This is a genomic window from Emcibacter nanhaiensis (assembly GCF_006385175.1).
Classification (GTDB): domain Bacteria; phylum Pseudomonadota; class Alphaproteobacteria; order Sphingomonadales; family Emcibacteraceae; genus Emcibacter; species Emcibacter nanhaiensis.
Map to the genome: position 1 here is coordinate 1 of NZ_VFIY01000004.1, position 56,872 is coordinate 56,872.

At 56.1% G+C, this 56,872-nt stretch carries 56 protein-coding genes and 1 riboswitch (1 of these 57 cut by a window edge); of the genes, 28 read left to right on the forward strand and 28 right to left on the reverse strand.

Going from position 1 to position 56,872, the window contains the following annotated elements:
• The 3 genes from FIV46_RS00360 to FIV46_RS00370 form a co-directional block, all read left to right on the forward strand.
• Positions 1-264, forward strand: a 264-nt coding sequence (locus FIV46_RS00360) for a hypothetical protein (protein WP_139937808.1), incomplete at its 5' end; no start/stop codon positions are given.
• Positions 265-320: 56 nt separating this feature from the next.
• Positions 321-1,154: a DODA-type extradiol aromatic ring-opening family dioxygenase gene (locus FIV46_RS00365; protein ID WP_139937809.1), complete on the forward strand. Its 834-nt coding sequence runs from the start codon at positions 321-323 to the stop codon at positions 1,152-1,154.
• A gap of 37 nt (positions 1,155-1,191) precedes the next feature.
• On the forward strand, positions 1,192-1,626 hold the full coding sequence (locus FIV46_RS00370) for a DoxX family protein (protein WP_139937821.1): 435 nt from the start codon (positions 1,192-1,194) through the stop codon (positions 1,624-1,626).
• Between the two features lie 56 nt (positions 1,627-1,682).
• Here the strand turns inward: FIV46_RS00370 and FIV46_RS00375 are convergent, their stop codons facing one another.
• Genes FIV46_RS00375 through FIV46_RS00385 form a run of 3 tightly spaced genes read right to left on the reverse strand, consistent with a single transcriptional unit; the run spans position 1,683 to position 4,838 of the window.
• On the reverse strand, positions 1,683-3,236 hold the full coding sequence (locus FIV46_RS00375) for a DHA2 family efflux MFS transporter permease subunit (protein ID WP_139937822.1): 1,554 nt from the start codon (positions 3,234-3,236) through the stop codon (positions 1,683-1,685).
• Positions 3,233-4,366: an HlyD family secretion protein gene (locus tag FIV46_RS00380; protein ID WP_139937823.1), complete on the reverse strand. Its 1,134-nt coding sequence runs from the start codon at positions 4,364-4,366 to the stop codon at positions 3,233-3,235. The genes FIV46_RS00375 and FIV46_RS00380 overlap by 4 nt, the downstream gene beginning before the upstream one ends.
• Positions 4,359-4,838, reverse strand: a complete 480-nt coding sequence (locus FIV46_RS00385) for a MarR family winged helix-turn-helix transcriptional regulator (RefSeq protein ID WP_139937824.1) — start codon at positions 4,836-4,838, stop codon at positions 4,359-4,361. Before FIV46_RS00385 ends, FIV46_RS00380 begins: the two co-directional genes overlap by 8 nt.
• 702 nt (positions 4,839-5,540) lie before the next feature.
• On the opposite strand from FIV46_RS00385, the gene FIV46_RS00390 reads away from it, so the two are divergent.
• From FIV46_RS00390 to FIV46_RS00425, 7 genes are all read left to right on the forward strand, one after another.
• Positions 5,541-6,167, forward strand: coding sequence for a response regulator (locus FIV46_RS00390; RefSeq protein ID WP_139937825.1), 627 nt, complete (start codon positions 5,541-5,543; stop codon positions 6,165-6,167).
• A gap of 40 nt (positions 6,168-6,207) precedes the next feature.
• On the forward strand, positions 6,208-7,935 hold the full coding sequence (locus FIV46_RS00395; protein WP_181162987.1) for an ATP-binding response regulator: 1,728 nt from the start codon (positions 6,208-6,210) through the stop codon (positions 7,933-7,935).
• A gap of 322 nt (positions 7,936-8,257) precedes the next feature.
• Positions 8,258-8,872: a hypothetical protein gene (locus FIV46_RS00405; RefSeq protein WP_139937828.1), complete on the forward strand. Its 615-nt coding sequence runs from the start codon at positions 8,258-8,260 to the stop codon at positions 8,870-8,872.
• Positions 8,873-8,881: 9 nt separating this feature from the next.
• Positions 8,882-9,505, forward strand: coding sequence for a hypothetical protein (locus FIV46_RS00410; RefSeq protein WP_139937829.1), 624 nt, complete (start codon positions 8,882-8,884; stop codon positions 9,503-9,505).
• Entirely contained in the window at positions 9,506-10,990 is a 1,485-nt protein-coding gene (locus FIV46_RS00415) for a Dyp-type peroxidase (protein ID WP_139937830.1), read from the forward strand.
• A 23-nt stretch (positions 10,991-11,013) separates the two neighbouring features.
• The gene (locus FIV46_RS00420) at positions 11,014-12,378 is read left to right on the forward strand and encodes a cytochrome P450 (protein ID WP_139937831.1); all 1,365 of its coding nucleotides are present in this window, start codon (positions 11,014-11,016) and stop codon (positions 12,376-12,378) included.
• Between the two features lie 117 nt (positions 12,379-12,495).
• Positions 12,496-13,446, forward strand: coding sequence for a glycerophosphodiester phosphodiesterase family protein (locus FIV46_RS00425; protein ID WP_181162988.1), 951 nt, complete (start codon positions 12,496-12,498; stop codon positions 13,444-13,446).
• 24 nt (positions 13,447-13,470) lie between these two features.
• Here FIV46_RS00425 and FIV46_RS00430 read toward each other — a convergent pair whose 3' ends face one another.
• From FIV46_RS00430 to FIV46_RS00445, 4 genes are all read right to left on the reverse strand, one after another.
• Positions 13,471-14,379, reverse strand: coding sequence for a hypothetical protein (locus FIV46_RS00430; RefSeq protein ID WP_139937833.1), 909 nt, complete (start codon positions 14,377-14,379; stop codon positions 13,471-13,473).
• A 105-nt stretch (positions 14,380-14,484) separates the two neighbouring features.
• Entirely contained in the window at positions 14,485-15,594 is a 1,110-nt protein-coding gene (locus FIV46_RS00435) for an AI-2E family transporter (protein WP_181162989.1), read from the reverse strand.
• Positions 15,595-15,722: 128 nt separating this feature from the next.
• Complete coding sequence (ahpD, locus tag FIV46_RS00440; protein ID WP_139937835.1) at positions 15,723-16,259, reverse strand: alkylhydroperoxidase, AhpD family; 537 nt, start codon at positions 16,257-16,259, stop codon at positions 15,723-15,725.
• A 104-nt stretch (positions 16,260-16,363) separates the two neighbouring features.
• The gene (locus FIV46_RS00445; protein ID WP_139937836.1) at positions 16,364-16,903 is read right to left on the reverse strand and encodes a peroxiredoxin; all 540 of its coding nucleotides are present in this window, start codon (positions 16,901-16,903) and stop codon (positions 16,364-16,366) included.
• Between the two features lie 118 nt (positions 16,904-17,021).
• Between FIV46_RS00445 and FIV46_RS00450 the strand changes: the two genes are divergently transcribed.
• Positions 17,022-17,906 carry a LysR substrate-binding domain-containing protein gene (locus tag FIV46_RS00450; RefSeq protein WP_139937837.1) on the forward strand — a complete coding sequence of 295 codons (885 nt, stop codon included), beginning with the start codon at positions 17,022-17,024 and terminating at the stop codon, positions 17,904-17,906.
• On the opposite strand, the gene FIV46_RS00455 is transcribed toward FIV46_RS00450, so the two are convergent.
• Together FIV46_RS00455 and FIV46_RS00460 are read right to left on the reverse strand one after the other, a co-directional pair.
• A complete protein-coding gene (locus tag FIV46_RS00455; RefSeq protein ID WP_139937838.1) occupies positions 17,887-18,396 on the reverse strand; it encodes a methylated-DNA--[protein]-cysteine S-methyltransferase in 510 nt (169 codons plus the stop codon). The two genes, FIV46_RS00450 and FIV46_RS00455, sit on opposite strands and share 20 nt — an antisense overlap.
• Entirely contained in the window at positions 18,389-19,876 is a 1,488-nt protein-coding gene (locus tag FIV46_RS00460; RefSeq protein WP_139937839.1) for a DNA-3-methyladenine glycosylase 2 family protein, read from the reverse strand. The genes FIV46_RS00455 and FIV46_RS00460 overlap by 8 nt, the downstream gene beginning before the upstream one ends.
• A gap of 308 nt (positions 19,877-20,184) precedes the next feature.
• On the opposite strand from FIV46_RS00460, the gene FIV46_RS00465 reads away from it, so the two are divergent.
• The gene (locus tag FIV46_RS00465; protein WP_139937840.1) at positions 20,185-21,315 is read left to right on the forward strand and encodes a DUF2336 domain-containing protein; all 1,131 of its coding nucleotides are present in this window, start codon (positions 20,185-20,187) and stop codon (positions 21,313-21,315) included.
• A 48-nt stretch (positions 21,316-21,363) separates the two neighbouring features.
• Positions 21,364-23,019, forward strand: a complete 1,656-nt coding sequence (locus FIV46_RS00470) for a sensor histidine kinase (protein ID WP_181162990.1) — start codon at positions 21,364-21,366, stop codon at positions 23,017-23,019.
• A 15-nt stretch (positions 23,020-23,034) separates the two neighbouring features.
• On the opposite strand, the gene FIV46_RS00475 is transcribed toward FIV46_RS00470, so the two are convergent.
• From FIV46_RS00475 to FIV46_RS00505, 7 genes are all read right to left on the reverse strand, one after another.
• On the reverse strand, positions 23,035-23,520 hold the full coding sequence (locus FIV46_RS00475) for a hypothetical protein (RefSeq protein ID WP_139937842.1): 486 nt from the start codon (positions 23,518-23,520) through the stop codon (positions 23,035-23,037).
• A 16-nt stretch (positions 23,521-23,536) separates the two neighbouring features.
• Positions 23,537-24,313, reverse strand: a complete 777-nt coding sequence (locus FIV46_RS00480; protein ID WP_219845808.1) for an NAD kinase — start codon at positions 24,311-24,313, stop codon at positions 23,537-23,539.
• A gap of 1 nt (position 24,314) precedes the next feature.
• On the reverse strand, positions 24,315-25,307 hold the full coding sequence (gene moaA / locus FIV46_RS00485; protein WP_139937843.1) for a GTP 3',8-cyclase MoaA: 993 nt from the start codon (positions 25,305-25,307) through the stop codon (positions 24,315-24,317).
• A gap of 81 nt (positions 25,308-25,388) precedes the next feature.
• The gene (locus FIV46_RS00490) at positions 25,389-26,504 is read right to left on the reverse strand and encodes a DUF2336 domain-containing protein (protein WP_139937844.1); all 1,116 of its coding nucleotides are present in this window, start codon (positions 26,502-26,504) and stop codon (positions 25,389-25,391) included.
• Positions 26,505-26,741: 237 nt separating this feature from the next.
• Positions 26,742-27,164, reverse strand: coding sequence for a flagellar basal body rod protein FlgC (locus tag FIV46_RS00495; RefSeq protein ID WP_139937845.1), 423 nt, complete (start codon positions 27,162-27,164; stop codon positions 26,742-26,744).
• 9 nt (positions 27,165-27,173) lie between these two features.
• Positions 27,174-27,253: riboswitch (cyclic di-GMP riboswitch) on the reverse strand.
• Between the two features lie 95 nt (positions 27,254-27,348).
• Positions 27,349-30,834 (reverse strand): transcription-repair coupling factor, encoded by a 3,486-nt coding sequence (gene mfd, locus FIV46_RS00500; protein WP_379956113.1) that lies wholly within the window; start codon positions 30,832-30,834, stop codon positions 27,349-27,351.
• 2 nt (positions 30,835-30,836) lie between these two features.
• Positions 30,837-31,154 carry a succinate dehydrogenase assembly factor 2 gene (locus tag FIV46_RS00505; RefSeq protein ID WP_139937846.1) on the reverse strand — a complete coding sequence of 106 codons (318 nt, stop codon included), beginning with the start codon at positions 31,152-31,154 and terminating at the stop codon, positions 30,837-30,839.
• A 105-nt stretch (positions 31,155-31,259) separates the two neighbouring features.
• On the opposite strand from FIV46_RS00505, the gene recG reads away from it, so the two are divergent.
• A complete protein-coding gene (gene recG / locus FIV46_RS00510; RefSeq protein WP_139937847.1) occupies positions 31,260-33,353 on the forward strand; it encodes an ATP-dependent DNA helicase RecG in 2,094 nt (697 codons plus the stop codon).
• Here recG and FIV46_RS00515 read toward each other — a convergent pair.
• The 4 genes from FIV46_RS00515 to lptF form a co-directional block, all read right to left on the reverse strand.
• A complete protein-coding gene (locus FIV46_RS00515) occupies positions 33,345-34,127 on the reverse strand; it encodes a DUF502 domain-containing protein (protein WP_139937848.1) in 783 nt (260 codons plus the stop codon). The two genes, recG and FIV46_RS00515, sit on opposite strands and share 9 nt — an antisense overlap.
• A 93-nt stretch (positions 34,128-34,220) precedes the next feature.
• Positions 34,221-35,381, reverse strand: coding sequence for a GNAT family N-acetyltransferase (locus FIV46_RS00520; RefSeq protein ID WP_139937849.1), 1,161 nt, complete (start codon positions 35,379-35,381; stop codon positions 34,221-34,223).
• A gap of 22 nt (positions 35,382-35,403) precedes the next feature.
• Entirely contained in the window at positions 35,404-36,531 is a 1,128-nt protein-coding gene (gene lptG / locus FIV46_RS00525; protein WP_139937850.1) for an LPS export ABC transporter permease LptG, read from the reverse strand.
• A 1-nt stretch (position 36,532) separates the two neighbouring features.
• Complete coding sequence (gene lptF, locus FIV46_RS00530) at positions 36,533-37,708, reverse strand: LPS export ABC transporter permease LptF (protein WP_139937851.1); 1,176 nt, start codon at positions 37,706-37,708, stop codon at positions 36,533-36,535.
• A 255-nt stretch (positions 37,709-37,963) separates the two neighbouring features.
• On the opposite strand from lptF, the gene FIV46_RS00535 reads away from it, so the two are divergent.
• Positions 37,964-38,869: a diacylglycerol kinase family protein gene (locus FIV46_RS00535; RefSeq protein WP_139937852.1), complete on the forward strand. Its 906-nt coding sequence runs from the start codon at positions 37,964-37,966 to the stop codon at positions 38,867-38,869.
• Positions 38,870-38,884: 15 nt separating this feature from the next.
• Here the strand turns inward: FIV46_RS00535 and spt are convergent, their stop codons facing one another.
• From spt to FIV46_RS00560, 5 genes are all read right to left on the reverse strand, one after another.
• Entirely contained in the window at positions 38,885-40,111 is a 1,227-nt protein-coding gene (gene spt / locus FIV46_RS00540; RefSeq protein WP_139937853.1) for a serine palmitoyltransferase, read from the reverse strand.
• Entirely contained in the window at positions 40,108-40,356 is a 249-nt protein-coding gene (locus tag FIV46_RS00545) for an acyl carrier protein (protein WP_139937854.1), read from the reverse strand. Before FIV46_RS00545 ends, spt begins: the two co-directional genes overlap by 4 nt.
• Positions 40,357-40,427: 71 nt before the next feature.
• Complete coding sequence (locus FIV46_RS00550) at positions 40,428-41,366, reverse strand: NAD-dependent epimerase/dehydratase family protein (RefSeq protein WP_139937855.1); 939 nt, start codon at positions 41,364-41,366, stop codon at positions 40,428-40,430.
• Between the two features lie 100 nt (positions 41,367-41,466).
• The gene (locus tag FIV46_RS00555) at positions 41,467-43,215 is read right to left on the reverse strand and encodes a fatty acyl-AMP ligase (RefSeq protein WP_139937856.1); all 1,749 of its coding nucleotides are present in this window, start codon (positions 43,213-43,215) and stop codon (positions 41,467-41,469) included.
• Between the two features lie 203 nt (positions 43,216-43,418).
• A complete protein-coding gene (locus tag FIV46_RS00560) occupies positions 43,419-44,333 on the reverse strand; it encodes a DMT family transporter (RefSeq protein ID WP_181162991.1) in 915 nt (304 codons plus the stop codon).
• An 18-nt stretch (positions 44,334-44,351) separates the two neighbouring features.
• Between FIV46_RS00560 and FIV46_RS00565 the strand changes: the two genes are divergently transcribed.
• From FIV46_RS00565 to smpB, 5 genes are all read left to right on the forward strand, one after another.
• Entirely contained in the window at positions 44,352-44,933 is a 582-nt protein-coding gene (locus tag FIV46_RS00565) for a regulatory protein RecX (protein ID WP_181162992.1), read from the forward strand.
• A gap of 27 nt (positions 44,934-44,960) precedes the next feature.
• Positions 44,961-46,133, forward strand: coding sequence for a 3-phenylpropionate MFS transporter (locus FIV46_RS00570; protein ID WP_139937859.1), 1,173 nt, complete (start codon positions 44,961-44,963; stop codon positions 46,131-46,133).
• Between the two features lie 70 nt (positions 46,134-46,203).
• A complete protein-coding gene (locus FIV46_RS00575; protein WP_139937860.1) occupies positions 46,204-46,683 on the forward strand; it encodes an EF-hand domain-containing protein in 480 nt (159 codons plus the stop codon).
• Between the two features lie 141 nt (positions 46,684-46,824).
• A complete protein-coding gene (dapA, locus tag FIV46_RS00580; RefSeq protein WP_139937861.1) occupies positions 46,825-47,715 on the forward strand; it encodes a 4-hydroxy-tetrahydrodipicolinate synthase in 891 nt (296 codons plus the stop codon).
• A 4-nt stretch (positions 47,716-47,719) separates the two neighbouring features.
• Positions 47,720-48,196, forward strand: a complete 477-nt coding sequence (gene smpB, locus FIV46_RS00585; RefSeq protein ID WP_139937862.1) for an SsrA-binding protein SmpB — start codon at positions 47,720-47,722, stop codon at positions 48,194-48,196.
• A gap of 31 nt (positions 48,197-48,227) precedes the next feature.
• Here smpB and FIV46_RS00590 read toward each other — a convergent pair whose 3' ends face one another.
• The 3 genes from FIV46_RS00590 to FIV46_RS00600 all read right to left on the reverse strand — a co-directional run bounded on the left by FIV46_RS00590 (position 48,228) and on the right by FIV46_RS00600 (position 50,156).
• A complete protein-coding gene (locus FIV46_RS00590) occupies positions 48,228-48,830 on the reverse strand; it encodes a hypothetical protein (RefSeq protein WP_139937863.1) in 603 nt (200 codons plus the stop codon).
• A 133-nt stretch (positions 48,831-48,963) separates the two neighbouring features.
• Positions 48,964-49,614 carry a uracil-DNA glycosylase gene (locus FIV46_RS00595; RefSeq protein ID WP_139937864.1) on the reverse strand — a complete coding sequence of 217 codons (651 nt, stop codon included), beginning with the start codon at positions 49,612-49,614 and terminating at the stop codon, positions 48,964-48,966.
• Positions 49,611-50,156 carry a LabA-like NYN domain-containing protein gene (locus FIV46_RS00600; protein WP_139937865.1) on the reverse strand — a complete coding sequence of 182 codons (546 nt, stop codon included), beginning with the start codon at positions 50,154-50,156 and terminating at the stop codon, positions 49,611-49,613. The genes FIV46_RS00595 and FIV46_RS00600 overlap by 4 nt, the downstream gene beginning before the upstream one ends.
• A gap of 158 nt (positions 50,157-50,314) precedes the next feature.
• Between FIV46_RS00600 and folK the strand changes: the two genes are divergently transcribed.
• The 8 genes from folK to lepB all read left to right on the forward strand — a co-directional run.
• Positions 50,315-50,848: a 2-amino-4-hydroxy-6-hydroxymethyldihydropteridine diphosphokinase gene (gene folK / locus FIV46_RS00605; RefSeq protein ID WP_139937866.1), complete on the forward strand. Its 534-nt coding sequence runs from the start codon at positions 50,315-50,317 to the stop codon at positions 50,846-50,848.
• Between the two features lie 107 nt (positions 50,849-50,955).
• Entirely contained in the window at positions 50,956-51,348 is a 393-nt protein-coding gene (gene rpoZ / locus FIV46_RS18380) for a DNA-directed RNA polymerase subunit omega (protein WP_139937867.1), read from the forward strand.
• 137 nt (positions 51,349-51,485) lie between these two features.
• Positions 51,486-53,630 (forward strand): RelA/SpoT family protein, encoded by a 2,145-nt coding sequence (locus FIV46_RS00615; protein ID WP_139937868.1) that lies wholly within the window; start codon positions 51,486-51,488, stop codon positions 53,628-53,630.
• Positions 53,631-53,657: 27 nt separating this feature from the next.
• Positions 53,658-54,239 (forward strand): orotate phosphoribosyltransferase, encoded by a 582-nt coding sequence (gene pyrE, locus FIV46_RS00620; RefSeq protein ID WP_139937869.1) that lies wholly within the window; start codon positions 53,658-53,660, stop codon positions 54,237-54,239.
• A 103-nt stretch (positions 54,240-54,342) separates the two neighbouring features.
• Positions 54,343-54,921 (forward strand): DUF2062 domain-containing protein, encoded by a 579-nt coding sequence (locus FIV46_RS00625; protein ID WP_139937870.1) that lies wholly within the window; start codon positions 54,343-54,345, stop codon positions 54,919-54,921.
• Entirely contained in the window at positions 54,915-55,664 is a 750-nt protein-coding gene (locus tag FIV46_RS00630; RefSeq protein ID WP_139937871.1) for a pyridoxine 5'-phosphate synthase, read from the forward strand. Before FIV46_RS00625 ends, FIV46_RS00630 begins: the two co-directional genes overlap by 7 nt.
• Complete coding sequence (gene acpS, locus FIV46_RS00635) at positions 55,664-56,077, forward strand: holo-ACP synthase (protein WP_139937872.1); 414 nt, start codon at positions 55,664-55,666, stop codon at positions 56,075-56,077. Before FIV46_RS00630 ends, acpS begins: the two co-directional genes overlap by 1 nt.
• A gap of 144 nt (positions 56,078-56,221) precedes the next feature.
• On the forward strand, positions 56,222-56,872 hold the 5' portion of the coding sequence (gene lepB / locus FIV46_RS00640) for a signal peptidase I (RefSeq protein WP_139937873.1). 153 nt of this gene lie beyond the right edge of the window; 651 of the gene's 804 nt are visible here — the first part of the coding sequence; it begins with the start codon at positions 56,222-56,224; its stop codon lies off the right edge, out of view.

Sequence of the window (56,872 nt, forward strand, 5' to 3'; positions counted from 1 at the left end):
ATGAGTGTTAATGCGTTGGAAGCGGCTTTGTGGCAGTTGTATCTTCATCCTGGGGATGCGGACAGCTTCCGCTCGGATGCAGCGTCCTATGCGGCGGATTACCGTGTGACGGACAAGGAGCGGGAGCTTCTGGTCTCGGTCGATGTGATGGGTCTGATTGACCACGGGGTCAACAGCCTTCTGGTGCTGATGGCGTTCCAGACCATTTACGGCCCGGAACGGCTGCATGATTATTTTGACATCGTCAACGCGCCGGCGGCTTAAGCCGCGGGCCGGGCAGATAACCGGATAGGGCAGGCAACAAGAGAAAGAGAGAGACAATGGCAGAGTTGGTAGGTGGTTTCCTGATGCCGCATGTGCCGTCGATCCCGACGGGCGGCTATGGTGAAGAACCCTGGCAGAAAGAGGCTTCGGACAAGGCCTTTGCGCATATTTCCAAACGGGTTGAAGAGCTTGAGGCGGATACGGTGATTATCGTCGGCGACGATCACTATGAGAATTTCGGTCCGCGCTGCATCCCCAACTGCCTGATTGCGACCGGCGATGTGGGGGTTTCCGCCCATGCCCAGACCCTGGGCCTGACCGGCGATGCGATCCCCAACAACGAGGAACTGGCGCAGCATATCCTGGAGACGGGGTATCGGGAAGGTGTCGACTGGGCCTTTGCCAAGTCGCTTGATGTGGACCATTCGGTGGCCATTCCCTATCACATGTCGCTGAAACGGCTGGGCGTCAAGGCGATCCCGGTTTACCTGAACTGTGTGGTGGCGCCGCTGATCCGGAGCCGCCGGGCCTTTGAGATCGGCCAGAGCATCGGCCGGGCGGTCGAGAGCTGGGACGGCGTCGAGCGGGTTGTGGTGTTCGGCACCGGCGGCATCAGCCACTGGGTCGGCAGTCCGGGCATGGGTTTTGTCAATGAGGAGTTTGACCGCAAGGTGCTGGCGATGGTGGAAGCGGGCGACATTGACGGCCTGATCGCCCTGCCGGACGAGGTGATCCTGGAGAGCGCCGGCAACGGCGCGCTGGAGATCAAGAACTGGCTCTGCGCCATGGGCGCCCTGCCGGCCGGCACCACGGCCGAGACCATCGCCTATGAGCCGATCCCGACCTGGATTACCGGCTGCGGCTTCGCCGAACTGAAACCCGCCGCTTGAGCGAAAAAACAATATAGGGCAACAAGAGGGAAGAAAAATGCAAGCAGATAAGAAAATGCGCTGGAGCGTTCATATTTTACGTACACTGTTTGGCGCCTGGAACCTGTTTTTCGGCCTGGTGTTTTTCTTTGAGTTCATTCCGCAGCCCATGGGCCATGGCGAGATGACGCCTTACCTGAACCAGACCCTGATCGACACTCATCTGTTTCATGTGGTGAAGGTGATTGAGATTATCGTTGGTATCCTGTTGCTGACCAACCGGGCGGTGCCGCTGGCGCTGTGCGTCTACTTCCCGGTCACGGTTGTGATCTATATCGTCAATATGTATCTCGAAGAATTTGCGGCCGGTCCCTTTATCGCCATTATCTATCTGGCAGTTCACCTGTTCCTGTTCTGGGCCTATCGCAGCTATTACCTGCCCATGCTGGCCTGGCGGGCAGAAATCAACCCTTTCAAGTCCCAAAAAGACTGAGAGCAACAAATCCAGTATTGCGATCTCAGGTGTTCAGCCTGAGATCGTGGCGAGGGTTAGTCGATAAGCAATTCTGCCGTTTCAGCAGTATCCGGCGCGGGCTGCTTGTCGTTCCGGTTTAAGAGCAGGACCAGGGGCGCCGCCAGTATGGTCAGGATCATCAGAAAGTAGAAATCGTTGAGGTAGGCAATGGTGGCGGCCTGTTTCGTGACTTCGGCATTCAGCGCAACAACGCCGCTTTCAAAGTGCCATTCCCAGTTCAGCGGCAGGGAAGGCTGAAAGAAGGCGGCCCGGAACGGTGTGATATTTTCCGCAAGGACGGCGTGGTTTTCCTGCGTACCCCGGGCAAGCATGGTGATCAGAACGGAAATCCCGATACTGCTGCCGATGTTCCGGACCAGGTTGGCAATGGATGTGCCCTCGGTCCGCAATTTGTGATCAAGGGTGGCGAACGCAGCCGTGTTCAGGGGAACAATGATGAACCCCATGCCAACGCCCTGGACAATACCGGTCCAGATGATAGTGCTGCTGGAGACCTCGAGCGTAAAGCCGGCCATTTCCCACAGGGAGAAGGCAATGATCAGCTGTCCGGCAAGAATCAGGATACGGGGGTCAAGTTTCGCTGTCAGTCGGCCGGTCAGGATCAGGCCAATCATGGTTCCCAGGCCCCTGGGCGCCAGAAGGTAACCGACATAGAGGACGGGATAGCCCATCAGGTTCTGCAGGAACGGCGGCATCAGGGCCATGGTCGCCAGCAACAGGATGCCGACATAAAACAAAAACATCAGGCCAATGACAAAGTTCCTGTCCTGGAATATCCGACGATCAAGGAAGGGGTGGTCCACCGTGAACATCTGGACAATGAACATATAAAAGAACACCAGGGCCAGGATGGCTTCGGTGATGATCTCCGGTGAGGAAAACCAGTTTTGTGATTCTCCGCGGTCGAGCATAAGCTGGAGAGCGCCGATTGCCAGGCTGAGCAGGGCGAACCCGAGAAAATCAAATTTCCTGGGTTTTTCCAGATCGCTTTCTGGCAACAGGGAAATCATGCCGACCAGGGCGAAAAGACCGAGGGGAAGGTTGATAAAGAAGACCCAGCGCCAGTTATAAAATTCTGTGAGATAGCCGCCGAGGGTCGGGCCCAGGATCGGGCCAAGCATGACGCCGATGCTCCAGATGGTCATCGCCTTGCCGTGTTTTTCCTTGGGATACATGTTCAGCAGGATGGTCTGGCTGAGGGGAACCAGGGCAGCGCCAAAGGCCCCCTGCAACATGCGGAAGACAATAATCTGTGACAGTGATGTGGCCAGGCCGCAGAGCATCGAGGCGACGGTAAAACCGCCAACCGAAATAAGGAACAGGCGCTTGTGGCCGATACGCGACGCGATCGCTGCCGTCGGCGGGATCATAATGGCCGCCGTGACGATGTAGGATGTCAGTACCCAGGACATCTGATCCTGTGTCGCTGACATGCTGCCCTGCATATGGGGCAGGGCCACGTTGGCAATGGTCGTATCCACGGCCTGCATGATCGTGGCCATCATGACAGCAACCTGCAGCAGGCCGCGCTGCAGCGGAGATTTTAGTTGTGTAAGCGCCGCATTCATCGGGTGGTTTCTGCGTGCGCGGTCTGGATGGCGGGATTATTTTCTTTCCGGAACATGGCGGAGATAATCTGGCCAAGGCTGCGTTTATGACCTGTATCGATCTCCACGGACGTGCTCATGCCGGATCGCAGCAGGGCGTCATTCTCGGTCGAATTCAACGCGATCCTCACCGGGATGCGCTGAACCACCTTGACCCAGTTGCCGGTGGCATTTTGTGCGGGGATGACGGAGAATTCAGAGCCGGTAGCCTGGGCCAGGCTTTCCACCGTGCCATGCCATTCGAGGCCCGGGTAGGTGTCTACATGGATTTTGACAGTCTGGCCCGGACGGACATTGGTCAGGTCGGTTTCCTTGAAATTGGCAACGATCCAGAAGTCCCGGTTATCGACCAGTGTCATGACCGGGCTGCTCAGGGCGCCGCTGCCGACCACCTGCTGCCCCACTTTCGGTGTGCTGCTGGCAATTCCGTCAAAGGGGGCGCGGACAATGGTCCGTTCCAGATCCAGGCGGGCGCGGTCGAGGGCCGCTTTGGCAGCAATATAACGGGGATGTTGTTCCGGGGCGATATTGGGATCTCCTGCCAGATCGGCAAGGACCTCGGCTTTTTCACTTTCGATAACCCTGATCTTGACCCGGGCAGAATCGAAAGCATGTTTGGCGGCATCATAGCTGGTTTGCGAGACGTTTCGCGAGGCGACGAGTTCGCTCTGCCGGTCCAGTACGGTTCTGGCATAGGCAAGGTTGGTTTCAGCCAGTTCGAGTTCTTCCTGCTTTTGTCGGTAGCTGGCTTTCAGCCCGGCGATATCATCGCCGACACGTTTAAGCCCGGCCTCCTTTTCTGCAAAGGCAATGCGATAGGGACGGTCATCGATGTAAAACAAAATGTCGCCTTTACTGACCTGCTGATTTTCACGAACCGGAACCCTGGTAACCGGGCCGGAGACTTCCGCCGCGACCATAAGCTTGTCTGACTTGACATAGGCGTTTTCGGTTTCCACAAAACGTCCGCCGGACAGATAGACGGCGCCACCAATCAAGATGGCGACTACGGGACCGACCACAAGCAGGGTAAAGCGAAGCTTTGCCTTGCGTTGTTTCTTTCGATCTTTGGTAGACGTAGTTTTAGTCATTGTCGTTGTTGTTCCTGTCATTCGCTTCCTGCAGGGCAAGGCACTCGGCATCCTGCAGGTTCTGTTTAATATGGCTGAGTTTCTGCAGCAGGTCGGTCTTTTCCTGTTCCGTAAAGCCGACCATTGCTGTTTCCCGCGTCTCTTCCAGTAGCGGCTGTACCTCGTCGAGGAAGGGGTGAGCCTTTTCTGTCAAATAGATTCTGAAGGCCCGCCGGTCGTCGGGATCCCGGCGGCGATCAACAAGGCCGGATTCCTCGAGACTGTCGATCAGCCGGGCGAGGGTGATCGGCTGGATTTCCATGCTTTCCGCCAGGGTAATCTGCTTCACGCCTTCATGCCGATAGACCCTGAACAGGGTCATCCACTGGGCCTGCGAGAGCCCGAGCTTCTGGGCGCGACGCAGGAAATTCCGCCGCATGAGGCGGGAAACGTCATGCATCAGAAATCCAATACTTTTACCTGCGTCTGTCATAGGCCCGGTTCCACTCCTTTGCGCCTAATATATGGTCTAAATATAATAAGTAAAGTATATTATATTAATTAATTATTTATTTTTTGTGGATAAAGCGGGAAAAGTTATCGGTGGGATAGGGGACACTGGTTGGCGCGGGCGAGGGACCAGCCTCTGAAAGCGGCTTGTAATTCTGTCTGTGGAGAAGAGTTCTGCAGCAGGGAAGCGCGGCAGAAGACACCGCATTGTATATGCACCAATAAGTAGAAAAATTATTCTGTGCTGGGTTAAAAAGTATTATTGATTTCTAATATAAGATGAGGTAAGGTTGAAATACCTCTGGAGCAAAAGGACGTTTCACCTGTCCGATCCCCCCAAGCGGAAAAAGGTGAAACGTCCCTTCTCGTTTTGCCCCCCAAAACTGCCTGTAGCAAAAATTCCGAAGCAAGAGCCATACTTGCTGGCTATTATAATATGCCTCACATCGCAGAGGGTAAATACGACAAATTGCTTAATGGCCTAATCTATATGTACTAGTTTTGTCGCGGAATTAAGTGTTATGACGGGTAAATTATCTGGGAACACACGTTAAGCTGTGTTAGAGTTTACGTCCCCTTGAAAATGCAAGAATCCATCTAGGTTGGCAGGCTCCCTGCAGGAAACCACGACTTTGCGAAGCAAGAGCATGACAAAAGAAAAAAAGAAACTGAGGAGAGGAAAAGAATGCGCATGCTTCTGGTTGACGACCATGCCCTGTTCAGGGATGGTCTGAAATTTGTTTTGAATGACCTGGACGGGGATGTGGAGATTCTGGAAGCCGGCAATTGCAATGATGCGTTTGCCATTCTGGAAGAAGACGATGATTTTGACCTGATCCTGCTGGATCTGGATCTTCCGGGCATGTCAGGGCTGGAGGGGTTGCAAAAGATCAGGGTAATGACGCCGGTGATCCCGGTCGTAATTCTGTCCGGGTCCGAAGACGGCAACCTGGTCCGGCGCGGCCTGGAGCTGGGGGTTATGGGGTATATCCCCAAGTCCCTGTCCAGCGATATTATGCTGCAGGCCCTGCAACTGGTGATGAAGGGGGGACGCTATGTGCCGGACAATATCCTTTTGAGCGCTCCGGAAAAAAACAAGCGCAGTCTTCAATCCCTGACGTCGCGCCAGCTCGAGATACTGAGACATATTACCATGGGAAAATCCAACAAGGAAATTGCCCGGGCACTGGGGATCGCCGACAATACGGTCCGGGTCCATATCTCGGCCATTTTCCAGGTTCTGAATGTAAACAACCGGACCGAGGCCGCCTATGCTGCCATGCAGGAAGGGTTGATCGAGTCGTCGAACTGACTTTTCCATGATCGCGACGCCCCAGGACAGATATATTCAGATGGAACAGACCAGGCTCCTCATGAAGCAGGTGCCGTCTCTGGCCCTTTTGTCGGTGGTTGTCGCCCTGGTCATCGCTTTTTTTATTACACAGTGGGTCTCACCCGAAGTGGCGCTGATCTGGGGTGGTTTGATTTGTGTTTCATCCGCACTGCGTTACTGGCACTACCGCGCTATCAGGGAGCGGAAGATTACCATCGACAACTATATGAACCTTCTGGTGTTGCTGGTGTTTTTTTCCGCCGTGTCAGGCGGGCTCTGGGGGGCGCTGGGAATAATTCTGCCGGTGACGGATAATGTCCTGGTGATGGTCCTTACGGTAATGTTGCTGGTCGGGATGGTGGCCGGCTCGCTGGCGTCATTGTCCAGCTATAACTATGCCTACTTTGCCTATGCCATTCCGGCCATCCTGCCATTGGCAATAAGATGCCTTGTGGCCGATGACCAGGTCCTGCATATGGTCGGTGTGCTGTCTCTGGCCTTCCTGCTGGTCAATATGTTCCACAGTCATCTGGCGCAGAAGGCGGTAATACGATCCATCAACCTTGTGCTTGAAAACCAGAACCTTATCCAGCGTCTGGAGTTTGAAAAAAATAATGCCATTGCCGCCCGGGAACAGGCCGATCGCAACAGTGAGGCAAAATCGCGGTTCCTGGCGGCGGCAAGCCATGACCTCAGGCAGCCGTTGAACGCCATGGGCTTTTTTGTCGCTGCCCTGATTAACGCGGCGCAAACCCAGAAAGTCAAGGATCTCGCGGCCAAGATAGACCAGTCTCTGGAGGCGTTAAGAGACCTGTTTAACAGCCTGCTGGACCTGTCAAAAATTGAAGCCGGGGTTCTGGCGCCGAACATTACGTCTTTCAGATTGTCCGATTTGTTTGAGGAAATCAGGAATGATTTCGCCACCCATGAAAAAATCACGCATATCAATCTGGAAATAGGCGATAGCGGGGATGCGGTGGTGATGTCCGACCGGCAGATGCTGAACCGCATATTACGCAACCTGGTTTCCAACGCCCTGCGCTATACGCACGAGGGGTATGTGCGGCTCTATTGTGAACCGGCGACAGAGCATTTTGTTATTCATGTCTCTGACAGCGGCGAGGGGATCCCCGAAGACAAGCGGGAGGACATTTTCAGGGAGTTTTACCAGATCGGCAACCCGGAACGGGACCGGACCAAGGGCCTTGGTCTTGGCCTGTCCATTGTCGATGGCCTGTGCCGCATTCTGAAGCACCGCATCAACCTTATTTCTGAAGAAGGGAAAGGGTCGACTTTCTCGGTTCTGGTCCCGCAGGGAAAAATCGAGGCCGTTGAACCATCCATCACCGAGGTCGGGGCGTGGACTGACACGAGAAGCAGTAATATCATCGTAATTGATGACGAGGAATATTCCCGCGCTGGCATGCGCGAACTGATCAGTCAGTGGGGGCACGGCGTCTTTGCCTTTGAAAATCCGGATGAAGCTGAGCTGTTCCTGGACATGGAAGGGATCGAGCCGGATCTGATTATTTCCGACTATCGCCTGAGAAACGGGGTGACCGGCGACAAGGCGATCCGGCGGCTGCAGTCGAAAATAGGTCATGAAGTTCCGGCGCTTATTGTCACGGGAGACACGGACAAGGACAGGATCATGGAAGCAAAGTCCAGTGGTTTCTCCCTGCTGCACAAACCTGTTCAGCCGGCGAAGCTGCGCAGCGCACTTTCCTATCTCCTGGCCAACAGATAGTCCATATGTAATATTTTCAGCCGTAACAATCTTATAGTATGGTGGGCGTCAGAGAATAAATGCTAACTTGAATAGCGGGGACACACATCTGATGGGTGACTGGGCCTTTCTGTATTATGCCGTTGCCGTAGCGGTCATTTTGTTTTTTTCCTTGGGCTACCTGTTTATTACCACAGTCCAATGTTCCATCGCTGATACCAATGGTTATTTTGTCAAAACCTATCTGATCTCCCTGGCTTTGCTTCTGGTAAACGGTTATTTTTGCTTGACCTGACAGAGCGGAGACAGTGCGAGAAAGGCGGATATCAAAAGGGGGGGAACAATGGCTGAAAAATGCAGGAATGTGAATGGCAAGGCCTATGCCATAAATGTGATCACGCCGATCAAGCCGTGGACAACACTTCTCCAGAAACTGGTCTTCTGGTATGTCGGGGTGCGCCCGTCTACCGCCACCCGTCTGGTCAAGTTATCCTTTATCCATTTTGCCCGCTGGGTAATCGTGGAGAAAGACCAGTTTCCTTACCTTGGGGAGGGGCAGCCCAAAGAGGAATTGAACTACGATTATCTGCTGTTCAACAGTAACTTCAACGGCACCTGGTCCCAGTATATTGACGCTTTTTCCGATGTTTTGCCGTCAGGCCTGAACCTGATCTGGAACTGGAGCGTCAAATTCCCGGGATCGCGCCCCGCGACAAGCTTCAAGAAATATATCCGGCATAACCAGATTGATACGGAATATTATTATGTGGCCTACCCGGGCGCGGCCATCAATGACGTTAAATCGGCCCGGGTTGTTTCTGACGAGGTGCAAAAGCTGGCCGGGGAAATGGACAATTGTTCTGCGGAGGAGTTTGAGCAGAAATATAATCTCATGCTCCTCAAAGTTCAGAAAAACCTGGGGCAGACCGGCAAGGCGCCGCTGCCGGCGTCGGATTAGGAGCGGGATATGCCGAATATCAACGGAAATACCTATGGCCTGACCATTCTTTGTCCCATCAAAAGCTGGCGTACTCACAATCCGGCACCGGAACAGTTGCTCAGGAAATATATTGACGGCATGCCCAACGGGAGCGCATCGCCGTTTACCCGGGTGCGGTCCACCCATTTCGCCCGCCTGACTATTATCGACAATGTCTATTTCGAGGGGGCGACGGCCCGGGAAGACCATCTCAAATCCCAATATCTCTGGTTCAACAGCAATTTCGACGGTGACCTGGAGAACTATCTGGATGATATGTTCCTGCAAATGCCAACCGAAATAGAGGAGATATGGAAACATTGTGTGGCGTTTCCCGGCCTGGAGAACGGGCGGGACGAGTGGAAGCGCTATATGATCAGGTGCCAGGTCAAGACAACCTTCTTCTTTGCCGCGGTCAACGACATGACTGTCGAGGAAATGCTCCGGGCTTTGATGTTGCAGCGGGAATTCAGTAGCTTTGTCGCTCGAAACCAGGGCGTTCCGGCAGCGGAACTGCAGCAGAATTTCAAGGAGTTTATGGCGGCTTACCGCGAGGCTCCGACACCGGAGCCGGGAACCATAGACTATAAATTTTCCAGACAGGGGGCGTGAATGTCACATATTCTTGAACTGACCGACATTCAGGGGAATGTGGTTCTGGCCTACAAGTTTCCCCTGTCCAGGTATATCCTGTTACGGGTCAATGATGCGGAAGGGGGGCGTGACTTCCTGCAGCGGGCGTTGCCCCATATCAACTCGGGGGAACTCTGGGAAGACGGCGCAAAACCCGAGGCAACGACCAACATCTCTTTTACCTACACGGGACTGAAGGCGCTGGGCGTGCCGCAAAGCAGTCTCAGGACCTTTCCGGTCGCCTTTCAGGAAGGGATGAAAGCCCGGGCAGACATTCTTGGCGATACCGGTACAAGTGCTCCGGAAAACTGGGACGAATGCTGGCGCGGCGAGGTGCATATACTGCTGTCCATCAATGCCCGGACTGTTACACCGATCCAGGATCTCACGGAGATTACCGAGGCGGAAAAGAAATATCTGCATGACCATTATGAGGCGTTGAGGTATCTGTGGGAAGCGAACGGCAGCATCACCTGGCTGGGGGAACAGGACGGCAATGTGCTGTTTTACGACGGTCACCCGACAGCGAAAGAGCATTTCGGTTTTACCGACGGAATCGGCAATCCGGCCTTTTCCGGCATGGACCTGAAACAGATGAAGGTGCCGGGCCGGGGCAAGCAGCTGCCGGACGGCCGCTGGGTGCCGCTTGCTGCCGGGGAGTTTGTGCTGGGCTATCCCGACGAGGCCCAGGAACTGCCACTTGCCCCCGCACCACATATGCTCAGCCGCAACGGCACTTTCATGGCTTACCGCAAACTGCACCAGAATGTCGCCAGCTTCCGCAAGTATTTGATGGCGCAGGGCAAGAGATATGAAAAAACCCTGGATATGAGCAAATATCGCCACGCGGACGGCCGCGAGGTGCAGGGCTGGGAAATACTGGCCGCCAAGATGGCCGGGCGCTGGCTGGACGGTACGCCGGTCGAACTGTCTCCTTACGGGGAAAATCCGGCGGTGCTGAATGATCCCATGAAGAACAACGATTTCGATTATGATGAGGACCTGGAAGGGGCGCGCTGTCCGCTCGGCGCCCATGTGCGGCGGGCCAATCCCCGCGATGCCCTGGGCTTTCAGGGGCAATTGACCAACCGCAGGCGCATCCTGCGCCGGGGATTGCCCTATGGGACCGCGACCCCTTTTGGTGAACTGGGCAATGACGACGGCGAGCACGGCATTATTTTCATGTCCCTCAATGCCAGCATCGAACGTCAGTTTGAGTTTGTTCAGCAGCAATGGATGAATTACGGCAATGATTTTATCCAGGGTAATGACAAGGATATTCTGGTTGGTGACAATGACGGCAGCACCCAGGCGGTGATCCAGAATGATCCGGACGGCGACCGGCCGCCGTTTGTCTGCGCCGATATCCCCCGGTTTGTGGAAGTGCGTGGCGGAGATTATTTCTTTATCCCCAGTCTGACGGCCCTGCGGATGATCAGCAAGCAGGATATTTCCACCATTTAACCGCAGACAGGAAGGAAGCATTGATGGAATTTGTGATCGCACCTTTGAGGTCAGTTTTTTCCTGTATTTACAATATCTTCAGAAATATTTTTAAAGCGATTTATGTGTGGTGTTACGGCCTGTGGAATCTGCTGTGGCTGATCAAGGAACTGTTGTTCGGCAAGGGCACCCTTGCCGACAAGGCCGCTTCGGTTGGCGTGCAACATGCCGGCATGATGTTCCTCCGGGCGTTCCTGCCGACGATTGTGCTCCGCAAGAAGCTGATCACGGCCTATGAAAATACCGGCACGGCGGTGGTGACCGCGGCGGAGGATGTGTGGGAAGTGGTGAATCAGGACGAAGTCTTTCTTACCGCCTATGCGCCGAAAATGGCGGTGCTGACGAATGGCAGCAACTTCTTTCTCGGCATGCAGAATACGCCCCGGTATACCAACAATGTCAGTGACCTGAGGCTGGCGGCCAACCGGGATGACATTCCGCGTGTAATTACGCCGACCGTCAGCCGAGAAGCCGGACAGATCGTGGCCGGGGCGGGGGGCGAGCTGGATCTGCCGCAGCAATTGACCCTGCCGGTGATGGCGCAATTGGCGGAAGAATATTTCGGGACAACCGGTCTTTCCAAGGAAACGTTGATCCAGTGGACCCATGCCATTTTCCGCTATATTTTCTTCGATTTTTCCGAGGAGCCTGCGGTGAAAGATCCGGCGGCCCAGGCGGCGAAGGAAATGCGGGACTATCTGGACCAGCTGATTGCAGACCGCAAGGCGGGGCCGGAAAAGGATGATGTGCTGGGCCGCTGCCTGAAGCTGCAGGCGGCGGGGATGCCGGCTATGGGGGACGAGAATATCCGGGATAATTTCCTTGGTATGTTGACGGCAATGGTGCCGACCATTCCCAATGCCGCGGCAAAAATTCTGGATGTGTTCCTGGACAAGCCGGAAGCCCTGGCCGGGGCGCGGGCGGCAGCACTGGCGGATGACGATGAACTGTTGCTGAAATATATCATCGAGGCCTTTCGCTTCAATCCCATGAATCCGGTGATTTTCCGTATTGCCGCCCGGGACTATGTGGTGGCGGAAGGCACCCTGCGGCAGCGGACCATACCCAAGGGTACCTTTGTCTTCGCCGCCAACCTGTCGGCCATGTTCGATCCCTGGGCGGTCAGCTCACCGCAGAAGTTTGATATCACCCGCCCGCCGGAAGATTATATTCTCTGGGGTCTGGGCCTGCATCGCTGTTTCGGGGAATATATCTCCCATGCGGCTCTGCCGGCATTTTTCAAGCCGCTGCTGCAACAGGAAAATCTGCGCCGGGCGCCGGGCGCGGCGGGTCACATTGAAACCGGTCAGGGCCCGTTTCCCTGGCATTTCCATATCGAGTGGGACTGACCTTTCACGCTCCTGTCATCTTCCGCTTCCATAACACAGCAAACACTTTCGCGGAGGATTTGAAACGTGATAAAATATGGCGCAGTTATCCTGTCTTTATTGTGGAGCTTGACGTCCATGTCCAACGCCGCAGATGCTGTCCCGACCCTGACCGGGGAAAAGCCGGTGATTATTGCCCATCGCGGCGCCAGCGGCTATCGCCCGGAACATACCCTTGCGTCCTACAAACTGGCCATCGAGATGGGCGCCGACTATATCGAGCCGGACCTGGTGATGACGAAGGACGGGGTGATGGTGGCGCGCCACGACCGCTACCTCGGCACCACCACCGATGTGGCCGATCATCCCGAATTCGCCGACCGCAGGCGGGAAGACAGCCGCACCGGCCGCGACCGGCATGAAGGCCTGGAATGGTTTGTGGAGGATTTCACGCTGGCGGAAATCAAGACCCTGCGCGCCCGCCAGGTTTGGGACAGCCGCCCCAAGCAATTCGATGGGAAGTTCGAAATCCCCACTTTCGAGGAAATCCTTGAGCTGGTGCAACAGGTGAAAACGGCAACCGGCAGGACGGTTGGAATCTATCCGGAAACCAAGGCGCCCGGCTATTTCAAGTCGATCGGGCTCGATTTCGAGGCACCGCTGCTGGCCATGCTGAAAAAATACGGCTATGACAGCGCGGAAGACAAAATCTTCATCCAGAGTTTTGAGCCGGAAATCCTCGAAAGCCTCAACCAAAAGACCGGCATGAAGCTGATCATGCTGCTGTGGCCCGACGATATGAAGGTCATGGTGCCCAACTATGACCTCGACTATGTGGCCGCATTCGCCGACGGGATCGGGCCGCTGAAATTTATGCTCCTCAACGAACAGGGCCAGGACAATGGCCTGGTGAAGCAGGCCCACGCCCTCGGCCTCGAAGTGCACCCCTATACTTTCCGCAATGATCAGTTGCCGGAGCAGTTTGCCACGCCGCAGGCGGAATATGAACATTATTTCCGCATGGGTGTTGACGGCCTGTTCAGCGATTTTTCCGACACCGCGCTGGCGGTTCGCGACCGCCTATACTGAATAACCGGACCCGATAAGGGGAACTCAATCACTCCAGGCGACGTTGGTGATTTCTACACCATAGACATGGTGTCCCTTACTGGCCTTTTGCAGGGCGGTTTCCACGCTCTGCTGCATTTCCAGTTGCAGCGCGCGATAAATCGTTTTGTTATCCCAGTCCTGGTGCAGGTTTTTCTTGATCGCCCGGTCGGCGCCGCGCTGGAAGACCGTCTGCCGGTTCTCCTCGATCTGTGCCTCATCAAGGTCGGTGGTAAGCTTGTAGGTAATGTCCAGGGTCTTGTGCCCGTTGAAACTGCGCATGACCCGTGTGTAATGCAGCTGGATTTCGACGCTATTCAATGTTGCCCCTTGTGGCGCAGGGGGAATATCGCCGAGCAGATGCGCTTCATATTCATCCAAATTCAGGCAGGACTTCTGGAGTGTGGCGGAGAGCCAGAATGTTTTCTGGCTTGGCAGGGGCGGCTCTTCCCGGACCAGTTCCAGTTCCGAACGCGCCATACTGGCGCAATAGCCGCCGGCCGCGGCACCGGCACGTTTTTGTAGGGAATTATGCAATTTGACAAACTGGTTGATTTCATCTTCCGACAGTTCTTCTTTTTTCCTGGCGCGTATCAGAAGCGGGCAATAAGGGACGAGATCCTGCATGATCTCCTCGCCATTTTCCTCAATCATTTGCTCCTTGTAAACGTCTGCGCGATCATGGAACTCCCGGGATTTCTTTTGTTTTTCCGCTACAAGCTGATTCGGGTAATCGAGGATAAAATCCCGGCCGCAACTGCAATTGATGAATTTGCGTTGTTCGGGACTGGCGGCGTCACAGGCTTCCAGAAAAGCCGCCGCGCGGGTTTCCAGCGTGGCTTCTTCTTCAGCGACGACCGGGCCGCTCAAAACAAAGAAAACAAAGGGAGTCAAAAGCAAGATGAATTTACGCATTTCCAGATCCTGAAGTGGGTGCCTGAACATATCTACGACCACTCCATTAACATGAGATATTTTACAGCTTTATGACAATCCTGTGACGGCGGACAATTCTGCGGCTTAACAGAGGTCTTTCTGTTCGGTGAGTATGTCCCTGAAGGCATCCCTGTAGATGCCGAGGACGGTGATCATCACGGCGGCCAGCACCGGGCCCAGAATGATCCCGGCGGCGCCGAACGCGGTAAGGCCGCCCAGCGTACTAACCAGCACCAGCAGGTCCGGCATTTTTGTATCCCGCTCCACAAGCCGCGGACGCAGGATATTGTCCACCATGCCGACGATAAAGAACCCCCAGGCGAAGAGGCCGGCGGCAAGGCCGTAGTCGCCGCTGGCCAGAAGGTAAAGGAAAGCCGGAACCCAGATGATGCCGGAACCAATGCCGGGAATCGCGGAAATCAGGACCACGATCAGGCCCCAGAAGACCGGGGCATCAATGCCGCAGACCCAGAAGGCCAGGCCGAGAAGGGTTCCCTGGATGGAGCCGATGATCAGGATGCTTTTCAGCATGGCCTGGGACATGAACAGGCCCTTTTGCCGGATCAACTGACGGTCTTTTTCACACAATGGCAGATACTGGTAGATGGCCTCCATTGTGCCGTGGCCCCAGATCAGGAAAAAGAACATGGCATAAACCATGATGAACAGGTCCACCAGCATCTGGGCTGTGCCCTGGGTGGCAGCCGACAGGGTCCTGATGACGAAGCCGCTGGCGGTGCCGGCCCATTCGGCAAGCTTCGAGTAAATAGTGGATTTATAGGCGGCGAGTTCGTCCGCAAAGGGGAACCAGTCGGGCAAAACGCCGTTCACGGTACTATTCTGGCTGACCTGCAGATTGATCCAGCTGATCACGGCGTGGGAAATCTTCAGGCCCTCTGCCGCTGCCAGGGACAAGAGGCCGATCACAGGAATCCCGACCACAATCATGACCAGGAACAGCAGCAGCCCTGCCGTGAGGCCCCGGCGTTCCGTCCCCAGTTTGGCGAGCAAGGCATCATAGGCGGGTTGCAACAGGGCGGCGAAGATGGTTGCCATGATAATGGTAATGATATAGCCGTGGATCACCCACAGGAAGACGCTGGTAAACAGAATCATCAGGCCAATGATGAATCTTTTGCGCTGTCTGAGCGACAAATCTTCTGTCTGAACCTGTTCTGTTACTTCCTCTGCCATGTCTCCGCCCCGAAATGGTTGCCGGATTAGTCTAGGGGGAAATTGCTGTATGGCAAAGAATAAAAAAGCCCCGCCGTACACGCCGGCGGGGCAGTTTGCTAGTCGCATCTAAGGAGGGGTAGGGAGGTCTAGCTGTAATCTTCGATGACAATGGCTTGGGCGGCCGCATTGATCACGGCGGCAATCCGGACGGTGGACTGTACGCCCACTTTGGAGATTCCGGCCTTGATCACTTCATTGACATGGGCCTCGAGGCACATACCACAGCCGTTGATGGCGCTCACCGCCAGGGAATAAAGTTCGAAATCCACTTTTTCGATCCCCGGTCGGCCGATCACATTCATGCGCAGCTTGGCCGGCAGGCCCAGGTAATCCTTGTCGCGCACCATATGGGTGAAGCGGTAATAAACGTTGTTCATGCCCATGATGGTCGCCGCCGCCTTGGCGGCATTGATTTCTTCGGCCGTGATATTGCCTTCGGTCTCGATGGTCAGGGCCTCGATCACGGCCTGGTTTTTGGTGGCATAGGCACTGGCCAGGGCAATACCATAAATCTGGTTCTGGTTCAGGCCTTCCGCACCTTCCTCTGACAGGACACTGGACAGATTAAGTTTGATGTCCTTGGCATAGTCGGGCATGCGGGATTTGATATTCTGTACTGACATAACTGCTTCCTTTCAAAAACTTTTCTGCTGGTGCCCTCTGTCGGGAGGGAGAAGAGGGTGGCGGAGACCAGGGGAGGACGGTCTCCGCCCACTGTGGGAGGGGTTTATTCCACAGTGATGGTTTCTTCACCCTGCTGCCAGTTGCAGGGGCACAGTTCGTCGGTTTGCAGGGCGTCCAGCACCCGCAGGACTTCTTTCGGGTTACGGCCCACGTTCATGTCGGTCACCATGACGAAGCGGACAATGCCGTGCGGGTCGATGATGAAGACAGCGCGCTGGGCGACGCCCGCTTCCGGATCAATGATGCCGAGGGCTTCAGACAGTTCGCGCTTGACGTCGGCCAGCATCGGGAAGGGGAGGTCATTCAGCTCCTCCTTGTCCTTGCGCCAGGCCAGGTGCACAAACTCGCTGTCGATGCTGGCGCCGAGGATCTGGGCGTCGCGGTCCTGGAAGTCTTCGTTCATTTCACCGAAAGCTGCAATTTCCGTCGGGCAGACGAAGGTAAAGTCTTTCGGCCAGAAGAAGAGCACCTGCCACTTGCCGGCATATGTCTGGTCTGTGATTTCGGTAAAGGCATTGTTCACATCGTTGGAAACGGTCGCCTGCACTTTAAATTCGGGAAGTTTCTGACCTACGCTAATCATTGGGTATCTCCTTTAAGTCATTGTTTGCTGCGGTTGAGTTGAAGATATGTTTTTAAAAACGATATGTACAATCGATTGTTATTAGTGTTATGATAAGAAAAACTTATTAAGGTGAAATATGAACCTGCGGGACCTGAACTATCTTGTTGCGGTGGCGGACAATGGCCATTTTGGCCGGGCTGCAGAAGTCTGCCATGTTAGCCAGCCGGCGCTGAGTATGCAAATCCGGAAGCTGGAGGACTTCCTTGGCGTGCCCCTGTTTGAGCGCACCAACAAGACCGTCATGATTACGGAAGCAGGGCGCCAGATTGTCGCCCGGGCGCGGGTAGTCCTGCAGGAGGCGGAAAATATTCGCGAGATTGCCGACAGCTTCCGGGATCCCCTTGCCGGTAAAATCCTGCTTGGCGCCTTTCCGACCTTGGCGCCTTATCTGCTGCCGAAAGTCATACCGGCTCTGCATCAGCATTTTCCGGCGCTGGCCCTCTACCTGGTGGAGGAGAAGACCGAGGTTCTGGTCGAGAAAATCAAGGCGGGGGAAGTTGAGGCTGCCATGCTGGCCATCCCGGTGGAGGAGGAACAACTGGACTCCGAAGAGCTGTTTACCGAAGAGTTTCTGCTGGCGCTTCCTGCCGATCACAGGCTTGCCGGGCACACGTCCGTATCCTTTAATGACATCCGCAACGAAAGCCTGTTGCTGCTGGAGGAAGGGCATTGCCTGCGGACCCAGGCGCTGAAGGTTTGCACTCTGGTGGGGGCGCGGGAAAATACCGAGTTTCGCGCCACCAGCCTGGAAACCCTGCGCCAGATGGTGGCTGCGAGTGTGGGCATGACCCTGATGCCGGAGTTTGCCGTACGCGAGCAGGAGGGGGTCGTCTATCTGCCTTTTACCGGCGATGTGCCAAGCCGGACTATCGCATTGTTTTATCGCAAAAGTTCAGTGCGCAAGAAACTGCTGTCCGAGATCGCCGGACATGTCCGTGACCTTATCGGGCAGGCAGGCTGAGGCCTTCCAGTTCCAGAAGGCGTTGCTTCCGCTCCACACCGCCGGCATAGCCGGTGAGGGTGCCGTCGCTGCCGATGACCCGGTGGCAGGGGACGATAATGGCAACCGGGTTTTGGCCGTTGGCAGTGCCGACCGCCCGTACCGCCTTTTCATTGCCGACGGCCCGGGCCAGTTGCGCGTAGGTCCAGGTTTGCCCGGCGGGAATGGTGCGCAGCGCCTGCCATACTTTGACCTGGAACGGCGTTCCCTGCATTTCCACGTCGATATCATCCAGGCTGTCTGTCCGGCCGGAAAAATAGCTTTCCAGCTTGCACCGGAGAGAGGGATTTTTCTGCTTGGTCAGGGTGTAGTCCCCATATCTTTTTGACAACAAACGATGCATTCGCTCCTCATAACTCTCGAAATCAAGGGCGCAGATCCTGGTCCCGTGACTGACGGCAAAGATCCTGCCGACCGGGCTTTCGATATGGTCAATGGTGAGGTCAGTCATCGGCGAAATCCTTGTGAAGTGAAGACCAGAGATACATGGTGGCATAGCCCCGGAACGGGCGCCATTTTTCCGCGATTTGCAGCATGCCCAGGCTGGATTTGCTGTTTTGTTCCAGGCCCAGGGCCTTGATCAGGCCCAGGTCATTGACGGGGAAGGCGTCCGGCTCGCGGAGCCCCCGCATGGCGATATAGTTGGCCGTCCAGGGACCAATCCCCTTGAGAGCGCACAGGTTCTGGACCACATCCTCCAGCTGCGCGGGGCGGCGCAGGAAATCCGGGTCCTTCATAACCCTGGCCGAGAAGCTTTTGAGCAATTCCTGACGGCTCCGGGGAATGCCGATATCGGACAGGTCGGCGGCGGCAATATCCTCAGGCCGGGGAAACAGGAGCGAAAGTCCTTCGGGGGCCCCGGCGAGCGGTCGTCCCAGCTTGCGCACCAAGCGGCTGGCGAGGGTGGTGCCGCCTTCAACGCTGACCTGCTGACCGAGAATCGCCCGGATGGCCAGTTCAAAGGGGTCCCAGCATCCCGGAATCCTGATGCCCGGATTTTCCCGGACAGGGCCAAGTAGTCGGCCATCCTGTTTCAGGCTCTGGTTGATGCTTTGCATATTGCAATCCAGGTCAAGCATCTGGCGAACGCGGCTGACAATCACGGCCAGGGCCGAGAGTTCAGGATAGACGATATCCACTCGGAATGCCGATTGGTCCGGCAGGTGTTCGACGATCAGGTAGCCACCGCGTCCATTCAGTTCAAAGCTTCTCTGGTACCGATGGTCAGAAACCAGCTCGACGTTCCTGAGGGCCCGGGTTCTGAAATAATTTCTGGTCCAGAACCAGCTGTAGGGCGGCGTATAGCGAAGCGTGAGTTGCAGGCCGCCGTCGGGGCCTCCGGCATCAGTCACACTGCGGCGACGGAAGTCGCGCGGCGCCCGCTGGTAGCTTTTCAGGAAAGCGTCATTAAACCGGCGCAAACTGTTAAATCCCGCCGCCAGGGCGACTTCTGTCAGGGGCAGGCTGGTCTCCGTGATCAGTTGTTTGGCAAACAACAGCCTGCGGGTGTCGGCGATCTCTTTTGGCGAAGCTCCGAGATATTGCTCGAACAGCCGGCGCAGGTGGCGGCCGCCAAGCCCCACCCGGTCGGCCAGATCCTCCACCGATCCTTCATTCAGGGCGCCTTCATTGATCAGGCGCAACGCCCGGGAAACCGTACTTGCCGATCCTTGCCACGCAGGCAGGTCGGGGGAGACTTCCGGCCGGCATCTGAGGCAGGGGCGGAACCCTGCGGCCAGGGCTGCGGCAGCGCTGGGCAGGAAGGTGCAGTTTTCCTTTTTCGGCGTTTTGGCCGGACAAACCGGGCGACAGAATATCCCGGTGGTCAGGACGGCGGTGAAAAATCTGCCGTCGTAACTCTTGTCCCGACTCAGGAGAGCCTGATAACATTGGTCCCGGTCGAGTGGGTTTGGAGTGTTTCTCGTGTTCATAGGTGAAATCTAGCATAACACGGTCGGAAAACTCGCCATTTTCGGACATAAATCGTAAAAATATACGGTTAATCCGTCCCAAAACTCGACTGAAGCTTTAAAATGCCGGGAAATTCTTATATTTTTATTTGTCGGATTTCGGGAAGAAAATGATGAATTACAGGCATTTATTGGATTTTCTTTAGAACAGGCTTTTAGGCTTTGTTAACGAACTGGACTGTAGAATAACAAGATACACCAAAGCCGGATGCAAAGCGCCGGTAAAGTCGGATAAACGGAAAACAGGAAGCGTAGGTAACTAAACCACTATGGGCGCACTTGATAAGGGGTATAAGGCTGACGAACTGATCAGGCTCGCAGCCGACAAGTCAGTATCTGCACGCAATGAGCTTGTGGAAAATATTACTGACCTCTTTTTGACTCCCGGGGGCCGACTGAATGAGCACGAACGTGCTCTCATGAATGACATTCTTTCCAAGCTCATCCTCAACGTCGAACAGCATATCCGCAGGGAGCTGGCCAGAAGGCTGGCCGATTCCATGGACTTGTCCGGTGAACTGGTGGGCATGCTCGCCAACGACAAAATCGAGATCGCCCGTCCTGTGCTGGAAAAAAACAAACTGTTGCAGGACGCGCAACTGATCGAGGTGATCCGGAACCGGACCGATGCCCATCGCCTGGCCATCGCCATTCGCGAGGATGTGTCCGCAGAGGTTAGCGATGAACTGATTGAACATGGCAGCGAGGATGTTGTCGAGGCACTGATCAACAACAGCAGTGCCGAAATATCAGAAGCCTCTATGGAATATCTGGTGGCAGAATCGAAAAGCCTGGACAGGTTCCAGGAACCGCTGCTTAGCCGCCAGGACCTGCCGCCGGGGCTTGCTTTCCGGATGTACTGGTGGGTGTCTGCGGCTCTGCGCCGGCGCATCATCAAGGAATTCGAAGTGGATGAAACACTTCTGGATGACGCCATAGAAATGGCGACCAAACATTCTATCCAGCAGGCCGAGGAGGAAGACAGCGTCATGGATAAGGCGCTGAAGCTCGTCCGCAAGCTGGATGATGAAAACAAACTTAATACGACCTTTGTTCTTCAGGCCCTCAGGCAGGAGAAAGTAAATCTGGCAGTTGCCGGACTTTCCCAGATTGCGGGCCTCAGTGTAAAAATAGTCTGGCGGGCTTTCAGAGAAAGAACCGGAGAAAGCCTGGCTGTCATTGCAAAATCTATCGGGCTTAGTAAAGAGGAATTCACCTCGTTGTTTCTATTGGTCATGCAGACCCGTTCCGGCGGAAAGGCCAGGGCGACCAGTCTGCTGAAGTCAATTCTTACCATGTATAACGATATCAAGGCCGCCAATGCGCGGGCGGCGGTAAGACATTGGCAGCGCGACCTGGGCTACCAGGACGCTCTGACAGATATGAAAGAGGCTATATAAGCTATGCACGGAAAATCGGAATTTTATCGCGAGGCAGGGGAGAGCGGTATGAGGGGATCAGCAACAAGCCGGACAATCGTTCCGCTGGAAACACTGGAATCCATGCGCCGCGGCAAACGGGCGAAATCGAAATCCGGGTCTTCCCCGCTTCTGGCCCAGGTGAAAACACTGGTCGACCGGATGAATATCGATGACAGTGTGCCGCTCTATGTGGCCTCTGTTGAAGGGGAACTGGTTTATGTGAACGACGGCTATCGGGAACTCGTCAGCAGCTGCACGATTTCAGGAAGCCTGGATGAGGAAAAGGAAGGCAAGGCGCTGCCGTCCAGCCTGATCGCCATTCTCAATGAAGTACAACTGACTCGCCAGACTGTGGTCTCCGAGGAACAGATCCTGGTCAGCAAGGAACTTCGTCACTACAAATCCCGCCACTTTCCGATCTGTGACGATCAGGGTTTTGTGATCGCGGTGGGCGGAACCTATGTGGACTTTACGGAACAGAAAAAGCAGGAACGCAGCGAAGGCCTCATGCAACAGCGGTTCCGCGACTTTGCCCGGGCTACATCCGACTGGTATTGGGAAGTTGACCGGGATTACAGGATCACCTTTGTTTCCGAACGCCTGACCTCCCTGACCGGCCTGCCGGCTTTCATGATGAAGGGCAAGCGGTTCGAACAGGTTGGCATCCTGAAAAAGGATGTGGATGGTGAGGAAATCATCTGCGACGATTTTATGGACCTGTACAAACCGTTCCGCGACTATCTCCTGCTGATGGAGGGACAGGACGGTGAACCGATTTATGTCCATCTCAGCGGCGTGCCGCTGTTTGACGGCGAAACAGGGGCCTTCCAGGGCTATCGTGGCGCCGGCATGGATGTAACGGTCAATTACAAGGCGCGCCTTGAGACGCTGGCGGTTCAGAAATCCCTGGAAAATACCCTGGAAGAGCTCACCAACAAGAATATCCAGCTTGATATGGCGTCTGCCCAGGCCGAAGCGTCACTCAATGCAAAGAGCGAATTCCTGGCGGCCATGAGCCATGAACTGCGCACACCGTTGAATGCGATTATCGGCTTTGCCGAAGCCATGAACATGGAGGTCTTCGGCGACCTCAATCCGCAGTATATTTCCTACAGCACGGATATCATGAATGCGGGCAAACACCTGCTGGAACTGATCAATGATGTGCTTGATGTGGCGGTGCTGGAAAGCGGCAAGCTGTCCCTGGAAGTAACGCCGACCTCGCTGGCGGAGATTATCGAGAAGGCCCTCAACCTGACCATCCTGCGCGCCAACAGCAAATATCTTGATACCAGCAACGTCAAGATCAGCCAGGATTATATCGTCAATGTGGATGAACGCCGGGCAACGCAGATTTTTGTGAACCTGCTCAGCAATGCCGTGAAATTCACCCCGGAATATGGTGAAGTCGGTATTCGCGTCCGCAAACTGGACCGCGGTCATGTGGCAGTGACAGTCTGGGACACCGGCATTGGTATTCCCGAGAGCCAGCAGGAGCTGGTGTTCGAAAAATTCCACCAGGCGACCGACAATATCTATTCCCGCAAGGAAGAAGGCACCGGCCTCGGCCTGCATATTTCCCGTCACCTCGCGCAGCAGATGGGGGGCGATATCCAGCTGCACAGCGTGGTGAATGAAGGATCTGAATTTACCGTGATCCTGCCGATCGTTGCGCGGAACTAAGGTTCCGCCCGCCGTTCAGCAGGCCATTTTTTCAATCACTTTTGCGAGTCCGGACAGAAGTTCCCGGTTGAGGGCGCTGTTTTCGTCCATATCATCGCTGGTCAATGTGATCTGGATGGCCTGGACATGGGCGCTGAGGCCGGGGATGAAACCTTCATGGTCCTGGCTGCATTTTTCCAGCATGTCGCAAATCGACGCACAGATTTTTCCAATCAATTCAAAGCCAATGGTGCCGGCCACTCCCTTGGTCTCAAAGGCAGCGTTGTAAAGGTCCGTCTCTTCGGGGGTTGCGACGGGAAAGGCCGTCAGATAATCCTGCAGCGCCCGATCCAGTTTTTTGAGGTCCCGCAGCATGTTGTCGGCGACTTTCTTTTTAACTCCTTCCACGGAGCAGTTGGCGCGTTCAATGGCCTGCCAGTCGATACCGCCAATCTTGCCGCCCATTTTCTCGAGCAGGATATTGGGTGGTGTGACAATCTTTGGTTTGCCCGTCGGTGTCACTTTATTATCCTTCCCCTCAGTTGATGAATTGTTCGTTGAGGATGCGCTCCTCCAAGGTATGTTCCTTGTCGAATAACAGTGTGATTTCGATGGATTGATCCTGTTCGACAGTGACTTCGGCCACATCCCGGACTTCCTGGATATCGGCCACAGCACTGACTGGCCGTTTTTCCGGATGAATGATTTCGAACCGGATGGTTGCCTTTTGCGGCAACAGCGCGCCGCGCCAGCGGCGGGGCCGGAACGCGCTGATGGGGGTCAACGCCACCACATCGGAGCCAAGCGGGATAATCGGGCCGTGGGCGGAAAGATTATAAGCGGTGCTGCCGGCGGGGGTCGCCACCAGAACGCCGTCACACACCAGTTCGTCGAGGCGCTCCTTGCCGTCGACGAATATCCTGATCTTGGCGGTTTGCCGGGTTTCGCGAAGAAGCGATACTTCGTTGATCGCCAGCCCTGTATGGCATTCGCCGGAGGTGGTCACGGCGGTCATTTTCAGGGGATGGAAACAATAGGATTCCGCCTGCCTGATCCGCTTGGCAAGATTGCCCACGCCAAATTTATTCATCAGGAAGCCGACCGTGCCGCAGTTCATGCCGAAGATGGGCGTGTCATTGTGCAGCAGGTCATGCATCAGGTGCAGCATATAGCCGTCACCGCCGAGGGCGACGATGACATCGGCCTCTTCAACCGGGACAAAATCATAAAATTCCCTGAGCTTCTCTGCAGAGGAGATGGCATTCTCCGTGTCGCTGTTTACCAAGGCGAGCTTCATATTGTTATTTTTACTCATATTATCCGCCGGTCATACTCATGTGACGTTGCAGGGTCGGCCGGTTGTGTTCCGGATCAATAGTGAAATAATGCCGTTCCGGCTTTTTGGAGATCGCAGAAATTATGGCTTGTTCCACGGCCTGCCGGTCTCCCTGATGATTCCGCAAAACCTCGCGCAGGTCAATATTGTCCTCATGCCCCAGGCACATGAAAAGCTGGCCGGTACAGGTCACGCGGATCCGGTTGCAGCTGTCGCAGAAATTATGGCTCATGGGGGTGATCATGCCCAGTTTCCTGCCGCTGCTGCCGACGGAATAATAGCGGGCCGGGCCGCCGGTGCGGTAGTCGCTTTCCGCCAGCTCCCAACTGTCGGCCAGCTGTTCCCGGACCTGTTGCAGGGACAGATATTGTTCGTGTCGGTTGACGTCGATTTCCCCCAGCGGCATGGTCTCGATCAGGGTCAGGTCCATCTGGTTGCGCACGCACCAGTCCAGCATCTGTCCGATTTCATCGTCATTGATGCCTTTCAACGCCACCATGTTGATCTTGATGGCAAGGCCGGCGTCCTGGGCCGCGCGGATGCCGTGCAGGACCTGGTCCAGGTTGCCCCAGCGGGTAATATGGCGGAACTTGGCTTCATCCAGGGTATCGACGGAGACATTGATCCGGCGCACGCCGGCCTCATAGAGGCCGCTGGCATATTTTGCCAACTGGCTGCCGTTTGTGGTCAGGGTCAACTCCTCAATGATGTTGTCCTTCACATACTGGCCCAGGTTGTCGATCAGCGACATCATGTTTTTGCGGACCAGCGGTTCACCGCCGGTCAGCCTGATCTTTTTAACGCCGTTGGCAATGAAGGCCGTGCAGAGGATTTCCAGTTCCTCGAGGCTGAGCACATCGGATTTGGGCAGGAACTGCATATTTTCCGCCATGCAGTACTGGCACCGGAAATCACACCTGTCGGTGACCGATAGGCGCAAATAAGTGATATGCCGTCCGAACGGATCGATCATTGGGTATCCAGTAATCTGTTATCTCTTCAGACTTTTATAAACAGATAAAACCGAATAATCCATTCAAGAATGGGTGAACTGTCAGAACAGCGGGGATTTGCTGGCGTCCTGGACCCAGCTGTGCAGTGTCAACTGGGCGCGCCGGGGCTCCATGTTGTTGAAGCGGTCATAGGCGCGGTCGATTTCTTCCTGGCTCAGCTTGGTTTCCATGTCGCGCGCTTCCCGCGTCATCCGGTAGATGGTGAGAAAGACGCTGCGGTCGATATTGATCGCCCGGCAGGCAATGGCGAGCGCTTCCGACCCCCGGTCATAAAGGATGGAGGACATGATGTCCTTCGGAATATTGGCCAGTTTGGCAAAACCCGCCTCGAACAGGGAGACCTGCCCCTGGCTCAGCGATTTCATCAGGAAAGCCGGGCCCAGCTTGCCGGCCTTGCTCAGTTTCTCGATCAGGTTCTCTTCGGCGCTAAGTAGTCCCGCGCGTTTCTCGTCCTCAGTCTCGATTTCCCTCAGGGTGCCGCTGACGATATCGTTGATATCCTCGACCGACATGGAATGGGTATCCAGGATAATTTCTTTCAGGGAATCCGACACCCACTGATACATCTGGGCGCAAAGTTCGCGCGGGAGATCCTCGCGGTTGATCAGCGGCGCCTGAATTTCTTCCCGGTTCCGGGACTGTTCGACCAGACCCGCCAGGGTTTCATTGTCGATATTGGCATCTTTGTTGGACAGCAGGGACACCACAACCCGGTCATTGCCGGTGGTGATCAGTTCGCGGCAGACGCCCGAGGACAAATGCTTGCGGGCGGTGATGCTGAGCTGATGCTGGATGGTCTTATGGCGGATGATCTTGATCAGGTTTTTGTCGTCAAGAAGCTTGCTCAGCATAAGAACCGGGCGCGCCACTTCAATTTCGTCATTGGCCAGCAGGATAATCAGGTCCACGGATGTGTCCATGCGGGTGGCCAGCCGTTCGGCGAGCTTCTTGCGCACTTCCATTTCCACATGATGGAAAAGAGTGCCCAGGATTTCTGTCATCAGGGAAACTTCTTTACCGGACAGGTCATCATGACGCCGTTCCAGAAGGTCTGCAATAGATTCGAAAAGCTCACTGCGTCCGGAGATTGATTTTTCGTGGGCCAGTTTGATTAGACCAGTAACTTCCCCATCGAGAGTGTTGTTAACGCTCGCCATGTTGTTTAACTCTTGTACTATATTATTTAAATCTTTAAGCCTGCCCAAGGACCATCCTCACAATTTATGCTTAATATAGCGGACAATAGTAAACAAACCCTTGCTTATGCAATAGTTTACATCATTTTTCGAATTTGGAACAAGAGGTTGGGGGAAATACTGGAATTATTATTGTGCTACAATATGGTGATTTCAGGTTTGGTCCGGGTTGTTGGGATAGCAACGGACCAGGGCTGATCAATCCTTGAACTGATCCAGGAAATCTTCTTCGATTTCGGCCAGGGTTGACAGTACCTGGGCGTTGGCCTTGTAGGCGTTGGTGGCCTTGATCATTTCCCCGACTTCGACGAATTCATTCACATTGGGGATCGCCACATAACCGTCTTCGTTGGCCACCGGATCGTCCGGGGCATAGGCGGTGAGGCTGGCCGGATTGACCGGGATATTATAGCTCATCACCCCGCCGTATTTGTTGCTGCTTTGCTCGTGTTTCAGCGGCGTATAGGCCTTGTTGACCAGCGCGGCGGCGGAGGGGTTGGCGGCAAAAGTGCCTTTGGGGGTGGAGGTATTACGGGAATTGACAATGTTGCTGGCTGCAACATTGAGCTTTGATGTGGACGCCAGAAGTCCGGAAAGACTTGTATTGATAGCGTTGTTCATCCGTGTTCCCTTGGTAACTCCGCTGTCCCCTGTTCTGGGGACCGGTGGTTTTGCGTCCCGGCGTCGCCGCCGGTTTGCCGTTGTCAGGAAAACCCCTTTTCCCTGCCTACAGAGTCGCACAGGGGGTTTAAAAATCATTTAAGGAATAGGGTTAATTTTAGGCAATGGGAAAAGTCGTGAAAAATCAGCCCTTTGCGACTTTAGCCAGGGCCCGGGCCAGGTTGAGGGAGCCCTTGAGCCGGCTTTCGATCTTGCTCCATTTGCGCACATAAACCAGTTTGTGATCGGGCCGCAGTTTGGCCACGGCGGTCTGGTTGGAAATAAAGTCGATCAGGCCTGCCGGGTTGGCGAATTTATCACCCCGGAAACTGAGGATTGCACCCTTGGGCCCGGTCTCGATCTTCTCGACCCCGGCCTCGCGGCAGTAATGCTTGATCAGGATCACCTGGAGCAGATGCTCCACTTCCTCGGGCAGGGGGCCGAAGCGGTCAATCAGTTCCGCGCCGAAGGCGTCGATGTCCTGCTTGTCGGTGAGCTCCGCCAGCCGGCGATAGAGCGACATGCGCAGGTTCAGGTCCGGGATATATTTTTCCGGGATCAGCACGGCGGCGCCCACATTGATCTGCGGCGACCAGCTGTGGTCCTCGGCCTCGGCGGCGCCACCTTTGGCCTGGGCCACCGCTTCCTCCAGCATCTGCTGGTAGAGCTCGAGCCCCACTTCCTTGATATGGCCCGACTGTTCCTCGCCCAGCAGGTTGCCGGCGCCGCGGATGTCCATGTCATGGCTGGCAATGGTGAAGCCGGCGCCGAGCGTATCCAGCGCCTGCAGCACCTGTAGCCGTTTTTCCGCATTGGCGGTGGGGATACGCCGCGGTGGCAGGGTCAGGTAAGCATAGGCCCTGATCTTGGAGCGGCCAACCCGGCCCCGGAGTTGATACAGCTGAGCCAGGCCAAACATATCGGCCCTGTGGATGATCATGGTATTGGCGGTCGGAATGTCGAGGCCGGATTCGACGATGGTGGTGCTCAGCAGCACATCATATTTGCCTTCATAAAAGGCATGCATGATGTCCTCGATCTCGGCTGGCGGCATCTGGCCGTGAGCGACGACGAATTTCACTTCCGGCACATGCTCTTTGAGGAAATCGGCAATTTCCCTGAGGTCGGCGATGCGCGGGCAGACATAGAAGCTCTGGCCGCCGCGGTAATGCTCCCGAAGCAGCGCTTCGCGCACCACCAGGCTGTCCATGGGCAAAATAAAGGTGCGCACCGCGAGGCGGTCGACCGGCGGAGTGGCGATCAGGCTCAGGCCGCGCATACCACTCATGGCCATCTGCAGGGTGCGCGGGATTGGCGTCGCGGTCAGGGTCAGCACATGCACGTCCTGGCGCAGCTTTTTCAGCCGTTCTTTGTGGGCGACGCCGAAATGCTGTTCCTCGTCAATGATCAGGAGTCCCAGGTTGCGGAACTGGATATTCTTGCCGAGCAGGGCATGGGTGCCGATGACGATCTCGCAGGTGCCTTTCTGCAGCTCTTCCCGGGTCAGCTTCTGTTCCTTTGACGGCACCAGCCGCGACAGGTGGCCGATCCGGACCGGCAGGCCGCGGAATCGTTCGCTGAAATTCTTGTAATGCTGGCGGGCAAGCAGGGTGGTGGGGGCGACAATCGCCACCTGGAAACCGCTCATGGCGGCGATAAAGGCGGCGCGGAGCGCCACCTCGGTCTTGCCGAAGCCCACATCGCCACACACCAGCCGGTCCATGGGGCGGCCGGAGCCCAGGTCGTCAATCACATCCTGGATGGCGCGCAACTGGTCGTCGGTCTCGTTATAGGGGAAGCGGGCGCAGAATTCCTCATACAGTCCCTCCGGCGGGGTGATGGTTGCGCCCTTGCGCAGCTCGCGCTCGGCGGCGAGCCTGATCAGTTCATCGGCCATTTCCAGCAGCTTTTTCTTGAGCCGGGCCTTCTTGCCCTGCCAGGCGGTGCCGCCCAGCTTGTCGAGCTGGGCCTCGGTGCCTTCGGAGGAATAGCGGCTTAGCACCTCGATATTTTCCACCGGCACATAAAGCTTGTCGCCGCCGTGATAGGTCAGCATGACGCAGTCATGGGCCGCGCCGCCCACCTCCAGGGTCTTGAGCCCCTCATAGCGGCCGACGCCGTGATCCATATGAATGACCAGGTCGCCGGGGGTCAGCGCCGAGGCCTCGGTCAGGAAATTTTCCGCCTTGCGCGAGCGGCGCGCCTTGCGGATCAACCGGTCACCGAGGATATCCTGTTCGGCGACGATTGCCAGATCATCTGTCTCAAACCCGTGTTCCAGCGGCAGGATGATCAGGCCGAGGGCGTCCCCGGGTAATTTTTCCACATCGACCCAGTCATCCAGCAGCCGGTGCCGGCCCATATCATGGTCCTTGAGCACGCCGGACAGACGGTCGCGGGCGCCGACGCTATAGCTGGCGATCAGGACTTTCTTTTCATTCTGGATCAGCGACACCGCATGCTGGCGCAGGGCGTCATAGATATTGATGTCCCGGTTATTGCGTTCCGGGGCGAAATCCCGGCCGATTTTGCCTTTCAGGTCCAGGTGGTCCACACCCGGCGGCGAGGCATAGGGGGAGAAGCGGTGGATGCAGTGGTCTTCGCTGAGGGCCTGCCATTCCTCCGCACCCAGATACAGCAGCGCCGGGGGCAGCGGTTTATAGACACTGGCGGTCTGGCTGCCGGCGGGGCGGCTTTTCCAGTCGCTGTGCCGGGCTTGGTAATAATCCTGCACCGCCTTGAGGCGATCATCGACCGCTTCCACGCCCAGATGGTCCAGGGTCATGGGACAGTCGGGCAGGTAATCGAACAGGGTTTCCAGCTTTTCGTGGAACAGCGGCAGCCAGTGTTCCATCCCCTGGTGCTTGCGGCCTTCAGTCACCGCATCGTAGAGCGGGTCGTCATCCAGTACGGTGCCGAATTCAGCCACATAGCGGGCGCGGAAATGACGGATCGAGGCCTCGTCCAGGAACACCTCGCTCATGGGCACCAGCGCCACCCGCTCCACCTTGTCGCCGGAGCGCTGCGAGAGAGCGTCAAATTCCCGGATCACATCCACTTCATCGCCAAACAGGTCGATGCGGACCGGATTTTCAAAGCCGGGCGGGAAAATATCCACCAGCCCGCCGCGCACGGCAAAGTCGCCATGCTCCATCACCGAGCTGGCGCGGCTGTAACCGTTGAGGCTCAGGAAGGCGGTAAGCTTGTCGATATCCAGCAGGCTGCCGGGGGTGATGACAAAGGAGCTGTCCCGCATGATGCGCCGTTCCGGCAGGCGCTGGCTCGCTGCATTGACAGAGGTGAGGACCAGGATCTTTTGTCCCGCCGGTGCGCTCTCCAGCCGCGCGAGCCGGCTCAGCGTCATCATCCGTTCGGCAACGATTTCATGATTGGGCGAGACCCTGTCGTAAGGCAGGCAGTCCCAGGCCGGGAAGGTGAGGATTTCAATTTCCGGCGCAAAATAGCCGATCAGTTCCGCCATATTGGCGAGCCGGGTATCGTCCCGGGCGATATGCAGGAAGATCTGCCGGTCGGTTTCCTCGATGGTGCGCGCCAGGAACAGCGCATCCATGCCTTCCGGCGTTTTTGCGATCAGAAGGGGCACTTCGGCGTCGATGAACTGGTCGAGGATAGTCACTTTACGATCTTGAGGTAATCCATGCCTCTGAGAAGCTGCATGATCTCGTGGTTAAGGTGCTCCGGCGGCTCCCGGTCGGAGGTGATCCAGGCCACCAGGTCGCTGTCCGCTTCGCGGAGCAGGTCTTCATAAATATCAAGCTGAGCCGCATTGAGGTCATCAAGATGACTATCGGCGAAATTGCCCAGCAGAAGGTCAGCTTCCTTGATGCCGCGATGCCAGCTCCTGAACTTGAGGCGCTTGCGGCGGATCTCGATGCTTTCACTTTTGTCAATTTCCGGTTCGTTAAAACCCGGTGCGTCAAGTCTGCTCATGATCTTTTCTGTCCATTTCGGGATTCTGTTTTTGCTATCCCGCGGAGTTCGGCTATGTTTATCCTTGTCTACAGGATATCGACAGGAAAATAAAACAACAAAACCATGCGTCCGGAGATTCTTTACCCCTTTTTTGCTGAAACCGTGAGCCTGCCCGGCGTGGGCGGGCGCATCGCTCAGTTGCTGGAAAAAGTGGTCGGCCGCCGGGTGCTGGATCTGTGCTGGCATTTTCCGGTCGATATCATCGACCGGCGAAACTCCCCCAAGCTGGGTGACATCCGCCATGAACAGATGGTCACGGTGGAGGTGGAAATCGGCAGCCACGACGCGCCGCCGCCGCGCACCAAACGGCCATACCGGGTCTGGTGCCATGACGATACCGCCCAGATGCAGCTGGTGTTTTTCCATGCCAAGGGCGACTATCTGCTGCGCCAGCTGCCGGAAGGCGAAAAGCGCGTGATCAGCGGTAAGGCGGAGATTTTCAATGGCCAGCTGCAGATGACCCACCCCGACTATATGGTGGCCCCGAACAAGCGCGACGAAATCCCGGCCATCGAACCGGTCTATCCGCTCACCGCCGGGATCAGCGGCCGGGTGATGGGCCGCATTGTCAGGGCGGCGCTCGAGCGCACGGTGGAACTTCCGGAATGGCTCGATCCTGCGCTGAAAAAACGCGAAGGCTGGCCCGACTGGCGCGCGGCCCTGATGGCCCTTCATCATCCGGAGGCTCCCGGCGATGTGGACCCGTCGTGCAAGACCCGCCGGCGACTGGCCTATGACGAATTCCTCGCCAACCAGTTGGCGCTGGCCCTGATCCGCCGCCAGGAAAAAAGGAAAAAAGGCCGGGCTCTCAAGACCGAAGGGCCGCTGGTTGAGAAGCTGATTGAAAAACTGCCTTACCGGCTGACCAACTCGCAACAGGAATGTATCGCCGAGATCAACACCGATCTCGCCAGTCCCCACTCCATGATGCGCCTGCTGCAGGGCGATGTGGGCAGCGGCAAGACCGTGGTGGCGATGGTCGCCATGCTGGCGGCGGTGCAGTCGGGCGCCCAGGCGGCCCTGCTGGCGCCGACCGAGATATTGGCCCGGCAGCATTATGACAGCCTCACGGAAATGAGTGAGGGGCTGGATATCCGTATCGAAGTGCTGACCGGCCGCGACAAGGGTAAGGCGCGGGAGAGGCTGCTGGCCGATCTGGCGGCGGGGGAGATCGACATCCTGGTTGGCACCCATGCCCTGTTCCAGAAGGATGTGGTCTATCATGACCTGGCGCTGGCGGTGATTGACGAACAGCACCGCTTCGGCGTTGAGCAACGTCTGGCGGTGGCTGCCAAGGGCACGTCGGGGCAGGGCATGGACATGCTGGCGATGACGGCAACGCCGATCCCGCGCACGCTGACGCTCACCGCCTATGGCGACATGGATGTTTCGCGCCTGACGGAAAAGCCGCCGGGGCGCCTGCCGGTGGATACCCGAACCATTTCCCTTAATCGCCTTGACGAAGTGGTCCGCTCCCTCCAGCGCCCGTTGGAGGGCGGGGCACGGATCTACTGGATCTGCCCACTGGTGGAGGAATCGGAAAAGTCGGACCTGGCAGCGGCAGAGGAGCGCTTTCGCCAGCTGGACCAGATTTTCCCGGGCCGGGTCGGGCTGGTGCACGGCAAAATGAAAGGCCCGGAAAAGGACAAGGTCATGGCCGCCTTTGCCGGCGGCGCTCTGGATGTGCTGGTCGCCACCACGGTGATTGAAGTGGGCGTCAATGTACCGGAAGCGACCGTGATGGTGATCGAGCATGCGGAACGTTTCGGGCTGGCGCAACTGCATCAACTCCGGGGCCGGGTCGGGCGCGGCAGCGGCCAGTCGGTATGTCTGCTGCTCTATGGCCATCTTGGCAGTGAAAATGCCCGGGCGCGCATGAAGATCATGCGCGAGACCGAAGACGGGTTCCGGATTGCCGAGGAGGACCTGCGCCTGCGTGGCGCCGGCGAGTTACTTGGCACACGTCAGTCCGGCATGCCTGACTTCAAGGTGGCGTCGCTGGAATTCCACAGCGACCTGATTCCCATGGCCCGGGATGATGCCAAACTGATTCTGCAGACCGATCGCGAGCTGAAAACTGACCGGGGGCAGGCGCTCAGGGTATTGCTCTATCTGATGGAGCAGGATGAGGGAATCAGATACCTGAGATCAGGATGATTCTTTGTCCTCGTCCGGTTCTCCATCAGCCCATTCGGTAATGCGGGAACCGCGCACCGGGCGGGCCCGTCTTTTCAGGTCTTCGGGCTGGTCTTTGCCGTTTTGGGGGTCCACCAGTCCGGCGGAAATCACATATTTGACCCCTTCGTCGGTGGTCATGTCCAGGTAGATCAGATCCTTTTTCGGCACGAACAGCAGGAAGCCGGAGGTGGGATTCGGGGTCGTCGGCAGGAACACATTGATGATATTGTTTTCCAGCCGTTCCTGAACCTCGCCTTTGTTTTCACTGGTGACAAAGGCGATCGCCCACAGGCCGCGACGGGGATATTCCACCAGCACCACATCCTTGAAGGAGCCGGTATTTTGCGTCACCACCGTCTCGAAAATCTGCTTTATCGTATTGTAAACACTGCGGATAATGGGCATGCGATTAAGGATGCGCTCGCCCATGCGGATCAGGGCGCGGCCAAACAGGTTCGCCGTCAGGGCGCCAAGGACGGTCAGGAACACCACCACCACAACCAGGCCAAGTCCGGGGATGCCGAACGGCAGGTAGGTCTCCGGGTTATAGGCCTTGGGGATCAGCGGGGTGACGTTGCGGTCAATGGTGTTGATGAAGGCCCAGGCCAGATAGACGGTAATGCTGATCGGGGCGGCAACGACCAGGCCGGTCAGGAAATAATATCTGATCCTGGACCCCAGTCCCTGTTTCGGAACCAGCGGATTGCCGTTTTCGTCGACGCTGTTTTCTTCTTCCGGCGTATTTTCAGACATTTTCCAGCCCTTTGATATGCCGTTGTTCCGGCACCGTTGACTTCAATTCAGTGAATTTACTAGCTGCCGAAAATGGCAAATATGTGTCTGTTTTCACAGTTCCCTGACAAACAGCCGATAAGTCTTGTAATGGGCGCAGCCGATGGTTTCCAGCATTTTCTGCAGCCGGGTGTTTTCTTCCAGCACCCAGCCCAGCTCCGCATGGGTGCAGCCGGCCGCCGCAGCATGAATACGGCAGGTTTCAATCAGGGAAAAGGCCATGGCGCCGCCCAGCATGCCGTTCTGGTGTTTCTTGCGCACCCCCATCAGCGGCACACGCACGGTTTTGTAATTGGGGTGGATTTTCAGGCGCCACAGCAGCTTGATAAAGCCGAACGGCAACAGTTTCCCGTCGAGGTCACGAATAATCTCGTTCAGGTTGGGCAGGGTCACCATCATGGCCTGGGGTTCGCCGTCCATTTCCGCGATATAGGTAAAGTCGGGCCGGATAATCTGTTTCATATCCTTGGCGGCCTGCTTGAGCTCATTCTCGGTGAAGGGGATAAAGCCCCAGTTGTCCGACCAGGCGTCATTGAAAATATCCAGGATCGCCGCCAGGTCCCGGTCGTAATTCTTCATGTCGATCGGCCGGATCGTAATCTTGTCGTTGTTGAAGGTCCGTTTCACCAGTTTGTCCACGGCCGGTGGCAGGATCTCCTGGCTGATGTCCAGCCAGTAAGCCCAGACGTCCTTGACCTTCTCGAAGCCATGATTGCGGACCAGGTTCTCATAATAGGGGCGGCTGTGGCCCATCATCAGGCTTGGCGGGGTATCGAAACCGTTCACCAGCATGCCGGTTTCTTCATTGATGGACAGGCTGAAGGGACCGATTACTTTTTCCGCCCCCTTGTCGCGCAGCCAGCTTTCCGCCGTATTCAACAACGCGTCCGCGACGCCCTGGTCCTCGATACAGTCGAAAAAGCCGAAATGGCCGGTTTTTTCGCCGTGATATTTCTGCACCAGCTGATCCATTTGCGCTGAAATACGACCGACAGTTTCGCCATTCCGTCGGGCAATCCAGTAACAGGCTTCGGCATGTTCGAAATAGGGATTCTTGTCGCGGGACAGAATATCCTTCCGTTCCATTTCAAGCGGCGCGATATAGGCCGGATCGTCCTTGAAAATGGAATAGGGCGCCCGGATAAAGTCATTCAGCAGCTTGCCGTCGGTGACTTCAATGATGTCCAGGTTGGTCGGGGGGACTTCGGTACTCATATTTTTGCCTCTGTAGCGCGGGTCATTCTTCAGTCAGGAGAATAAAGCTTATACCTGTCAAACTGAACAGCAGGAGTGGCAGCCAGGCGGCGATGAATGGCGGTACGGCGCCATACTGGCCCAGAGCGACAAACAGGTTATTGATCACAAAATAGCCAAATCCCATGCCAAGGGTCAGCAGGATGCGCCCGAACAGATTGCCGCCGCGGTGCAGGCCAAAGGCGGCCAGGCCGGCCAGCAGCGGCATCAGCAGGGTGCTGAGCGGCGAGACGAATTTCTGGTGCAGCGCGGTTTCATAATCGTTGGTCGCATGCCCTTCCATTTGCAGCTGCTTGATCGCCTGGCGTAACTGTTGCAGGTTGACCTGGTCCGGTTTCAGTGCCAGCGCGATATAGCGTTCCGGCGGCACGTTGGTCTTCCAGTCCAGGTTTTCCATCGGAGTGACTTCCAGGGTCTTGAGATCGAATTTCTTGACCTCGAACAGGGTCCAGGCACCATCCCGGTAGACGGCGAAGTCGGCCTTGATCAGGGCGGTGACCTGCTGCTCCTTGTTGCGGATATATTGGGTCACATTGTCCAGCAGCAGAATGCTGCCGTTGCGGCTGGCGCTTTCCGCCTTGATCAGGTTGTTGCCGTCGGCCACCCAGCTGTCATAGACCACATCCGGCGCAGGCGGCAGGTCGGCGGCAAAATCATGTTCCTCCCAGTTGCGGAGTTCCGCCCTCGCCTTGACCGAAACGGTTTCGTTGAACACGAAATGCAGGGCGGCAATCAGGATCGACATCATGATCAGCGGCAGAACAATGCGGAAGGCGTTCCAGCCGGCGGCTTTCATGATGATGATTTCGCTGTGCACATTGAGGCCGGCAAAGGAGAGGATAGCGGCCAGCAGGGCGACGAAAGGGGAAAAGAGCGAGGCGAGCTGCGGTGTGCGCAGGGTCACATAGGTCCAGAGATCCGCCATGGTGGCGCCTTCGCCGGCCAGGATTTCATCGGATTTGGCCAGCAGGTCCAGCGCCTGCAGCGTGGCGATCAGGCCGACCAGGATCACCAGGTAGCGAAGAAGGAAGACCTTGGCCAGATAGAGGTCGAGGCTGCCCGGATTAAACAGCCTGCCGATAATGCTGGAATATCTCAGTACCCGCTGCATCTCAGTCCACCGTTCTCAGTCTGCTGATAAGGCTTGTAATGGCTTCCACCACGACTTCATAGATGATCTCGAGCCGTCTGAGCGGTAGACCGCCCACCTTGTAGGCCCCGATATAATAGAGCCGGGCCGTCAGCAGAATAAACAGAAAGGTCGGCAACCAGATCGACAGCCAGGGCGAGATGGCGCCTTCGGCAGAGAAGGCCTGTCCGAATTCCAGGACCTTGTGATAGACCAGCAGGATCACGATCCCCACTGTAATCCCGAGTGCACGTCCTGACCGTTTGGCGACAAGGCCGAGCGGGAAGGCCAGGAAAGGCACGATCAGGATGGACAGGGCCCGGGCCGTGCGGGCGTGCAACGCTGCCACATAGGAGTCATTGCCGCTGCTGCGTTCCTGCCACAACTCCAGGAACGTCATTTCCCGGGCGTCTTCGCCGCGGGCGCGGAATTGCTCGAACATGGGCACGTTGAGCGGCAGGTCATGTTCGTCGAAATTGAGCACCCGGGGTTTGGCCTGGCTGGAATCCAGTTCGATGATGGTGCCGTCAAACAGTTTCAGGATCAGGTATCTTTCATCAGGCGTAATGAAGAAACCGCCTTTTTTCGCCGTAATGGCAAGGACGCGACCGTCTTCATTTTCTTTCTGCGCGAAGATGTCCAGCAGTTCCCGGCCGGAATCGCGGCTTTCCTCGATCCTGAGGGTCAGGCCGTCGCCGAGGTCGGTGAATTCACCGGCCTTGATGCTGGCGCCCAGCGCCCCGCTACGGACATCGAAATAAAGGCCATTATAGGCATAGCGGCTGTAGGGCTGGATGAAACCAACCACAATCACATTGACGATCAGCAGAAAGGCGGCGATGCCGATACAGGGGATGATCAGTCGGTTGAGGCTGACGCCGCTGGCCAGCAGGGCATCCAGTTCACTGTTGAGCGCCAGCTTGCGGATCGCCAGCAGAACGCCGAGGAACATGGCGAGCGGAATAACCAGGGTCAGATACTGCGGCATCAGGTTGCCGAGCATCTGCCAGACAATGTCAATCGGCCCGCCTTCGTTGATGACAAAATCAAACAGGCTCAGCATTTTTTCCAGCAACAGGAGCAGGGCGGCGATACCCAGGGTCATGACCAGAGGTACGATCGTCTCGCGCAGAATGTAATAATCAATTTTTTTCAGCATGAACCTGATTTTTGGTATGGATTTTACAGTCTATCCTGCCTATAGCTGCTTATAGCTAGGAATATATACAAGGAAATGAATTTTTCCATTTAAGAATTTAGAAGCTTTGGCCTTTTTTGTGTTTTTTTCAGGGCGCACGCCAAGAAAAGACCATATTCGCCGGAATATTATGCAGGCTTCAAAAACCAGCGGGACAGTCCATTGAGTGTTATTGCCATTTTATCCAGTCCGTCATCCTTCAGGGGAAGTGATGAGATGGACCGTTTACGCCAGGTGATTTCCGCTGGTTCCGGCATCATTCATTACGAAGTTGAGAAACACCGCCATATCGGCGAAGCCCTGGAAACCTTTCACAAAACCAATGCCGAAGCGATCGTCATTATCGGCGGCCAGGCGCTGGCGGCAGCCACGTTTGAGTTCCTGCTCGAGAAAGATCCTTTCGCCGGCAAGGTGCCGCCGCTGGCCATCCTGCCTGCCGGCGACAATAATATCATCGCCGAGAATCTGGGCGCCCAGTCCGCAAGTCCTCATCGCGAGCTTGCCCGCCTGCTGAAGGTGCGCAAATCCGGACAGCTTTTGACCAATATTCTGTCAGTGCCCCTGCTCAAGGTAGAGGGGGTTTACGGGGTCGGCACCGTCTACGGCCTGTATCTCTGTTGCGGCGAGGTGACCCGGGAGAAAAATATCTTCAGTGGAGCGATTGCCGGCAGCGGCCTGTTGAGCCGGGCCAAACGGCGCCTGTCGACCATGGGATTTATCCGCCGGGCTTCCATGAAAGCAAGGAAGGACAAGGGCATGGACAGTGCTGTCCGCGTCAACCTGAACCAGCGCGGTGCCGTGGTGGGGCGTTATTTCATGGTCTGTATCACCACCCTGCGCGCGGTGCTTCTGGGCGCGCAGCTACCGGCGCCGCAAAAGGCGGACAAGCTGCAGTTCATGAGCGTCGAGAATACGTCCGAGGCGCTGCTTTCCATGGGCAAGCAGCTGCTCAAGGGACAATTTGACGACAGGATCATGCCCGGACAGGTGATCAAACAGATTGCCCATGCCCGTATCGTCCAGCACAAGCCTTTTGTGCTTGACGGCAGCTACTTCGAGGTGGAAAAAAACGGCGAACTGCTGATTAGCTCAACAGATCGCCTGTCTTTTATTTCGCTGTAAAGCCGGAGACCGTTCTCACACGGTTTCCAGGGCCTTGTCGCTCAGGATTCCAAGCTTGCGACCGACCAGCTCGAATTTCTCCAGCATATAGTCAATCTGCTCGTTGGTATGGGCGGCGGAAAGGCTGCAGCGCATCAGGTTGTAGTTGTTCGGGGTTGCCGGCGGCAGCGCCAGGTTCACATAGACCCCTTCCTTGATCATTTCGCCCCAGAAGGCGATGGCCTGGTGCATGTCCGGCACGATGATGGCGGCAATGGGGCTTTCCCCGGTGGTACCCATGTTAAAGCCGATTTTAGCCAGGCCCTTGTTCAGGCGCATGCTGTTGGCCAGCAGCTTTTCCCGAAGGTTGGTATTGGCAATAATCTGCAAGGCCTTGGTCGCCGACGCCACCACTGACGGCGGCAGAGACGCAGTAAACATATAGGGGCGGCAGACCAGCCGCAGCACTTCGAATTTCGGGTGGTTGGAGACGCAATAGCCGCCGATGGTGCCGACGCTTTTCGAGAAAGTGCCGACAATAAAGTCGATCTGGTCTTCCACGCCCTGAGCCTGGGCGACGCCGCGGCCGGTGGCGCCGAATACGCCGATGGAATGGGCTTCGTCCACCAGGATATAGGCATTGTGTTTTTTGGACACCGCCGCCAGTTCCTTGAGCGGGGCCTGGTCACCCAGCATGCTGTAGACCCCTTCGACCACCACAAGGACCCCGGCTTCGGGGTCGCTTTTGCGCAGGCGGGTCAGGCGTTTGTCCAGATTTTCCGGATCATTATGGGCAAAGCGGATCACCGTGGCATTGCCCATGGCGCAGCCGTCATAGATGCTGGCATGGCTGTCGGCATCGATCAGGATATAGTCCTTGGGGCCGGCCAGGGTGGCAATGATACCCAGATTGGCCTGGTAGCCGGTGGAAAAGACCATGGCATGCTCTGTGCCGTAGAATTTCTTCAGTTCCTCTTCCAGCGCCTTGTGGCTGTTATAGGTCCCGTTGAGCACGCGGGAGCCGGTGGTGCCGGTGCCCTGGGTGAGCAGGGCGTCCTGGGCGGCGGCAACGGCTTCCTCGTTAAAGGTCATGCCCATATAGTTGTTGGTTCCGGCAAGGATGGTTTTGCGGCCGTTGATGATGGCCTCGGTCGGAGAGAGTATTTTCTCCATGCTGACGGTGAAGGGATTGGATTCACCTTCAGGCAGTTGCCGGAAGTTGTTCAGGGTTGCATCAAATTTTTCAAAAAGATCAACAGTCATTGTTCACTTAATATTTTGTCAACTGCATCGGCAACCTGGCCTACTTTTTCCAGGTCCGGCAGGATATTCAGGGGCACAGTAATATCGAAATGGTCCTCAATCTCGGCCAGCAGGTCCATCACGGCCAGCGAATCCAGCTCCAGGTCGGTGCTGAAAGTGGTGTCGGCGGTCAGGGAAATCCCCTTCTTGTTGAAGGGCTCGATCAAGGTGCAGATTTGCTCTAGCGTAGTTTCTGTTTCTGTCATGTCTCTCGCCTTAGATAAGGCTGGCTAAGTTACATAAAAAATAATGGTAAATCCATCTAAAATCAGGCTGGCTACAACAAATTTTCTTCCCTGTACCAGCGGAAACATATCTCCAGTCCCTTATTTAGCCCGATTTTTGGCTCCCAAGCTATGAAATTCTTGATATGTTCGTCCCGGCAGCGCCAGTCCGGGTGGCAGAGTTCATTGACCTTTTCCGGCGAAACCATTGGAACATAACCGAAAATCCGGGACATGAACTTGTTGGTGTGGGCAAAAAGTTTCAGGGATTTTCGCCCGGCGGTCAGCTTTACCGCCCGCCTGTTCATGATTTCCGAAGCGGTGGAGAAAATCTCCTGCAGGCTGTAGCCGTCTTCCCGGTTGTCATCCACATCGAGGATTTTTGAATAAACCTGTTCGCAGTTGGCGCATTCGGCCATCGCGCCGACCAGGTCCTCGACGAAAATCAGGGAGGTGCGGTTGCTTTTGCTGCCCGGGACCAGGGAGAAGCCCCACTTCAGGGACTTGAACAGCTTCAGGATCTCATAGTCGCCGGGGCCATAGACCGCGGGTGCGCGGATGATGGTCCAGTCAAGGTCCGCGGGCGCATGATCAAACAACACTTCCTCGCCCTGACGTTTGCTTTCGGCGTAGTGGGACAAGCTGCGTTCCCGGGCGGCGAGGGACGATAAAAGAATGAAATGAGGCCGTGGTTCGTCGTTCGGCAGTGCATTGAGGAGCGCCATCACGCTGTCACGATTTATGGTGGCGAATTCGGCGAAATTGCGGGCCTTGATGGCGCCGGCAATGTGATAGACCACGTCGGCGCCGGTGATCAGCCGGGTCAGGGCGAGCTCGTCCTGGAAGGTGCCCTCAACCCATTCCACATGATCGGAATCCGGTTGCGGGCGTCGGGTCAGGGCCCGGACATGGTATCCCTGCCGTGTCAGCAGGCGAACCATGTGTTTTCCCACGAAGCCGGTTGCCCCGGTAACTGCGGCAATTTTGTTCATCAGACCCCGAACGTCATTTCATGTTGTACTGCACAAAATATAACCCTCTGTTGAAACGGGTCAACAGAGGGCTGAATAATCCGAATAAATTGTAACAGAATCAGGATGCCAGCTTGCCGGCAAGATATTGCTGGCGGGCCTTGCTGCGGCTCAGTTTGCCGGATGAGGTGCGCGGCAGGGAGCGCGGCGGCAACAGGACAACGCGGGCGCTGGCACCGACCATTTCCTTGACCTTGCTCTTGATCCGGTCTTCCAGTTCCATGCGGTCAGATTCGTCCCGGGTACGGCACTGGACGAGAATGGCGGGAATTTCCTCGTTATTGTCACCGGGAATGGAAATGGCGGCACTGTCGCCGGAACGGAGGTCGGCAATCTGTTCCACCGCCCATTCAATATCCTGGGGCCAGTGGTTTTTGCCATTAATGATGATCAGGTCCTTGATTCGGCCGATGATGTAGATGGAGCCGTCGGCCACGTATCCCATGTCGCCGGTATCCAGCCAGCCGTCTTCGCTGAGGCAGGCGCGGGTGGCTTCCTCGTCGTCAAAATAGCCGACCATGACACTGGGGCCGCGCACACAGATGCGGCCGATTTCCCGCTCGCCGAGGTCATTGTCATCTTCGTCACGGACTTCGAGCTCATATTGAGCCAGCGGGCGGCCGCAATTGACTACCTCGCGGTAGCTGGCGGCATGGCCGTTGACCTTGCTCTTGTCCAGGCGTTCCAGGGTCTTGATTTCGCCGGTCAGGACCTTTTCGTTGACCATGTCGATCTGGACGCCGGTGTCCAGCGTCATGAAGCTGACCGCCAATGTACATTCGGCGAGGCCGTAGCTCGGCAGGAAACTGGTATCACGGAAACCGTGGGTTTCGAAGGTGTCATGGAAGTTCCGCAGCACATCGGCGCGGATCATGTCGCCGCCGATCCCGGCGACCCGCCAGCTTGACAGGTCCAGGCCTTCGGTATCCTTGCCGTTGGCACGGCGGGTGCAGATTTCATAGCCGAAGGTCGGGCTGTAGGTAATGGTGCCCTTGTTGCGGGAAATCAGCTTGAGCCATTGCATCGGCCGGCGGGCGAAAGCCTCGGTTGCCAGATAATCAGTGGTCATCTGGCAGGAAATCGGGGACAGAAGTGTCCCCACCAGGCCCATGTCGTGATAGAAGGGCAGCCAGGAAACCACCCGGTCATTGTCATTCACATCCACGCCTTCGGCACTGATGCCGTGACAGTTGGCCATCAGCGAGCGATGGGTCACGGCGACACCGTGGGGGAAGCGGGTGCTGCCGGAAGAATACTGCAGATAAGCGAGATCCTCGGGCTGCAACTCGGGAAGTTCCACACCGTCCAGGTTTTTCAGTTCGGCCTGTGCTTCAAAAGTATCGGCGGTGCCGACAAAACGCATTTTCAGGCCTTCCGTCGCCTCATCCAGAAGCGGCAGCATGTAGGAGGCGGAGAAAGCCATTTGTGCGCCGCAGCTTTTCATCTGCTGGTGCAGCTGGCTGGTGTAGCCGTCCCGGCCGCCGAATGAGGTCGGCAGGGGCAGGGGAACCGGCAGCATGCCTGCATACTGGCATCCCATGAAATAACAGACAAAGTCTTCGCTGGTTTCGGCGATCAAGGCAACCCGGTCACCTTTCTGCATGCCGAAATGAATAAGACGACGACCCATCTCCATGGCGCGTTCCCGGATCTGCGCAAATGTTATGCTGCTTTCCAGTTCGCCTCTGGGAGAATAGAAGTTCAGACCCCTGATTCCCTTGGCCGCATAATCCAGGGCGTCCGGGAGGGTGTCAAAATCCGCAACACGCCTTGGCAGCGTCGGATCTAGTGTAGGAATAGGTTCACGCATATACGTTTTTTATCACTTACCTAAGCCTTGGTTAGCTTTTCCTCAAACGATAACACGATGCTTTTCGCGCTATCGTTAATTTAAATTTCCCTCTCGATACATTTACTCGTGCTGTATCGCAAGAAATTTATTTTATTTTTGCCACTTCCTTTCCCGGCAAAAGATAAAATATCTGCGGGAAAAAAGTTTACTAAGATGTTGAATTATATGTCAATTAACTTTTTTTCAGCCTTCTGTTTCCATCTTTCTGTAAGATATATACCTGTCAACACCAGAAAAACCGACGCAAATGTTGTCTCTTTGAGCGGCTCATTCAGCCAGATATATCCGGTAAATACCCCTGTCAGCGGAACAATGTAATTGTTGTAGGCGACAAATGTGGCACCAACAAGATGGGTCAGGTGAACAAGCACGATGGTCGCCAGGCCCGTGGAAACGATCCCCAGGAAGGCAACCGACCAAAGCCCGCCTGTATCGGGTGATCCGGTCCAGGGTTTGTCAACAATCAGGGCAATCGGCCAGATAACACATGAGGAACAGATCAGCATGACGGTGGCACCGACCAGGGGGTTCTTGTTTTTGAAGTGCCGGATCATGACGCCGCTCAGGGAGTAGCAAAGTCCTGTTACCAGGAAAGCAAGGAAGCCCAGAATTTGAAGAATTCCTTCCGTTTCAAAGTTGGTTGAATCGATAAACAGGATCACGATCCCCGAAACCCCGAAGATAATGCCGACCAGCTTTATCCATGACATTTTTTCGTCATGGGTCAGGAAATGCGCCAGAATGAAAGTATGCAGGGGAACCAGCGACATGCATATGGCGGCGGTGCCCGCATTCTGGTATTTGACCCCCCAGCTCACCAGCATGAAGGGCAGGGCGGTGCCCAAAATGCCGACCCGTCCGATATTCCACCAGCTTCTGATGTCTTTCGGCAGGCTGAGTTTCTGATGGCGCAGGATCAGCCAGACGACAAACGCGCCCAGGGAAATTCGGCTTGCAGCAATGGTGATCGGCGGAATAGACTGGACGGCGATTTTATTGAACATAAAAGCAGACCCCCAGGCCAGGGCGAGAAAAAGCAGGTAAATGTAATGCTTCGGGGTTCTGTGATGCTGCATAAACGGGTTCTTCGGACAATGACCACAAAAAACAGAAAAGCAGGGAAAATCACCCCTGATTATCTGCGCAATGCAACCTACAGGTACCTGGAAAGATACGCAAGCTCGGAAGATAACCTGCGCCGCGTCTTGCGGCAAAAAATCAAGCGGCGGTTGATGGCGGCCGACCAGGCGGCGGACCTGACCGCCGAGCATGAAGGCTGGATCGAGGATGTTGTCCAGCACTGCCGCAAGCACGCTCTGATAGATGACGAACTTTACGCCCTGTCCCGGGCACGCAGTTTCCTGCGCACCGGCAACTCCCGGGCAAAGATTATCCAGAAATTGCTGGCCAAGGGGATCTCCCGCGACCTGATTGACCGGGTTCTTGCGGAGCTGGTTGACGAAATGGGGGATTCCGAACTTTTTGCCGCCGCCAGTTATGTGCGCCGGCGCCGGTTCGGTTCCTTTTCCACCAGGGCGGCAGACGACGCCAGGCGGCAAAAGGAAATGGCCTCCCTGGCGCGGGCAGGTTTTTCTTTTGACCTGTCTCGCCGCGTACTGGACTCCGACCGTGACGAGTTGGAAGATATCCTGTATGGGATGACGGCGCAGCAATGAACCGCATGTGCGGAGAGGGGTGTATTGATGATTGACGAGACCGCGCGGCGTTCTGCCTCCATCCGGCTGGGCGGCACCTTTGGCGCCCTGTTTCTGTATGTGGGAGTATTTCTGCCGTTCTGGGCCGTCTGGCTGCAGTATACAGGCCTTACTCCGGTGGAAATAGGTCTGGTGATGACGGTGCCCTATGTCCTCAAACCGGTCATTCCCCTGATCTCGACCCAGCTGGCCGACCATATCGGCCGGGTGAAACCTATTTTCCTCGCCAATCTGGCTTTGACGTTCCTGTTGTTCATTCCCTACCTGTTTGTGGACAGCTTCTGGGGGATTTTGCTGGTGACGCTGTTCCTTAATTTGTTTTTTCAGCCGCTGATGCCGCTGCTGGATGCCATGTCGGTAAAGCAGGCCCGGTATTGCGGCATGCATTACGGCCGGGTCCGTTCGGTGGGCTCGGTTACTTTTATTATCACGGCCTTTCTGATTGGCCTCCTGATCAAGAACACAGATGCGGGTTGGGTGGTGCCGGTCGCCCTTGCCTGCCTCGCGGTTATATTGCTGGTGTCCCTGGGGCTGCCTCCCGACCCGGTGGAGGAAAGTGAAGAGGAGGATATGGCGGCGCAGGGAAGAAAGCCTCTGCGGCGTCTTCTGGGCGATCGTCGGTTTATCGGGTTTCTGATTGTAGTGGCCCTGATCCAGATGAGCCACGGGGTATACTATACCCTGGGCAGTGTGCACTGGAAGAACAACGGCCTGGACGAAGATATCATCGGCATGCTCTGGGGCATCGGCGTGGTGGCGGAAATTCTGATCTTCATCTTTGCCAGTGAGAAAATTGCCAAAATCGGCCCGATGAAGGCCCTGATGTTTATCGCCCTCATGGGCGTCGTGCGCTGGACGACCCTGGGTATGACATTTTCGCTGCCGGTTCTGTTTCTGGTCCAGACCATCCACGGCCTGACCTATGGTGCGGCACACCTCGCCGCCATATATTATATCGCCAACCGGGTGCCTTCCTTTGCGTCATCCACGGCCCAGGGGCTCTATTCCGCTGTTCCCATGGGAATTGGCATGGGGATGACGACATTTCTGGCCGGTATCCTGTATGATGGCTGGCAGGGAAAATCCTATTGGGTTATGGCCGCTCTGTGCCTTCTGGCGTTTTTTATCGCAAATAGATCGCGTTCCGTCGCATCCGCGTGAAGGGTTTTCCATTTTATTGCCGTATTATTGTTGTCATGTGGACATTTGGGAGTGGTGAAGGAGAAAAGAGATGAAGAAACTTTCAGTAGCTATCGTTTCCGGTGTTTTGGCTATGGCTGTCGCCGGTACAGTGGTTGCCCAGGATATGCCCCGCGGACCGGGTAAGCCGGGTGGAGGCTGGACCAAAGGCATGGGTCCGGGTATGGACCATGGCGGCAGAGGCATGTTCCGCGAACTGATGGATGCCGATGGCGATGGCAATGTCACGAAACAGGAGGTTGCCAAATTCCATGAGGATCAGGTGAAAAAGGCGGATAAAAACCGGGATGGTGCGCTGTCCCAGAATGAATTCGCCGCCATGCAGGAAAATATCATGGAAGAAATGCGCAAAATTCACGAGCGAAAACAGTTCGAGCGCATGGATGCCAATGGCGACGGCAAGGTGACCGCTGAGGAACTGACCGCCCATCATGCCGCCAGGTTTGACCGGATGGACCGGAATGACGACGGTATGATTGGCCCGGACGATCGTCGCATGCCGCGGAAATAAGCCCTGGAGCAGAAATCTGGTAAATGGCGGGATTTTCCCGCCATTTTTTTGTCTATTTGATGCTGCTATAATATCTTGCTTGCGCTTCGCCTTCAGGAAGACTATTTTGCCTCAAAATTAACAGCTATTTCAGGACGTTCGATGACTGCCAAAATGATCAGAGGATCCATTCCCGCTTTGATTACCCCGTTCCGCGACGGAAAAGTGGATGAGGCTGCCTTTCGAAAGCTTGTGAACTGGCAGATCGAGCAGGGCTCTCACGGCCTGGTGCCGTGCGGGACGACAGGTGAATCCCCGACACTGAGCCACCAGGAACATCGCCGGGTGACAGAGATTTGTATCGAGGAGGCCGCCGGCCGCGTGCCGGTGATTGCCGGATGTGGTTCCAACAGCACCGCAGAAGCCGAGGGTCTGATCCGTTTCGCCAGCGACGCCGGGGCCGACGCCGCGCTTGTGGTGACACCCTATTACAACAAGCCGACCCAGGAAGGGCTGTTCCAGCATTTCAAAGTGCTGAATGACGCCAGTGACATTCCGATCATCATCTACAACATTCCGCCGCGTTGTGTCATCGACATGAATGTGGCGACCATGACCCGTTGTTTCAACGAACTGGACAAGGTTGTCGGCGTCAAGGATGCCACCGGAGATATCGCCCGGGTCGCCCTGCAGCGGGAGTCCATGGGACCGGATTTTATCCAGCTGTCCGGTGAAGACCAGACTGCCCTTGGCCTGATGGCCCATGGCGGGCACGGCTGCATTTCCGTAACCGCCAATGTGGCGCCGGCCCTGCTGGCACAGTTCCAGGAAGCCTGTATGGCGGGCAACTACGGTAAGGCGCTTGAGATCCAGGACCGGCTGACGGTACTGCATGATGCCATGTTCGTGGAAGCCAATCCGGGGCCGGTCAAATATGCGGCTGAGCTGTTGGGCCTTTGTTCCGCTGAAATGCGCCTGCCGATGGTGCCGGTGAGCGAAAATACCCGCCAGGTTGTGCGTGCTGCCCTGGTTAAAGCCGGACTGCTGGACTAGGCAGATGTCCAAAAAGAAGTCAAATGACGGACGGCGGGTAATAGCCGAAAACCGAAAGGCCCGTCACAACTTCTTTATCGAGGAGGACTTCGAGGCCGGCATTGTCCTTAAAGGCACAGAGGTCAAGTCGCTGCGCCAGGGCGAATGCAATATTGCTGAATCCTATGCGGAAGTGAAAGGCAATGAAGTCTGGCTGATTAACGCCCATATCAAGGAATACAGCATGGGCAACCGGTTCAATCATGATCCGCGTCGCCCGCGCAAGCTGCTGCTCCATCGCCGGGAAATCAACAAGATTTTTGCCGCCGTGCAGCGCAAAGGCATGACCCTGGTGCCACTGTCCATCTATTTTGATGACCATAACCGGGCCAAGGTCAAGCTGGGACTGGCCAAGGGTAAGAAAGCCCACGACAAGCGCGAAGCCTCCAAAGAACGCGACTGGAGCAGGGAAAAGGCCCGCATGCTCAAGGAGCATAGCTAGGCCTTTTCGTCTTCTGGCACAGGATTGATTGTTATCTGGCGTATTGGGGGACCTGTTTGGCCGGGCCGAACTGCCAGCTGCCGTCCGGCTGCAGACAGGCGGTACCATAGGCCGGCACCGTTTCATTGCCAACAGTAATAGTGGTCTGATATTCCCGTTCCTGCAGGCAGGTGCCGTGGCTATAGGATACCTGCTGCGGTGGCGGTGCGGCGGCCCATCCCTGGCCGCCGGCCGGAGACGGCTGGGCAGCGGGCACATAGACCACATCAGGCTGGTTATTGGCCTGGGCGGCCTGGGTCAGGCCATAGACCAGAAGCCCGCCGGCGAGGATACCCAGCGCCACATCATCGCCATGACCGTGGACACCGAAATGCGCCCGTGGCCGATGGGGACGGTAGCTGTACCTCACATGATCATAATGATGCGGGCGGTAATAAGTGTACTGCTTGTATTTGTAATGTTTGTTGTATTTATGGTGTTTCTCGTATTTGTGAGAACGGTCGTGTCTGTTTTCCTGGTGGCGGCGATCGTCCCGGCGACCGTCGGCCCAGGCCTGTGTTGTGGTTACAAAGCCGAATGAAGCCACGCCCAGGATGACTGTGGATGTTTTCAGGAACCGTGTAATCTTACTCATGGTAATCCTTCCTTGTTATCGATGGTTCATCCCTACACCTGAACTCAGGCTATATTATTGAGTCTGAATATGTCCTGAACGTGGCATTCAGCGAAGCCTCATGGAAGAAATAAAGGGGAATTGCCCTGAGCGGTCAGGCCAGCTGCGCTTCAATCAGCCGGAACACATCCTCGAACATTTCCGTCGTCAGCCGCCCGGTGTTGGTGTTGTAGCGGGAGCAATGATAGCTGTCGATCAGGCAGATTTTGTCATTCAGCTGGTGCCGGGCGCCATGAGCGAATTTATAAGCCGATTTTTTGACCCCAAAGGTGGTCAGCACCGCATTGTGCGCCACCAGCCCCAGGGCCAGCAGGACCCTGACGTTGCTGAGGGAGTCGATTTGTTCGACCAGAAATGGTCGGCAGGTCTTTTCCTCGGTGGTGGTGGGTTTGTTTTGCGGTGGCACGCAGCGCACCGCATTGGTGATCATCGCCCGGTTGAGGGTCAGGCCGTCATCGATTTCCTGGCCATAGTTACCCGCGGCAAATCCGAATTTCACCAGGGTCGGGTAGAGCAGGTCGCCGGCGTAGTCGCCGGTAAAGGGCCGGCCGGTGCGGTTTGCCCCGTGCAGGCCGGGCGCAAGGCCGACCACCAGAAGTTCACAGTCACGGTCGCCGAAGGACGGGACCGCGCCGTTGAAATAATCGGGAAATTTTTCCTGGTTTTCCTGCCTGAATTCCACCAGCCGCGGGCACAGCATACAGTCCCGCGGGGCTTCGCCTGCGGGCAAATTCTCAACTGTCATGGATGCTGTCCGTTCCCCTGGCGGCCAAAGGCGTCGTGCATGTCGGACAGCTCGATGAAAATATCGGCCTGACGGCGCAGTTCGTCCGCAATCATCGGCGGACTGGTCTTTGTGCTGCTGATGACGGATACCCGCACCCCGCGCCGCTGCACGGCCTCGACCAGTCGGCGGAAATCGCCGTCGCCGGAAAACAGCACCATATGATCCACATGTTCGGCCAGGCCCATCATGTCGATGGCCAGCTCCATATCCATATTACCCTTGATTTTTCTCTCTCCCCTGTGGTCGATAAATTCCTTGGTGGGTTTGGTCACAAGGGTATAGCCGTTATAGTCCAGCCAGTCTACAAGTGGTCGCAACGGGGAATATTCCGCTTCCTCGATCAGGGCGGTGTAATAATTGGCGCGCAACAGGATGCCCCGGGTGGCGAAATATTCACGCAGCCGCTTGTAGTCAATATCAAAGGAGAGTGCCTTGGCTGTGGCGAACAGATTCGACCCGTCAATGAAAAGGGCAAGTTTCTCGTTCGGATAGAAATACATAACGAAAATTCCTAAATAAATATATCGCTTATTAGTATAACATGAAATTCATTTTATTACAAATGGTTAGCCGTTTGTCATGCTGACATTTTTTGGTGTTGTTATCAGGTCTGATCCGTTATGGTAGGCGCCGATTACGTCGATAAAAAGGCTTTGCTATGATCCTGATCGGATTTGGCGGCAACCTGCCGTCCCCGGAACATGGAGCTCCGGAAAACAATATCCGCGCCGCCATTGAAATTCTGGAGGCCCATGGTGTCGAGCTCGACCGGCTGTCCGCTTTTTATGAAACCGAACCGGTACCGGTTTCCGACCAGCCCTGGTATGTGAATGCGGTCGCGTCGGTGACGACGGCGCTGGGGGCGGGGGAATTGCTGGAGCTGCTGCATACCATCGAGCAGGACCTCGGACGGGTGCGCAACAGGCGCTGGGAGGCGAGGCTGATTGACCTGGATCTGCTGGCCTATGACGACCTGGTGCTGCCGTCGCCTGAAAGCTGGGCCGAAGCCGGGAAGATGGACCCGCCGACAGAGCCGGTGGTGCCGCATCCCCGCATGCATCTGCGGGCCTTCGTCCTTGACCCGCTGATGGATATTGCGCCCGACTGGCGCCACCCGGTATTTGGCCGGACCGCGCGCGAGCTTCGATCAGAGCTGGAAGACCCCGGCCGGATCAGAAAGCTTGTACGCTGAAAAATAGTGAAAAATATGGGCAAATTAGTGGTTTGCGGGGTTTACAGCCGCGGGTGACGGTTGTATAAGCCTCGTTTCAGGAAAATTCTATTGGAGAGCATTGCGGCATGGCACGCGTTACTGTTGAAGATTGCGTAGATAAAGTACCGAACCGGTTCGAACTGGTTCTTGTGGCGGCCCAGCGGGCCCGTCAGATTTCATCCGGCGCTCCCCTGACTGTGGACCGGGACAATGACAAAAACCCGGTTGTTGCCCTGCGGGAAATCGCTGACGAAACCGTCAAGCCGGGAGATCTTGAGGAAGCTATCGTTCACGGTATGCAGAAACATGTCGAAGTGGATGAGCCCGAAGAGGATGATATTTCCCTGCTGCTGGCCGGTAAAAAACTGGAAGAAGCCAACCAGGATGTGACCCCTGAGAATCTGTCAAAGATTGCAAGCGAAGTCATGGAAGAGGCGGCAACTGCTGAAGAGCAGGCGGAAGGCGACGAAGAAGAATAAACGCCTTGAAACAGTGATTTGGAAAAGAAGGTCTGCCGGTAAAATAGGCAGGCCTCTTTTTTTGACATTTAACCTTTCAAGTTAAAGCGTGGCGACATATATCTGACATAGTGAAAAGAAATTAAACGGATCAGGCAGTGATCAGGCAATTTGAACTTGTAGAACGGGTAAGAAGTTACGATCAGGAGCTCAATGAGAATCTCCTGAACCGCGCCTATGTCTTTTCCATGAAAGCCCACGGCAAGCAGAAACGGGCCAGCGGTGATCCCTATTTCTCCCATCCGCTGGAAGTGGCCGGTATCCTGACCAATATGCAGCTGGACTGCGATACCATTGTCACGGCCCTGTTGCATGACACAATCGAGGATACGGTTGCCACCTACGAGCAGATAGAGGAACTGTTCGGCGAGGAAATCGCCCGTCTGGTGGACGGGGTGACCAAGCTGTCCAAGCTGGAATATTCCTCGGAAAGTTCCAAGCAGGCCGAGAACTTCCGCAAGTTCCTGCTGGCCATGTCCAACGATATCCGGGTGCTGCTGGTCAAGCTGGCTGACCGCCTGCATAACATGCGCACCCTGCATTTTATCAGCAAACCGGAAAAGAGGGCCCGCATCTCCAAGGAGACCCTCGACATCTATGCGCCCTTGGCGGAACGTATCGGCATGCAGGAAATCAAGGAAGAGCTGGAAGCTCTGGCCTTTCCCAATGTCTATCCCGAAGCCCATGAGTCCATTATCCGCCGGCTGGATTTTCTCCATGCCAATACCGCAGACATTCGCGAACAGGTGATCACCGAACTGGAATGGCTGTTGACTGAAGCGGGGATCGAGGCGGAAGTCAAGGGCCGGGAAAAGAAACCCTTTTCCATCTGGCGCAAGATGACCTACCGCAACGTGAGCCTGGAAGACCAGGCAGATATCCTGGCGTTCCGGATCATTGTCGATGACACGGAAACCTGTTACCGGGCGCTTGGCGTGGTGCACCAGAAGTGGCCGGCGGTGCCGGGCCTGATCAAGGACTATATTTCCATGCCGAAGCCCAACGGCTACCAGTCCATTCATACGGCGGTGATCGGTCCCCAGAAAAAGAAAATCGAAATCCAGATCCGCTCCTCCGAAATGGATGCGGTGGCGGAAAAGGGGGTGGCCGCCCACTGGTCCTACAAGCAGCATGCCTCCGAGAAGGAAGGGGCGCAGTATCGCTGGCTGCAGGATCTGCTGGAGATCCTGGAACATTCTTCCGATCCCGAGGAATTCCTGGAACATACCAAGCTCGCCATGTACCAGAACCAGGTGTTCTGTTTTACCCCGAAAGGGGAACTGGTCAGCCTGCCGATGGGGGCCACGGTGGTGGATTTTGCCTATGCGGTGCATACCCGGATCGGCGACAACTGTGTCGGTGCCAAAATCAACGGCAAGCCGGTCCAGCTCAGGACCCGCCTGTCCAATGGCGACCAGGTCCAGATTTTGCGCTCCAACGCCCAGCAGCCGTCGCCCAACTGGCTCAGTTTTGTCATCACCGGTAAGGCCAAGTCGGCGATCCGGCGCTTTATTCGCCACCAGAAGCGGGACGAATATGTCAAGCTGGGCAAAAGTATTCTGGAGCGGGCATTCCAGCATGAAAGCCGGGATTTCAACAAAAAATCCATGGAGCTTGCCGCCAAAAACCTGAATATGTCCGATACCGACGAATTGTTCGAGCAGGTCGGCAAGGGCGAGTTGCTGGACCGGAAAGTCCTGGAAACGGTTTTCCCCGGCATCAAGCTGAACGGCCGGGAAAGTGCCGCCGCTTTTGTGCGTGCCGAGGCGACCGATACCGCCAAGAAAGGCGGCGCCATCCCGATCAAGGGCCTGACGCCGGGCCTGGCGGTGCACCTGTCCGAATGTTGTCATCCACTGCCCGGAGACCGGATCGTCGGTATTACCACGACCGGCAAAGGGATCATGGTGCATACCATCGACTGCGATGCCCTGGATGTTTATTCGGAGACCCCCGAGGTCTGGCTCGACCTGTCCTGGTCGGCGCCGGGCGAGGATGCGGGCTTTTTTGTCGGCCGCGTCGAAGTATTGCTGGAGCATGAGCCCGGCGCCTTGGCCAATGTGCTGAATGTGGTGGCCCGGGAGCACGGCAACCTCAGCAACATCAAGTTTGCCGAGCGTTCGCCGGATATGTTCAGGATTGAGCTTGATATTGAGGTCAGAGATGTTAAACATCTGACCAGCATTATTACCGCCCTGCGGGCCAGCGAGAGGGTCAACAGCGTGGAACGAGCTTTCAGCTAGACTGCATCACATAAAAGGAAGAATTCGATGGATCGTGAGGACGTACTGGAACTATTCAGGGAGGCCGGCGCTCTGCTGGAAGGACATTTCCTCCTGTCATCCGGGCTGCACAGCACCATGTACCTGCAGTGTGCGCGGGTGCTGATGGACGCCCGGCGGGCGGAAAAACTCTGCGGCGCCCTGGCGGACAAAGTCCGGGCGACAGTCGGCGAAGTCGATATGGTGGTGTCGCCGGCCATGGGCGGTGTGATTGTCGGCTATGAAATGGGCCGCCAGCTGGGGGTGCCGGCCATTTTCACCGAGCGGGTTGATGGGGAATTCACCCTGCGCCGCGGTTTTGAAATTCCCGAAGGCGCCCGTATTCTGATGGCGGAAGATATCGTCACCACCGGCCTGTCGTCCCGCGAATGTATTGAGGTGATCCGCAAATATGGCGGCAACGTCACCGTTGCCAGTTGCCTGATTGACCGCAGCAACGGCGCTGCCGATGTCGGGGTGCCGCTGGTGTCCCTGGTCGGTCTGGATATCCCGACCTATGAAGCGGACAAATTGCCGCCGGAGCTTGAAGGCACGGAAGCCGTCAAACCGGGGAGCCGGGGGCTGAAATAAGCAATAATCAGGCTCTGAAGATACAGGAAAGGGAAAGACACTGTTTCTGCGCCGCAAGAAGAAGACCGTCCTGACCAGGATCCAGGATCTGCTCTGGCCCGCTTTGGGCTGGCGGAGGGCCTTCAGCTATATGCATCACCGGCTGGCGCGCATTCCCGGAACCTCCTATGCCCTGGCGGCCGGCTTTGCCAGCGGCGCCGCAATCTCCTTTACCCCCTTTGTCGGACTTCATTTCATTCTGGCGGCGATCTTTGCCTGGATTATCCGGGGGAATATCCTGACCTCCGCCATGGGGACCGTGGTCGGCAATCCCTGGACCTTTCCCGTGATCTGGGTGGCAACCTACGAGACCGGCAGCTGGCTTCTGGGCTGGGAGCCGAAAGACAATATGTGGGGTGGCATGATGGAAGCGGCCGATCATGTGACCTTCGGCAGCCTCTTCGTTGACCCGCTCAAGGCCCTGGAACCTATCGCACCCTATTTTCATTCCGTATTCCTGCCCATGCTGCTCGGGGGAATTGTGCTTGGTGCAATTGCCTGGGGGGTTGTATATTGGCCCATCTATAAACTCGTATCCGAATATAAACGCAAGCGTTTTGAAAAACGCATGAAAGCGCTGGAAAGAAAAATCGCCACAAGCGGTCACAGCGATCTGGGAGAGGAAGGGAAAACCATATGGTAGAGCAGGACCGTATTCGTCTGGGGGTTAATATTGATCATGTCGCCACCATTCGCAATGCCCGCGGCGGGCAGCATCCGGATCCGGTGCGGGCAGCCGTTTTGGCGGCCAAGGCCGGCGCTGACGGCATCACGGCCCACCTCAGGGAAGACCGCCGCCATATCTCTGACAATGACATCGAGCGGCTGATGGCGGAAATCAGCCTGCCGCTCAATCTGGAGATGGCCGCAACCGAGGAAATGCTCGCCATTGCCCTGCGTCACAAGCCGGCGTCCAGCTGCCTGGTGCCGGAAAAGCGTCAGGAGCTGACCACCGAAGGCGGACTGGATGTTGCCGGCGCGGAGGACTATCTCGGTCCCTATGTGGAAAAGCTCAAGGCTTCCGGCATCAGCGTCAGCCTGTTTATCGATCCTGAGGAAAGCCAGATCCGCGCCTCACACAGACTGGGGGCTGATAAAGTGGAGCTGCACACCGGGACCTATGTGGAGGCAGAGGGCGAAGATCACCAGCGGGAACTGGATCGGTTACGCCGCGGCGCCAGCCTGTGTGAAGAACTGGGCCTGGAGGTTCATGCCGGGCACGGGCTGAATTACGACACGGTGGAGGCCGTGGCCCGGATTCCCCAGTTTGCCGAGTTCAACATCGGCCATTTCCTGGTCGGCGAGGCCATTTTTGTCGGTTTGCCGGAAAGCCTGCGCCGGATGCGGGTGCTGATGGACCGGGGCAGGCGGAACAGGGAAGGCTGATGCGGGTTCTCGGCCTCGGCAACGACCTGGTGGATATCCGGCGCATAGAGAACTCGCTGGACAAATACGGCGATCGTTTTATCCGGCGCACCTTTCATGAGGTGGAAAAAGAACGGGCGGAGGCCCGGCCACAGACCAGGGCGTCGGTTTATGCCAAGCGCTTTGCCGCCAAGGAAGCCTTTTCCAAGGCGCTGGGGACCGGTTTCCTGCAGGACGGGGTCAGCTGGCAGGATGTCTGGGTGGAAAATGACGACCGGGGGCGACCGCACATCCGGCTTGCGGGCCGGGCAAAGGAGATACTGGAAGCAATGGTGCCGGAAGGTCTGACAGCACAAATCGACCTGACGATTACCGACGATTACCCCTGGGCGCAGGCCATTGTCTTAATTACAGCATATTACGCTGATAGATAAATCCGGAAGCAGGGAGATTTTATAAAATCCGCCCGGCTTTTCATTTTTATCATTTGTGATTTGAGGCGGCATGGGCTAAGCCTATGAACAATTGGGTATTTGATTCCTTCACGAGCGTATCGCGAAAGAGAGATTTTTTGATCAATGACTGAAAATACAAAAGACCAGCCGCAGACTTCTGCCGAGGTCAAAAAAACTGTCGAGATTAAAAAGGAAGAAAGCTGGCTTGAATTTGCGTCGACCGTTGGTCTTGCGGTTCTGATTGCCATCATTTTCCGCAGTTTTATCTACCAGCCCTTTACGATCCCTTCTGAATCCATGCTGAATAACCTGATGGTGGGTGACTATCTGCTGGTATCGAAATTTTCCTATGGCTACAGCCATCATTCGCTGCCGTTCAGCCCGCCGCTCTTTTCCGGCCGTATTTTCGAAAGCCCGGTCGAGCGCGGCGACGTTGCCGTGTTCAGGCTGCCCCGCGATCCCGGCACCTATTATATCAAGCGTATTCTCGGACTGCCCGGGGATCGCATCCAGATGAAGAAGAGCGTGCTCTATATCAATGGCGAAGCTGTCAAGCGTGAACGGCTTGAAGATTATGTCAGGATCAAAAACGGCCGCCAGGAAGTTTTCAAGCAATATCGGGAAACCCTGCCCAGCGGCCGCAGCTATATCACACTGGATATGGGCTATTTCCCGGGGTCACGGGCTGACGACACGCCGGTTTTCAGGGTGCCTGAGGGGCATTACTTCGGCATCGGCGATAACCGGGATAATTCCCAGGACAGCCGTTTTCCG

Bases quoted from the DNA above. Each gene is read 5' to 3' on its own strand.
- FIV46_RS00365 (WP_139937809.1), top strand. From the start codon at position 321: ATGGCAGAGTTGGTAGGTGGTTTCCTGATGCCGCATGTGCCGTCGATC.
- FIV46_RS00370 (WP_139937821.1), top strand. From the start codon at position 1,192: ATGCAAGCAGATAAGAAAATGCGCTGGAGCGTTCATATTTTACGTACA.
- FIV46_RS00375 (WP_139937822.1), bottom strand. From the start codon at position 3,236: ATGAATGCGGCGCTTACACAACTAAAATCTCCGCTGCAGCGCGGCCTG.
- FIV46_RS00380 (WP_139937823.1), bottom strand. From the start codon at position 4,366: ATGACTAAAACTACGTCTACCAAAGATCGAAAGAAACAACGCAAGGCA.
- FIV46_RS00385 (WP_139937824.1), bottom strand. From the start codon at position 4,838: ATGACAGACGCAGGTAAAAGTATTGGATTTCTGATGCATGACGTTTCC.
- FIV46_RS00390 (WP_139937825.1), top strand. From the start codon at position 5,541: ATGCGCATGCTTCTGGTTGACGACCATGCCCTGTTCAGGGATGGTCTG.
- FIV46_RS00395 (WP_181162987.1), top strand. From the start codon at position 6,208: ATGGAACAGACCAGGCTCCTCATGAAGCAGGTGCCGTCTCTGGCCCTT.
- FIV46_RS00405 (WP_139937828.1), top strand. From the start codon at position 8,258: ATGGCTGAAAAATGCAGGAATGTGAATGGCAAGGCCTATGCCATAAAT.
- FIV46_RS00410 (WP_139937829.1), top strand. From the start codon at position 8,882: ATGCCGAATATCAACGGAAATACCTATGGCCTGACCATTCTTTGTCCC.
- FIV46_RS00415 (WP_139937830.1), top strand. From the start codon at position 9,506: ATGTCACATATTCTTGAACTGACCGACATTCAGGGGAATGTGGTTCTG.
- FIV46_RS00420 (WP_139937831.1), top strand. From the start codon at position 11,014: ATGGAATTTGTGATCGCACCTTTGAGGTCAGTTTTTTCCTGTATTTAC.
- FIV46_RS00425 (WP_181162988.1), top strand. From the start codon at position 12,496: ATGTCCAACGCCGCAGATGCTGTCCCGACCCTGACCGGGGAAAAGCCG.
- FIV46_RS00430 (WP_139937833.1), bottom strand. From the start codon at position 14,379: ATGCGTAAATTCATCTTGCTTTTGACTCCCTTTGTTTTCTTTGTTTTG.
- FIV46_RS00435 (WP_181162989.1), bottom strand. From the start codon at position 15,594: ATGGCAGAGGAAGTAACAGAACAGGTTCAGACAGAAGATTTGTCGCTC.
- ahpD (WP_139937835.1), bottom strand. From the start codon at position 16,259: ATGTCAGTACAGAATATCAAATCCCGCATGCCCGACTATGCCAAGGAC.
- FIV46_RS00445 (WP_139937836.1), bottom strand. From the start codon at position 16,903: ATGATTAGCGTAGGTCAGAAACTTCCCGAATTTAAAGTGCAGGCGACC.
- FIV46_RS00450 (WP_139937837.1), top strand. From the start codon at position 17,022: ATGAACCTGCGGGACCTGAACTATCTTGTTGCGGTGGCGGACAATGGC.
- FIV46_RS00455 (WP_139937838.1), bottom strand. From the start codon at position 18,396: ATGACTGACCTCACCATTGACCATATCGAAAGCCCGGTCGGCAGGATC.
- FIV46_RS00460 (WP_139937839.1), bottom strand. From the start codon at position 19,876: ATGAACACGAGAAACACTCCAAACCCACTCGACCGGGACCAATGTTAT.
- FIV46_RS00465 (WP_139937840.1), top strand. From the start codon at position 20,185: ATGGGCGCACTTGATAAGGGGTATAAGGCTGACGAACTGATCAGGCTC.
- FIV46_RS00470 (WP_181162990.1), top strand. From the start codon at position 21,364: ATGAGGGGATCAGCAACAAGCCGGACAATCGTTCCGCTGGAAACACTG.
- FIV46_RS00480 (WP_219845808.1), bottom strand. From the start codon at position 24,313: ATGAGTAAAAATAACAATATGAAGCTCGCCTTGGTAAACAGCGACACG.
- moaA (WP_139937843.1), bottom strand. From the start codon at position 25,307: ATGATCGATCCGTTCGGACGGCATATCACTTATTTGCGCCTATCGGTC.
- FIV46_RS00490 (WP_139937844.1), bottom strand. From the start codon at position 26,504: ATGGCGAGCGTTAACAACACTCTCGATGGGGAAGTTACTGGTCTAATC.
- FIV46_RS00495 (WP_139937845.1), bottom strand. From the start codon at position 27,164: ATGAACAACGCTATCAATACAAGTCTTTCCGGACTTCTGGCGTCCACA.
- FIV46_RS00505 (WP_139937846.1), bottom strand. From the start codon at position 31,154: ATGAGCAGACTTGACGCACCGGGTTTTAACGAACCGGAAATTGACAAA.
- recG (WP_139937847.1), top strand. From the start codon at position 31,260: ATGCGTCCGGAGATTCTTTACCCCTTTTTTGCTGAAACCGTGAGCCTG.
- FIV46_RS00515 (WP_139937848.1), bottom strand. From the start codon at position 34,127: ATGTCTGAAAATACGCCGGAAGAAGAAAACAGCGTCGACGAAAACGGC.
- FIV46_RS00520 (WP_139937849.1), bottom strand. From the start codon at position 35,381: ATGAGTACCGAAGTCCCCCCGACCAACCTGGACATCATTGAAGTCACC.
- lptG (WP_139937850.1), bottom strand. From the start codon at position 36,531: ATGCAGCGGGTACTGAGATATTCCAGCATTATCGGCAGGCTGTTTAAT.
- lptF (WP_139937851.1), bottom strand. From the start codon at position 37,708: ATGCTGAAAAAAATTGATTATTACATTCTGCGCGAGACGATCGTACCT.
- FIV46_RS00535 (WP_139937852.1), top strand. From the start codon at position 37,964: ATGGACCGTTTACGCCAGGTGATTTCCGCTGGTTCCGGCATCATTCAT.
- spt (WP_139937853.1), bottom strand. From the start codon at position 40,111: ATGACTGTTGATCTTTTTGAAAAATTTGATGCAACCCTGAACAACTTC.
- FIV46_RS00545 (WP_139937854.1), bottom strand. From the start codon at position 40,356: ATGACAGAAACAGAAACTACGCTAGAGCAAATCTGCACCTTGATCGAG.
- FIV46_RS00550 (WP_139937855.1), bottom strand. From the start codon at position 41,366: ATGAACAAAATTGCCGCAGTTACCGGGGCAACCGGCTTCGTGGGAAAA.
- FIV46_RS00555 (WP_139937856.1), bottom strand. From the start codon at position 43,215: ATGCGTGAACCTATTCCTACACTAGATCCGACGCTGCCAAGGCGTGTT.
- FIV46_RS00560 (WP_181162991.1), bottom strand. From the start codon at position 44,333: ATGCAGCATCACAGAACCCCGAAGCATTACATTTACCTGCTTTTTCTC.
- FIV46_RS00565 (WP_181162992.1), top strand. From the start codon at position 44,352: ATGACCACAAAAAACAGAAAAGCAGGGAAAATCACCCCTGATTATCTG.
- FIV46_RS00570 (WP_139937859.1), top strand. From the start codon at position 44,961: ATGATTGACGAGACCGCGCGGCGTTCTGCCTCCATCCGGCTGGGCGGC.
- FIV46_RS00575 (WP_139937860.1), top strand. From the start codon at position 46,204: ATGAAGAAACTTTCAGTAGCTATCGTTTCCGGTGTTTTGGCTATGGCT.
- dapA (WP_139937861.1), top strand. From the start codon at position 46,825: ATGACTGCCAAAATGATCAGAGGATCCATTCCCGCTTTGATTACCCCG.
- smpB (WP_139937862.1), top strand. From the start codon at position 47,720: ATGTCCAAAAAGAAGTCAAATGACGGACGGCGGGTAATAGCCGAAAAC.
- FIV46_RS00590 (WP_139937863.1), bottom strand. From the start codon at position 48,830: ATGAGTAAGATTACACGGTTCCTGAAAACATCCACAGTCATCCTGGGC.
- FIV46_RS00595 (WP_139937864.1), bottom strand. From the start codon at position 49,614: ATGACAGTTGAGAATTTGCCCGCAGGCGAAGCCCCGCGGGACTGTATG.
- FIV46_RS00600 (WP_139937865.1), bottom strand. From the start codon at position 50,156: ATGTATTTCTATCCGAACGAGAAACTTGCCCTTTTCATTGACGGGTCG.
- folK (WP_139937866.1), top strand. From the start codon at position 50,315: ATGATCCTGATCGGATTTGGCGGCAACCTGCCGTCCCCGGAACATGGA.
- rpoZ (WP_139937867.1), top strand. From the start codon at position 50,956: ATGGCACGCGTTACTGTTGAAGATTGCGTAGATAAAGTACCGAACCGG.
- pyrE (WP_139937869.1), top strand. From the start codon at position 53,658: ATGGATCGTGAGGACGTACTGGAACTATTCAGGGAGGCCGGCGCTCTG.
- FIV46_RS00630 (WP_139937871.1), top strand. From the start codon at position 54,915: ATGGTAGAGCAGGACCGTATTCGTCTGGGGGTTAATATTGATCATGTC.
- acpS (WP_139937872.1), top strand. From the start codon at position 55,664: ATGCGGGTTCTCGGCCTCGGCAACGACCTGGTGGATATCCGGCGCATA.